The organism is Ornithinimicrobium cryptoxanthini (assembly GCF_023923205.1).
In the GTDB taxonomy this organism is placed as follows: Bacteria; Actinomycetota; Actinomycetes; order Actinomycetales; family Dermatophilaceae; genus Ornithinicoccus; species Ornithinicoccus cryptoxanthini.
Genome location: NZ_CP099490.1, coordinates 3,664,117 through 3,719,236 on the forward strand (window position 1 = coordinate 3,664,117; position 55,120 = coordinate 3,719,236).

The following is a 55,120-nucleotide window of genomic DNA, read 5'->3' on the forward strand; positions in this document are numbered from 1 at the left end:
GCGGACTCACCCGGTTCCCGGGCCGACACCCTCGACATCGTCATTTCCACAGGATACGCGGTGGAAACGCCCCCCTCTCCGGGGCGGCTGCGGCGGGTCGGGATTGAACCGGCGCAGCGACAGGACCAACTGCATGCATCCTTCACGTTCATCCGGCACAGCACGTGAAGGATGCGTGCAACTGGACGGCACAACTGGGCGTTGGGTGGTCCGCGCGTTCTCGACATCGCGCCACGGTGGCTACCGTGGACCCATGCGGACTCTGGGGAACCTCCTGTGGTTGGTGCTGGCCGGCTGGTGGCTTGCGCTGCTCTATGCCCTGGCAGGCCTGATCGCCTTCGTGCTGATCATCACCATCCCGTTCGGGATCGCCTCGTTCCGGCTGGCCAACTATGTGCTCTGGCCGTTCGGTCGGCGCACCGAGTTCCGGCGCGACGCCGGCGTGTGGTCGATCATCGGCAACGTGCTGTGGATCCTGGTGCTCGGGTGGGAGCTGGCGATCGCGCACCTGATCGCCGGACTGCTGCTCTGCATCACGATCATCGGCATCCCCTTCGGCATCGCCTGCTGGAAGATGGTGCCGCTGGCGCTGCTGCCGCTCGGCCAGCACATCGTCCCGGTCCAGGACGCCGGGCAGGACCCGTTCGCCGCTGCGCCGGGGCGCACCCACTGATGCCATGTCTGAGCATCTGAAGGAACTCGTGCGGGCCCTGCACGCCAGCGACGGCACCGCTGCCCGAAGTCTCCTGCGAGAGATCCCCGCCACCGACGACGACTCGCTCCAGGAGCTGGCGCTGGCCGCCGCGAACGGGTCTGAGCTGGGGACCACGCTGCTCGTCGAGCGGTTGGACGAGTCCGGGATCCTCCACCGGTTTGCGCGCGGTGCGCTCTTCGATGAGAGTGCCATCGACGACGTGGTGCAGGACAGCCTGATCTCGGTCGCAACCGGCATCAGCAGTTTCAGGGGCACCGCAAAGGTCACCAGCTGGGTGCACCGGATCGTGCGCAACCGGGTCGTGGACCACCTGCGCCGGCAACGCGCGACCGCTCCCCTCCCGGAGGACGACCTCGGACCCGGCCAGCGGATCAGCTCGCTGATCGCCACGCGAGCCACCGTGCAGGACGCGCTCGCCGCGCTGCCCGAGCTCTATCGCCAGCCGGTGACGATGCGGGACCTGGAGGGCCGGCCCTATGTCGAGATCGCCGAACGGCTGGACCGGAGCCTGGGGACGGTGAAGTCGCAGGTCTCGCGCGGGCGCGCCCTGGTCGCCGTGTCTCTGCGCGACCTCCGCCCCGGGCAGGCGGGCGCGGCCGGGACCTCACCCCGCGACACGAGGAACTCACCCAGCACCCTGAACTCAGCCAGCACCCCCGCGGACTCCTCAGCCTCCACCGCCGACCCGTCAGGTGCAGCCTCATGACTGGGCGACTGGGGCGCTATCGCCTCGAGGACGTCATCGGCGTCGGCTCGTTCGCCACGGTGCATCGCGCCACGGACGGCTGGCTCGAGGACACCGTCGCGCTGAAGGTCCTCGCCGAGAACCACAGTCTCAACCCGGAGGTGCGCGAGCGCTTCATCGCCGAGGGCCGCAGCCTGCGACGGGTCAAGAGTCCGCACGTCCTGACCGTGCACGACATCGGTGAGAGCGAGCGACAGCAGCCCTATCTCGTGCTGGAGCACGCCGACCGCGGCACCCTCGCGGATCGAGTCGCCACCCTGCGCCGCGAGGGGTGGACCGCCTCTGCCGCAGACGTGCTGGTCACGGCCCGCGGACTGGCAGCTGCTATCGAGGCCGTGCACGACGCGCAGCTGGTGCACCGGGACCTGAGTCCCGGCAACGTCCTGCTCACGACCGCGCCGGGGCGATGGCTCGTGCGGGACTCCGCGCTGGCCGACGACACAGCAGCTGGTGCGGCGGCTGGTGCGTCAGTGGTGCGCGCCGACGAGCGCCTCGTGGTCGCCGACCTCGGCATGTGCAAGGACCTGGCCCTGAACTCCGGGCTGACCGTGGCCGCGGGGACCTCCGGCTTCCGGCCACCGGAGCAGACCGGCGGGCCTGGCATCGTCGACACCCGAGCCGACATCTGGGCGTTGTCGGCGTTGTTGGCGTGGCTCTGCGAGGGCGCCGACCTGCCCCACGAGCTGGCCGCGGCCCTGCGCCGCGGCCAGGCCACCGACCCCGACGCGCGCCATCCTGACGTGGCGTCCTGGCTGGCGGACATCGAAGGCGCCCTCGCACCGCGCCCACCACAGTCCAGCGTCACGGCCGCGACCCCGCCACCCCGCAGACCCCGCGGCGTGCTCGTCATGGCGCTGGTGGCGACTTTGGCGCTCGGCCTGTTGGGCGGCATACTTGCTGGTCGTTGGTGGTCGGGCACGCCAGCAGAGACTGACCTGGCCACGGTGGCCATCGAGGGGCCGACGCAGGTGCGCGTGGGAGAGCACACGACCTTCGACGCCGTGGTCACGGGGCTGGACAGCTGGGTGTGGGTCCTGCCGAGCGGCCGCTATGTCGTGGACCAGGCCAGCGTCTCGGTGAGCGCGGTGTCCACGGGCACCAACGAGGTGGTGCTGCGCGGCAAGGACGCCGCGGGCACGGAGCTCGAGACGGCCCACGAGATCACGGTCACCGACTAGAGGACGACCTGCACCACCGGTCACGAACAGAAGTCTGGGATCGCGTGCAACCAATCGGGCCCGGCGTCCGACTCACAGGGGAAGCACACCGAGGCGATCACACTGAGGAGAGACACATGCGACGCACACTGACCCGGGGGATGGTCCCGATCGCGCTGGCGGGGGCTCTGGTCCTGACCGGCTGCGGGCAGGACCGCGCGACGTTCGAGTCGGCAGACCCGGTCCCGTCCACGGAGCAACCGGACGCATCTTCCGACACGGCAGCCCTCACCACGGACGCCGCAGACCACACCGGCGCACCCACCGAGCTCGGCGAGCTGGTCCCGATCGAGTGGCCGGACGCCCCCCGCGAGCTGACCGCCGTCGAGCGGGAGTTCTTCTTCGAGCCCGGCCCGTTCGCCGGCGACGCCTACGACGAGGCCAAAGTCATCGACGCCGTCGTGGCGATGCGGCCGCAGAGCGCGGCGCAGTGGCAGGAGGCCATCCAGTCCCAGCTCCAGGGCGACTACTTCGACGACGTGACCACTGCCATCACCTTTGACGCGAGTCTGGGTGAGTCGGTGGCCGAGCCCACCGAGGGCGAGCGCGCCCCGGACGAGGCGACGGTCGGCACCAACCACTTCGCGCTGGTCCTGGACGCGAGCGGGTCGATGGGCGACGCGTCCGACTCGGGCACCCGGATGGCGGAGGCCAAGGAGGCGCTGGGCGCCTTCGTCGGCACGCTGCCGGCAAACTCCACGGTGTCGCTGCGCGTCTACGGCCACGAGGGCGACAACACCGATGCCGGCAAGGCGGAGTCGTGCGGATCGACCGCGGAGGTCTTCTCGGGACCGGTCGACGAAGACGGCTTCAGCGCCGCCCTCGACGACGTCGAGCCGACCGGCTGGACCCCGCTCGCGGACGCGATCACCGCAGCCGCCGACGACCTCCCGCCGGACGCCACCGACGGCATCGTGTATGTCGTCACCGACGGCATCGAGACCTGTGGCGGCGACCCGGTGGCCGCGGCCGAGGGCCTGGCCGAGTCCGGCATCCAGCCGATCGTCAACGTCATCGGCTTCCAGGCCGGCGACGCCGACCAGGAGGCGCTGAGGGCGATCGCCGACGCCGGCGGTGGGGACTACACCCGCGCCGACAGCCAGGAGGACCTGGAGGACTACTGGGACGGCGAGCACACCCGGATGATGCAGGCGTGGGAGGAGTGGAAGGCCACCGAGCTCTCGCGGATCGAATCGGAGGGTGCCGAGCAGATGGCAGACGCCGAGGAGGTCGGCCAGCGGCTGATGACCGCGGCCGAGACCGAGGGGCAGCACGCCATGGCCGTCGCCGAGGCGCTCGACACCGCAGGGCACCTGGACTACGCACTCAAGAACGAGGTCTGGAGCTATTTCTACGAGCGCAAGGGTGACATGTGGAGCTATGCCTACGAGCTCAAGACCGACAACTGGTCGCAGGCCTACGCCCTCAAGAACGACGCCTGGAGGCAGGCCTACGACAAGGGCAACAGCAAGTGGTCGGAGTTCTACGACAAGAAGATCAGCAACTAGCGGCGACGAGGCCGGCCCAGGTCCCTGACCCGGTCGTCGTCTAGAGGCAGGATTAGGCCCATGAACACCAGGGCCAACCGGGTGCTCGGGATCGCCGTGGGTCTGCTGGTCCTGCTCGCGGTGGTCGCCGGAGTCATCTCGACCCAGCAGGAACCGCGCACGTTTGCGCCTGACACGCCCGAGTCCACCGTCCAGACCTATCTGCAGGCGGTGCTGGACCAGGACGCGCAGACCGCGGTGGCCCAGCTCGGGCCGGATGTCGGGTGCACCGTCGACGACTTCGTCCACGGCCACCCTGCAGAGCCGGACCGGGTGGTGGTCACCGAGAGCTCGGTGCGCGAGAACTCCGCCCAGATCCACGTCGACCTCGTCTTTGGGGGCGGCCTCTTCGGCGGCGACGGCTGGTCCGACCCGATCACCTTCCCCCTGGAGCGGTCCGGTGATGCCTGGGTCATCAGCACCATGGTGTGGCCCTACTACGGCTGTGAGGGGACGCCGTGATGCTCAGTCTGCTCGCGGTCCTGCTCGTCCTGGCGATCCCCGTCGGAGCCGTGGTGGCGATCGTCGCGGCGGTGCGCCGACACCAGGAGGACGACCCGGGCCAGCCTGAGGACAGGGGCCAGACCGTGCGGCGGCTCTTCCAGTATGCCGTCCTGCTGGGTCTGCTCATCGTCGCCGCCATGGGTCTCACCGGTCTGCTGACCCCCCTGTTCGAGACCGGGGAGACGCTGACCCGCAGCGACGCCACCCTCGCCCGTGACCTGACGTTCACCTTCATCGGGCTGCCCCTCTTCCTGGCCCTGGGCCGGTGGACGCTCACCCGGCTGAGCGCAGACCCGCGCGAGGTCCGCTCTCTGGGCTGGACGGCATACCTGACTCTCGCCACGATCATCTCGCTCCTCACGGCTATGACCGGTCTCTATGGGGCTCTGACCTCATTGACCGGGAGCGGTCCGCTGAGCGGCGGCTCGGTCGCGACCGCGCTGGTGTGGACCCTGGTGTGGGCCCTCCACCAGAGTCTGGCCACCCGCACGACACCGGACCGGCGGCTCCGCCTGGTCGACCTGCTCGGATCCTTGATCGGGCTGGGCACCGCAGCGGTCGCGCTGGTCCGGCTCACGGCCGAGGCACTCCGACAGCTCTTCGACCTGGGTGGGGAGACGATCGTCGTCGGCACCAGCACCGACGGGCTGCTCGAGGCCGGGGTGCTGCTCCTGATCGGTGCCGTCGTGTGGTCCTACTACTGGCTGAGCAACCTGGCGCCGAGCAGCCGCGACACCAGTTGGCTGGGCTATGTGCTGCTGGCCGGTGTGGGCGCCGGACTGGTGGCGGCGCTGGCCGCGCTGACCTATCTGGGCTTCGACGTGCTCGTGTGGCTGATCGGCGACACCCGCGGTGCCACTGCCGAGCAGCACTTCTCGGGGCTGCCGGGCCTGGTCGGCACCGCTGTCGTCGGCATCCTGGTCTGGTGGCACCACCAGGCCGTGCTGGGTGCCGGTCGTCGGCACGAGCGCACCGAGGTCCGTCGTGTCTACGAATACCTGATGGCCGGCATCGGTCTGGTCGCTGCCGCCTCCGGACTGACGATGGTGATCGTGGCGATCGTCGAGGCGCTGGCCGGCGACCGCGACATCCTCGTTGGTGTCAGCACCGTCAACAGCCTGCTCGCGGCCATCACCCTGCTCGGCGTCGGCGTCCCGGTGTGGTGGTGGCACTGGAGGCTCGCCCAGCGGGCTGCCGTCGCCGACCCCGTCGAGGAGTTGACGTCCCCGACCCGGCGCATCTATCTGGTCCTGCTCTTCGGCGTCATCGGCGTGGTGGCCGTCATCGCGCTGCTCACCGGCGTCTATCTGCTGCTGGAGGACGTGCTCGCCAACGGCTTCTCCGCCGAGACGCTGCGGGGCACGCGCTTCGCGCTCGGCATCCTGGTGAGTGCCGGCATCGTGTCGGCCTATCACTGGACCGTCTTCCGCGGCGACCGGGCCTCCGCGGAGGCTCTCGCGGCATCCCTGGGCACCGGCTCGGCCGCTCAGCCAGCGACCCCCGCGCAGCCAGGCGCCCCCGTGTCGCGAGGGCCACGGGTTGAGGTCCCTGGGCACGTGCTCCTCGTCGGCCCTGCCGATCCGGCCATCGCTCGAGAGGTGGCAGATCGCGTCGGCGGGTCGGTCGAGCTGCGACGACGTCTCGGTGACGACGTCACCCCCTGGTCGATCGAGGAAGTTGTCGCAGCCATCGCGGCCGCGCGGGCCAGCTCCGACCCGGACCAGTCCTCGGAGCTCCTCGTGCTCTCCGGCCCGGACGGTCTTCAGGTCATCCCGCTCGCACCGCTCGAGCCACCAACGGGCGCCCCGGCACAGGTCTCGGCACCGGCTCGGTGAGCCAGCCCCACGGCATACTCACTGCGCCAGCAGCTCCCGCACGCGAGGGGCGACCTCCTCGGCATACAGCCTGATCGAGCTCATCCGCTGCTCGTGCGGCAACCGGCCGTTGGAGTATTTGAACTGGAAGCGCGACGCGCCGAGGGTCTGCACCGTCGCCGCGACCTTGCGCGCCACGGTCTCGGGCGAGCCACAGTAGACCGCGCCCTCCGGCCCGAACTGCTGGCGGGCAGCGGCCTCCGTCATGGGGGGCCAGCCACGCTCGGACCCGAGCTTGCGCATCTGCTCAAGGAAGTGGGGGAGGTATTCCTGCGCGGCCTGCTCGTCGGTGGCCGCGACGTGCCCCGGCGAGTGGACGCCGACCGGCAGACCCTCATGGCCGAACTCGGCACAGGCCCGGCGATAGAGGTCGGCCAACGGCTCGAAGGCGGCGCTGGTGCCCCCGATGATGGCGATGACGACCGGCAGACCATATTTCGCGGCGCGCACCACGGACGCGGGAGTCCCGCCGACACCGACCCAGGTGCGCAGGTGCCCGGACTCGGTCGGTGGCATGACCGGACCCGCCTGGACTGGCTTGCGCACGGTGCCGGTCCAGCTGAACGGCGCCTCCTTGAGGACCTCTGCCAGCAGGTCGAGCTTCTCGCTGAAGAGCACCTCGTAGTCCTCGAGGTCGAGCCCGAAGAGCGGGAAGGACTCGATGAACGAGCCGCGACCCACGGTGATCTCGGCGCGACCGTTGCTCAGGGCGTCGACGGTCGAGAAGCGCTCGAAGACGCGGATGGGGTCGTCCGAGCTGAGCACCGTGACCGACGTCCCCAGCAGGATCCGCTCCGTCGTGGTCGCCAGCCCGGCCAGCACGGTGTCGGGCGCGGAGATCGCATAGTCGGGGCGGTGGTGCTCACCGACGCCGAAGAAGTCCACCCCGAGCCGGTCGGCGAGCTGCCCCTCCGCCAGCACCTCGCGGATCACGGTCGCGGCCGCCAGCGGCTGTCCCTTGAGGTCGAGCGCGATGTCGCCGAACGTGTCGAGGCCAAGTTCGATGGTCATCTCGCCATCGTAGGAGGTCGGTGTCGGTGCTGCGTGGTTGGCTGAGGAGGTGAACGAGTGGGAGACGCATCCAGTGACACCCGACCGGTTCGACGACCTTGCGACGGTGCTCAACCCGACCCGGCGCGAGACGCACTGCTGGTGCCTGTCGCACAGGTTGCCGGCGCGGGAGATCGAGGAGCTGGGAGGTGGCTCCCGGGCGGAGGCGATGCGAGCGCTGACGCGGCGTGAGCACCCACCGGGGGTCGTGACCTATCGCGACGGCGAACCGGTCGGGTGGTGCAGCATCAGCCCCCGAGCCGAGATCCCTCGTCTGGTCTCCTCGAAACTGATCCGGCCGGTGGACGAGGTCCCGGTGTGGAGCATTATCTGCGTCGTGGTGCGCAGCGGCCACCGCCGGCAGGGCGTCACCGAGCAGATGCTCGAGGGTGCGGTGGCGTATGCCGCGGGGCTGGGTGCGCCGGCCATCGAGGCCTATCCGGTGGACCCAGAAGGACGGATGGATCTCACCATGGCTTTCGTCGGGACCAAGACGATGTTCGCCCGGGTCGGTTTCCGCCAGGTCGGCACGACCGATGCGGTCGCCAGCCGGATGCCGCGGATCGTGATGCGGCGCGACCTCACCTGAGCGCCGACCTCACCGCAACGCCGACCTCACCGCAACGCCGCGATGCTCGCCTCGGGGCTGAGGTCCAGACGTCGCAACAGCTGGGCGTTGAGCGCGACGATCACCGTGGACAGCGACATCAGGATGGCGCCGACTGCCATCGGCATCACGAAGCCGACCGGGGCCAGGACACCTGCGGCCAGCGGCACCGCGACGAGGTTGTAGCCAGCGGCCCACCACAGGTTCTGCTGCATCTTGCGATAGGCGGCGCGAGACAGCTGGATGATCGAGAGCACCGAGCGCGGGTCGTCGCTGGCCAGGATGACCCCGGCCGAGGCGATCGCCACGTCGGTGCCGGCGCCGATGGCGATGCCGACATCGGCACGCGCCAGGGCGGGAGCGTCGTTGACGCCGTCGCCGACCATCGCGACGGTGCGTCCACGCTCCTGGAGCTCGGCGACCTTGTCGGCCTTGTGCTCCGGGCGGACGCCCGCAAAGACCTCGTCGATCCCGAGGTCGGCTGCGACCGCACGGGCGACCGGCTCGGCATCGCCCGTGATCATGACGACCTGGATGCCGAGGCTGTGCAGCGCGTCGACCGCCTCTCGGGACTCGGGTCGGATCTCGTCCGAGACCGACAGGGCACCGATCACGGCGCCGTCGCGCACGACGTGCAGCACGGTGGCGCCGTCCTCAGCCCACGAGCCGCCGGCCTCGAGCGGGTCGAGCCCCTCCTCCTCCAGCAGATAGGGCCCGCCGACACGCACGGTCGAGCCGTCGATCGTCGCGGTCACGCCGACGGCGGGCGAGGCGCTGAAGCCGGTGGCGGCAGGGATCTCCAGCTCCCGCTCGGTGGCCGCCCGCACGATGGCACGCGCCAGCGGGTGCTCGCTGTCCAGCTCTGCGGCGGCAGCGAGTGCCAGCACCTGCGACTCGTTGAGACCGGCAGCGCCGACCACGTGGCCGACGGCGGGTTCGCCGCGGGTGAGGGTGCCGGTCTTGTCGAAGAGGACGGTGTCGACCGAGCGGGTCCGCTCCAGGGCCAGCCGGTCCTTGATGAGCACGCCACCGCGGGCCGCGCGCTCGGTGGTGATGGACACGACCAGCGGGATCGCCAGGCCCAGTGCGTGGGGACAGGCGATGATCAGCACCGTGATCACCCGCTCGAGAGTGGTGGCCGGGTCGGCGACGACGAGCCAGACAATCGCGGCGATGATGGCGGCGCCCAGGGCATACCAGAACAGCCAGCCCGCAGCCTTGTCCGCCAGCCGCTGCGCCCGGCTCGAGCTGCCCTGTGCCTGCTCCACGAGCCGCTGAATCCCCGCGAGCGCGGTGTCGTCACCCACCGCACTGATCTCGACCCGCAGACCGGAGTCGGTGGCCACGGTGCCCGCGACCACTTGGTCACCCTCGCTGCGGCGCACCGCCTTTGACTCACCGGTGATCATCGACTCGTCCACCGCCGCCGCTCCCTGGACGACGGTGCCGTCGGCCGGGACGCGTGCACCCGGGCGCACGATGACCACGTCGCCCACACGCAGGTCTGTCGGTGCGACGGTCACGATGGAGTCGCCCTCGACGCGCTCGGCCTCGTCCGGCAGCAGCGCGGCCAGCGAGTCCAGGGCCGATGAGGTCTGGGCGAGGGACCGCATCTCGATCCAGTGACCGAGCAGCATGATGACGATCAGCAGGGCGAGCTCCCACCAGAACTCGAGCTCGTGGGAGATCAGGCCGAGACTGGCCGCCAGGGACGACGCGAAGGCGACCGTGATGGCCATGCCGATCAGGAGCATCATGCCGGGCTTGCGAGACCGGATCTCGTCCACGGCGCCGGTGAGGAAGGGCTGCCCACCCAAGGCGAACATGACCGTGCCGAGCACCGGCGCGACCCAGGTGATGCCGGGCACGTCCGGCAGCCCATAGCCGAGCAGGTCGGCGAACATCGGGCTGAGCAGCACCGTCGGCACGGCCAGGACCAGCATGATCCAGAAGAGGCGACGGAAGACGGCTACGTGACCCTCGTGGCCGCCATGACCCTCGTGGCCGTGGTGACCACCATGGCCGGCATCGCTCTCGTGGTCGGCGTGGTCGTGGTGACCCCCATCGCTGCCGTGGTCAGCGTGGTCGCCGTGATCACCGAGACCCACCTGTGCGCCGTGTCCGGCGTGGTGGCCGTGACCGGCGTGCTCGTGGTGTGGTGACATCGACCTCTCCTCTAGATACCCCCCTAGGGTATCAGATCACGTCGGAGCCGACCAGCAGCAGCGCTCTCCCGCAACCGCACAGCGACGCCTCAAGTGTCATGCGTTCTCGGTCTTGCAGGACCGGGCTTCTAGCACCGGAACTGCAAGACCGGAAGCGCCTGACGCGTGGCTGCGGTGGTGGCGGCGCGCTCCACGGACCGACAGACTCAGCCAGACGCTGCACCGACCCGCTGAGCCGGGTCCTGCCACGCAGCTCCACCGGGGGGCAGAGCGCGGGGCAGCGCCAGCTCGGGATGGCTGGTGCGTCCGCGCAGCGCCCGCAGGGCATAGAGGATCGTGGCAAGATCCACCAGCTCCTGGGTCAGCGCACCGGCAACGGCCGGGATGTGGCCGAACGCGGCGACCACCATCAGGCCGATGCTGAGCACCACCCCGATCCAGATGGCCGTCAGCGCCACTCGATAGGTGTCGCGGCCGATCTCCAGCGCCTGAGCGACCTTGCCGATGTCGTCCGCCATGATCACCACGTCGGCAGACTCACTGGCAGCCGTTGACCCTCGCGCACCCATCGCGATGCCGACGTCGGCGGCCGCCAGCACCGGTGCGTCATTGACGCCATCGCCCACCATGACCACCCGGGGCTCGAGCTCGCTCACCAGTCGCACCTTGTCCTGCGGGAGCAGGCTGGCGTGCACCTCGTCGATGCCGGCCGCTCCGGCCAGCGACCGAGCAGTTGCCTCGTTGTCGCCGGTGAGCATCGCGACGTGTCCTATCCCGGCCTCGCGCAGCACCCGCACTGTGGCAGCTGCGTTCTCGCGCAGGGCGTCTCGCAACACGAGGGTGCCGGCGAACCGGCCGTCGACCGCCACCGCGACCGCGGTGTGCCCCGCCTCGAGATCGTCGAAGTCCGCCGCCGGGTCAACTTCCTGGACGAAGCCGAGCTTGCCGACGCGCACGGCGTGCCGCCCGATCCTGGCCTCGACGCCGTGGGTGGCCACCTCGCTCGCGTCGACACCGGCAGCCAGCGACAGCCCCCGGTGTTGTGCCGCCCGGATCACGCCGGCAGCCAGCACGTGTGAGGAGAACTGCTCGGCGGAGGCGGCCAGGCGCAGCACCTCGTCGGCGTCAAAACCGTTCGCAGGGCGAACCTCCGCCAGCTCAGGACGACCGTGGCTCAGCGTGCCGGTCTTGTCGAAGGCGACGGTGCGGGCCCTCGCGAGCGACTCGAGCGTCGCACCACCCTTGACGATGACACCGGACCTGGCCGAACGGCTCATCCCGCCCATGAACGCGACCGGTGCAGCGATCAGCAGCGGGCACGGGGTCGCCAGGACCAGGACCTCGGCGAAGCGCACCGGGTCGCCGGAGACCCACCAGGCGATCCCCGCGATCAGCAGCGAGACGATGGTGAACGGCACCGCGAAGCGGTCGGCGACCCGGACCGTGGGGGCCTTGGCGTCCTCAGCTTCGGCGACGAGAGTCAGGATCTGTTGATACTGCGAGTCGGCCGCGGTGGCGGTCGCACGCATCTGCACCGCACGCTGGCCGTTGACCGAACCGCTCATCAGGGAGTCACCCCGCACGCGCTCCACCGGCAGGCTCTCACCGGTCAGCGACGACTCGTCAAAGACAGCCTCGGCATCCAGCAGGTCCCCGTCGACCGGCACCACCTCGGCCGGCCGCACCAGCAGGATGTCGCCCACCACGACCTCGTCGACGTCGATGTCCTCCATCCGGTCGCCGTCCCCGACCCGACGGGCCCGACGAGGAGCCCGGTCCAGCAGTGAGGTGAGCTCCGCGCGCGCCCGGCCTGCGGCATACACCTCCAACGCCTCGCCGCCGGAGAGCATCAGCACGATGATCAGCGACGCGACATACTCCCCCACCGCCAGGGTGGCCACCATGGCGATCACGGCCAGGATGTCCAGCCCCCAGTGGCCGCGCAGGATGTCCCTGACCATGTCGGTCGAGGTGATGAGGATGATGACGGCGACATAGCCGGTCGCGATCCACTGCGCGGGACCGCTGTGCCCGAGGCCCAGCAGGGCCAGCACCAGGGTGCCGATTGCGAGGGTCAGGCTCACGACTGGGAAGCTGCGGACAAACCCGATGACCTTGGTCATAGTCTATTGCTACCGGTTTTCCGCAGGGCTTTCCAGGGAGGGGAGGCTACCCTCAGCGGCCCCTGGCACCTCGTGGGGCAGGCTCAGGCCGAGGCGTCCCGCCAGTAGTTGTTGGCGGCTGCGATCGTCGCGAACTCGACCGCGACCACGTGGCCAGCAGCCGTGAGCGAGTCGGCGCTCGTGGCATAGCTCGGCCGCAGCAGCTGGCGGACCTCGGCATCGGGCTGGATGGCGCCGATGGTCTTGCGGGCGATCATCATCGCCAGCTCACGGCCCTCCTGAGGCGTCGCGGTGATCAGGCTGTTTCCTGGGACGAGCTCCACGGATTCTCACTCTCTCGTTGACTCCGTTGCTGGACAGCGAAGCTGGCCAACCGTTCTCGCATCGTGCCACCGAGCTGGTGACTAGTCCAGAGGCCGATGGGTAGTCCTGCCCACGCACCCGCAGCAGGTTGGGTCATTTGCCCGATGAGGACTCTGCCGCTGGTCCCTAACGTCGATGGCATGTCTGGTCTCGCCCTCCTCGCCGGTCTCGTCTCGACGGTCATCTTTGCCAGCAGCATGCTGCCGATGATCGTCAAGGCCGTCGTGACGCGGGATCTGGAGTCCTACAGCCTGGGTCACCTGGTGCTGGTCAACGGCGGCAACGCCGTGCACTCGTTCTATGTCTTCTCACTGCCGGCGGGCCCGATCTGGGTGCTGCACTGCTTCCACGTGGCGACATCCGTCGTGATGCTCGTCTGGTTCCTGCGGTTCGCCGGCCCGGTCCATCGGAGCTCATCATGTCCACCACATCCCCACCACCCGTCGTCGACACCGTCATCATCGGCGCCGGCCAGGCCGGTCTGGCCACGGCCTACCACCTCACCCGCCACGGTGGTGGCTGTCTGGTCCTGGACAGCAGCAGGAGGGTCGGCGACAACTGGCGACACCAGTACGACTCGCTGAGGTTGTTCACGGCCAACAGATACAACGGCCTTCCCGGGATGCCGTTCCCGGGCAGGGGGTGGGACTTCGCGACCAAGGACGAGACCGCGGACTACCTCGAGGCGTATGCCGCCAGGTTCCGCCTCCCGGTCGAGCTCGCCACCCGCGTCACGCACCTGGGGGCGCGCGAAAACGGCTTCACCGTGGACACCACCAGGGGGACGATCCGGTGCCGCGACGTCGTGGTCGCCAGCGGACCGTTCGGCCGGACCCCGTCGGTGCCTGCCCTCGCCGCGGACCTCGACGAGTCCATCCTGCAACTGCACTCCAGCGCCTACCGCCGCCCGGGGCAGCTGCGCGACGGTCCCACGCTGGTGGTCGGTGCCTCCCACTCCGGCCACGACATCGCCCTGGAGGTCTCGGCCACCCACCCGACCACTCTGGCGGGGCGGGACCGCGGCGAGATCCCGGTGTCCTGGGACAGCCCGATGCTGCACGTCGTGATGCCCGTCCTGCAGTTCGCCTTCCGGCACGTCTTCACCAGGAACACGCCGATGGGCCGGCGGCAACGGCCGCAGGTGCTCGCCCACGGCGCCCCGAACCTCCGGGTCAAGCGCGCCCACCTGGCGCAGGCTGGTGTCGTGCGCACCGAGGCACGGGTCACGGGTGTGCGAGACGGCCTACCGCTGCTCGAGGACGGCTCGACCATCGAGGCGAGCAACGTGGTCTGGGCGACCGGCTACCAGCACGACTACTCCTGGCTGGACCTGCCGGTGCTCGACGAGTCCGGCTGGCCACGGGAGTTCCGCGGCGTCGCCCGGGACGTGCCCGGACTGTTCTTCTGCGGGCTGGCCTACCAGCACTCGTTCGCCTCAATGACCCTGCCGGGCGTCGGTCGCGACGCCGCCTATGTCGCCCGCAAGATCCTGGAGCGCGGCGAGGTCGCACCCGCGGCAGTCATCACGACGGCAGCCGCCTGACCCCGAGCGCCACGAGCGCAGTCGGGAGTAGCCTCGCCAGAGGAGCACTGCGCCGATGAACCTCAACCAACCTCCTAACGAGGGCCCTGGGGCAACAGACCTCAACGCCCTCGGGATGGCGGCGCACCTGGCCGGGGACCATGACCAGGCCGTCCGCACCCTGCAGCAGGCCTATCAGCACCACCTCGATGACGGGTCCCCCGAGGGCGCGCTGCGGTCCGCCTTCCTCCTCGGGATGATCTTCGGCACCACCCACCAGCAGTCACTGCTGAACGGTTGGTTGGGTCGGGCCCAGCGGGTGCTCGCCGAGCTGCCCGCGAACGCACGGGACGGGAGCCCGGTCGGTCGCGGTTATGTCGCCGTCCTCGAGCTGCACCGCTCCCTGGGTGCCGGGGAGTTCGAGCGGGTCGGTGCCCTCGCGACGGAGGTCTCGGCCATCGGTGCCGCGCACCGGGAGGCCAACCTGCTCGCCCTCGGCCTCGTGTCGCAGGGCAGGTTCGCCATCTATGGCGGCGCGGTGCACGAAGGACTCACGCTCCTGGACGAGGCGATGGCCGGAGTCCTGGCGGGCGAGCCGGACGGGTTCACGTCCGGGCTGGTCTTCTGCACCGCCATCGAGGGCTGTCAGGAGATCGGCGCGGTCGACCGGATGTCGCAGTGGACCTCGGGGCTGCTGACCTGGTGCGAGGGGCAGCCCTGGGTCAGCGCGTTCGCCGGTCCCTGCGCGCTGCACCACGGGCAGGTGCTCACGCTGCGCGGGTCGTGGGTGGAGGCGGTCGCCGAGTTCACCGCCTCGACGCTGCGCTACGACCGGCAGGGGCAACCACTGGCGGCCGGCTTCGCTGAGCGCGAGCGGGGGGACCTGCTCCGGCTGCGAGGTGAGCTGGCTGGTGCCGAGGAGGCCTATCGCAACGCGGCCACCCACGGCTGCGACCCGCAGCCGGGACTGGCTCAGCTGTGGCTCGGGCAGGGCCGGTCCGAGGCCGCGGTCTCGGCAGTCCGCCGCTGCCTGGCCGAGACGGGGATCCCGGCCCGTCGGATCTCCCTGCTGCCGGCAGCCATCGAGGTCATGGCCAGCACCGGGGCACTGGACGAGGCACGGGCCCTGACGGAGGAGCTGGACGGCCTGGCGCGCCTGACGGACTGCGACCCGGTGCTGGCGGCGGCAGCCTTCGCGCACGCCACCCTCGAGCTCGCCCAGGGTGATGCGGCCGGCGCGCTGCCCTATGCGCGCAAGGCGGCTCAGCTGTGGAGCAGTGTCGGGAGCCCGTTCGAGGTGGCACGGTCGCGGGTCGCGATCGGGCGGGCGCTCACCGACCTCGGTGACCACGAGTCGGCGCGCCGGGAGCTGGAGACCACCCGGGCGGCCTTCGAGTCCCTCGGTGCCGAGCCGTCGGTCGTCGCCCTCGACGCCCTGCTCGTCAGCGCCGGCGGGGCGGGCCCGGCCGGCCTCACCGACCGTGAGCTGGAGGTCCTTCGCCTGCTCGCCGCCGGACACAGCAACCGGGTGATCGCCACCGACCTGGTCCTGGCAGAGAAGACGGTGGCGCGGCACCTGAGCAACATCTACACCAAGCTGGGCGTGGACTCTCGCACCGCCGCTGCGGCCTACGCTCACGCGCACGGCCTCGCCTGAGCCGTCTGGGACAGCGGAAGCCCCCTGGACACCATCCTCCTGCCGCGCGGTGGGGTTGAGCCGGGCGGCTGCACCGGCTCGCGCTGACGGAGGCGGCGACAGCCCTGTTCGGGGTCGCTGCGGACTGCTACGGTCGCAGGCGGGAGGACCTGCGTCATGCTCCGCGACCGCGACCGGCACCGCCGCCCCCTCCAGCGCGCCGCGCACAGCAGCCCTGGGACCGGGGTGGTTGACCCGCGCGGGCGGGCGGGTCGGACGCCATGACGCAGATCGTCTCGGTCCACTCCTTCCGCGGCGGCACGGGCAAGTCCAGCCTGACCGCCAACCTCGCGGTCCAGCTCGCGCAGCGCGGTCAGCGGGTCGGGGTGGTCGACACCGACCTGGCCTCCCCGGGCATCCACGTCCTGTTCGGGATGGACGGCGCCCGTGTCGACGGCTCCCTCAACGACTACCTCTTCGACCGGCGGACCATCGCTGAGGTGTCCCACCGCGTCGGCCCACCCGACCTGGCCGGCGAGATCCAGCTGGTCCCCGCCAGCGTGCGGGCCGGCGAGATCACCCGGGTGCTGCGCGACGGCTATGAGGCCCAGCGCCTGGTCCGGGGCCTGCGAGACCTGGTCACGGCCCACGACCTCGCGGTGCTGCTCATCGACACCCACCCCGGGCTGGGCGAGGAGACCCTGCTCAGCCTGGCGATCAGCGACACCGTGCTCACCGTGCTGCGCCCGGACCAGCAGGACTACGAGGGCACGGCGGTGCTCGGTGAGGTGGCCGCAGGGCTCGGCGTGCACCGGCAGGGCCTCGTGGTCAACAAGGTGCCCGCGACACTGGACACCCACGAGCTCCGGGCGCGGGTGCAGGACGCCTATGGCGCCGCCGCCGTCGGTGTGCTCGCCCATGACGACGACCTGATGCTGCTGGCCAGCGCTGACGTCTTCACCCTGCGCTTTCCCCGTCATCCGTTGACCACCGCGATCGGCGAGACGACCGACTGGGTGCTCGCCGGGGCGGCACCGTGACCGACACCGAGGACGCGCAGCCGAGCCTCACCGCGGCCGAGGTGCTCCGGGGGCTGACCGGGCAGCGCGTGAGCACCGCACTGCACGCCATCGAGAGCCGCGCCGGGCTGCTCGCCCTGACCCGACGGCACGTCGCGCTGCCCGCGATCTGCGAGAACATGGCGGCCACCGCCGAGCGCGACTACGTCACCGCCCTCACCACCGGAGCCGAGCTGCCCACCACTCCGCGCGCCCAGCACCTGGAGCGCTCCGCCCCCGCCTGGGCGCATCTGGTGCCCACCTCCCCCAGCACGCGCGCCGACCTGGCGCACGCCTTCGCCGCCAGGCACCCGGCGCGTCGGCAGGACGTGCCCCTCATCCGGGCGGCTCTCGGGGTGGCGGAGCCCGAGGTGAGCGAGGCACTGACCCGGCGGCACGGCATACGTCCGGACGACCTGTGGGCTGACCGGCTCCCCCTGCGCGAGCGGGTGCGCTGGTGGAGCACGCGGATGACGGACGCACTGGACCGCCTGTCGCCCTTCTGGGCCGCCTTCGCGCTGACCCTGACCCAGACGGTCGGGGCCGGTGTCCTGGCACTGCCGATCGCCCTGGCCGGCGTCGGCCCCTTCCTCGGGCTGCTGCTCATCGTCGTCATCGGTCTGGCCAACGTGCTCTCCGTCGCGGCGATCGCCGAGTCGGTGACACGCACCGGCACCGTGCGGTGGGCGGGTGCCTTCCTCGGCGGGGTGGTCCGCCAACACCTCGGGCGGCACGCCGCGCACCTGACGCAGGGGGCCATCGCGGTCTTCGGCGCGGTCGTGATGATCGTCTACTACCTCGGTCTGGCCGGCACGCTGGAGGAGGTCTTCGGCGTCCCCGAGTCGGTGTGGATCGCGCTGCTCTTCCTCGTCACGGTCGGCTTCGTGTGGCGCGGCCGGTTCAGTGCGACGATCGCCTCCGCCCTGCTGGTCGGGGCCGTGAACCTGCTGATCATCGGCCTGTTGACCGTGCTGGCGCTCGCCTCTTTCGACGCGAGCCGGTGGGCGCGGGCCGACACGTCCCCGACGGGCGGCGGCTTCGACCCCACGGTGCTCGGGCTGGTCTTCGGGGTGCTGCTGGCGTCCTACTTCGGCCACACCACGGTGGCCGCCGGCGCCCGGACCATGCTGGAGCGCGACCCCGGAGGCCGGTCGATCATCCGCGGGGCCGCCGCGGCCATGCTGGTCGTGATCCTGGTGTATGCCGGGTGGACCCTGGTCGTGCTCGGCGCCGTGGACGCGGACCGGCTCGAGGCCGAGTCCGGCACGGCGCTGGTGCCGCTGGCCGAGACCGCCGGCCCGCTGGTGCTTGTGCTCGGGACGGTCTTTGTCATCGGCGCGATGGGGATGGCGGCGGTGCACTCCTCGATCGGTCTGCACAGCCTGACGGTCGAGCTGCTCGAGGGACTAGGGCGGCGCGGCGGCCCGGAGCCGCTGTGGCGGCGTCTGCTCGCCGTAGCGCCACTGGCTGCGGTGTTCGTGCTGGTCGAGGTGCTCGTGCTGACCGGTCGGGCGTCGTTCACCACCGTTCTGAGCCTGCTCGGCGCCCTGACGATCCCGCTGCTGACCGGTGTCATCCCGGTGCTGCTCATCGCCGCCACCCAGCGCCGCGGGGACTATGTGCCCGCCTCGACGCTGGGGTGGGTGGCCAGCCCGCCGGTGCTGGTCGCCGTCTATCTGCTGTTCGTCGCGGCCGTGGCCGCGCACGGCCTGGTCATCTGGACCGGTGCGTTCGAGCGCGGGCTGGCGTTCCTCGTGGTCGCGCTCGTGGTCGTCGTCACGGTCGCCGTGTTCCGCTCCGGCGCGTTCCGTCCGCTGACCACCCTGGAGGTCCGCAGGGACCACGACCTCGGCCTCGACGCACTGCAGGTCACCTCGCACGGCCGACCGGTGTCGACCGACCTGCGCACTGCCGGTCCGGCCGGTGGGGACAGCGCACTGGCGGGGGCAGCCCGGCTCCCCGAGCGGACCGCTGTGGCCGAGCTGCCCGCCCTGGAGGTCGACACGGAGCAGCTGTCGGTGTGGGCCCACGAGGTCGACGCGTGGGGCAGCTCCACCCCGCTGCAGGTCGCGGTGAGCGTGGACGGACAGCCGGTGCCCCTGGCCGCGGACGGGACGGGCAGCGTCGACCTGCCGGCCGACGGGGACCCCACCATCACGATCGACCTCGGTGGCACCCGATGACAGCGCAGGTCCTGGTCGTCGACGAGGGCGAGGCTGACCGACAGGCCCTGTGCGCGGCCGTCGCCGCGCTCGGGCACACCGTGCACGCGGTCGCCAGCGGTCAGCAGGCCCTCGCCCACCTGGCCAGGGCCTCCGGTGTCGACGTGGTGCTGCTGGACCTGGTGATGGCCGGACCGACCAGCTGCACCGACGTGCTCATGGCGATCAAGTCGGACCCACGCCTGCAGCACCTGCCGGTCATCGTCGTCTCCACGGCCGAGCACGACGACGAGATCGCCCGGTCGATCGAGCTGGGCGCCAGCGACCACCTTGGCAAGCCGGTGCGGGCACCGCTGCTCGCGGCACGCATCGATGCGGGTCTGGCCCAGAAGCGGCTGCGCGACACCGAGCTCGACCACCTGCGCCAGGTCGACGGGGTGATCGACGCTGCCGAGTCGATCCAGGCGGGTGACTATGACGTCAGCTCCCTGGAGCCGATCGCCCAGCGTGCCGACCGGCTGGGCACCCTCGCCAGAGTCGTCGTCCAGATGGCCGGCGAGGTCCAGGCGCGGGAGAGCGAGCTGCGGCGGCAGGTGACCGACCTGCGCATCGAGATCGACCGCTCGCAGCTGCACCGCCGCGTCAGCGAGGTGACCGACAGCGAGCACTACCGGCGTCTCGCCGAGCAGGCGGGTGAGCTGCGTTCACTCATCCGTGGCAGCGGCGAGGCGTCCGCAGACGGGGGCTCACGCCCGGGTTCGGCGCCCGACTGAGTCGGTGCCAGGATGAGCGCCATGCAGATCCGCAACGAGCACTTCGGCGAGGTCGTGCGCGCCTCCTTCGCCCGGCAGCTCTTCATGGAGCACCTGGGCGCCGAGCTGACCTCGGTGGAACCGGGCGCCGTGCAGATCGAGGTGCCGAACCGGTCGGCCCTGACCCAGCAGCACGGCTTCTTCCACGCCGGCGTGACGACGTCGATCGCGGACAGCGCCTGTGGCTATGCGGCGCTGACGCTGATGCCCGCGGGCTCGGAGGTGCTGTCTGTGGAGTTCAAGATCAACCTGATGGCGCCCGGACGCGGCGAGCGCCTCGTCGCCCGCTCGACGGTGGTGCGCTCCGGCCGCACCATCACGGTCTGCCAGGGGGATGTGTATGCCGTGGCACCCGACGGCGCGGAGTCGCACTGCGCCACGATGGTCGCCACGATGATGCGCGTCGAGGCACCCAGCCCGGACTGAGCCGGGGGTCAACGCCGGTCAGCTCAGAGCGTCACCTCGCCACTGATCAGCACCTGGGCCGCGCCGCCGACCCACACCTGCCCGTCCTCGGCGCGCAGGTCGACGTGGCCGGCGCGACCGAGCGCGGTGCCCTGCCGGACCGTGAAGACCTCCGGCGCGAGCCCCGCACCGATCAGCCAGACACCGAAGCCCGCGTTGAGACTGCCGGTCACCGGGTCCTCGTTGACACCCAGGCCGGGGACGAACGCCCGCACCTCATAGTCAGCCGGTCCTCCTGGCGCATGCGCACCGATCACCCCCACATCCAGATCTCCGAGAGCCGCGAAGTCCGGCCGCAGGTCGAGCACCTCCTCGGCGGAGTCGAGCACCACTCCGACCCAGCCGGGACCGTTGTCGATCCACTGCGTGTGCCGGACCTGGTCGGGGCTGATCCTCAGCGCGGTGACGAGCTGGTCGAACACGTCCCGCTCCACCTCACCCGAGCGCAGGAAGCCTGGCGCGGCAAAGGCCAACTGCTCCTCGTCATACCGGACCCGGATCAGGCCCGCACCGCACTCCTGGGCCACCTCGCCCTCGGTCGCGGGCTGCCCACCTGCGGCGAGCCAGGCCCGCGCGCTCCCGAGCGTGGGGTGACCGGCAAACGGGAGCTCCTCGCTGACGGTGAAGATCCGCACCCGGTAGTCGGCTCCTGGCTGTGTCGGCGGCAGCAGGAAGGTGGTCTCCGACAGGTTGGTCCAGTTCGCGAACCGGGCGAGCTCGTCGTCGGACAGACCCTCGGCGTCGTGGACCACGGCCAGCGGGTTGCCGCGGCAGGGCTCGTGGGCAAAGACGTCCACCTGTGAGAAGCGCATGCGGTCAGTCTGCCCGGCGACGTGGCGTCCGGCGATCCGCGCGGGTGAGAGAGTGGGGGCAATGAACGTGCTGGGTGAGGTGGATGACGATGGCTGAGCAGGACCGGACGAGCGGGGGCGCGGGCGGTGAGGGCTTGGCGACCGGCGAGGCGGAGCAGCTGGTCTATGCGCTGGAGACACGCTTTGCGGCCCCTCTCGAGGCCGCAGCCGCGGCGGTGCGCGAGGCGGAGCGGGAGCTCACCGAGGCGCAGGAGCAGCTGGCGCAGGCGCAGCAGACCGCGACCGACGAGCGCTACACCTCCGACCCGCTGGTCTTCATGAGGGCCTCGGTCAGCGAGGAGGTGGAGGCGCTCGAGCGCAAGACGAACCCCAAGAAGCTGCGCACCTCCTATCGGTTCCTGCTCGACCGTGCGGTGGAGCTGGCCGCCGGCGAGGTGCAGGGGCTGCACGACGACCTGGCGGCCGCACGGCGGGAGCGCGAGAGCGGGCTCGAGGCGAGCGTGGCTGCCGAGCAGCGGGCCGTCGCGGGGCTCGAGGCGGCACAGGTGATGCACGAGCGGGTGCTGGCGGCGGAGCGCTCCGCCCGGCAGGGGCTCAGTCTGCTGGTCGACAAGCTCACGGTGGGCTGAGACCGCCAGGTCTCTTGACAGATAGGTAACTGACTGGTTACCTATCTGCATGAACATTTTCGCGGCGATCGCGGACCCGGTGCGCCGCAGCCTCCTGGAGCAGCTGGCGCGCGAGGGGCCCACCCGCGTGGTCGACCTGACGAGAGGTCGGGGCATCTCCCGGCCGGCCGTCAGCCGCCACCTGCGGGTCCTCGGTGACGCCGGGCTGGTGCGGGCGATCGACCATGGCCGGGAGCGGCACTTCGAGCTGGTCACTGACGCACTGGCCGAGGTCAGCAACTGGACGGCCACCCTGACCGCCAAGTCAGCATCGGCACCCCAGCCTCCCGTCGCCGGGCACCACCTTGATGCCCTCGGGCTTGAGGTGCGCCGCACGGTCCGTGAGCGGGGCACCCAACCCGGCACCCGGCATACCGCAGCATCCAGCACCGCGACAGGAGAGATCGCATGATCACCGGACGACCCGAGCAGCGCGACGGCCAGGACCACCTCGTCCTCGACCGCACCTTTGCGGCCCCCATCGAGGACGTGTGGGCGGCACTCACCGAGTCGGAGCGCCTGGGGCGGTGGTTCTGCACCTGGACCGGCGACCCGGAGACGGGCCGGGTGGAGGTCACCTGGGCCTTCGAGGACGACGCGCCGGTGGAGACCTATGTCATCGAGGAGTGCGCGGCCCCGCACCACCTGCGGGTGCGCAACCTGCACGACGACGCCGGTCAGGTGTGGATCCTCGACGCCCGGCTCCGCGAGGAGGGCGACCGGACCGTGCTGACCTTCGCGCAGGCGCTCACGGGAGACCACCCCGTCTCCGACGTCGGCCCTGGCTGGGAGTTCTATCTCGACCGGCTCGTCGACAGTGTGCGCACCGGGCAGGTCAGCTCGCTGGAGTGGAGTGGCTACGAGGCGATGAGTGCCGAGTATGCCGCGGCGTTCGGCGGAGCTGCGAAGGCCTAGCCCGACCGCGCTCACCGACGCTGCGGTCGTTGCCTAGCCGCCCTGGGAACCGGGCCGAGCCCTTCACCGGACCGGTCGATCCTTGCGCCACGGTCGGTAGGCACCAGTAGGGTCCCTGGCATGGATATGTTGACCGGCACACAGATCACCGAGGCCAGGCTGGCCGACTGGCGCAAGCTGGCACAGGGGCTCCATTCCCGCTATCTGGTCGACGACTTCGGTGCCGCCGCACGGTTCGTGACCGCGGTCGGTGAGGCTGGCGACGAGCTCGGACACCACCCGCGCGTGTCGATCGGCCAGGGCCATGTCGACCTCAAACTGGTCAGTGACGATGCCGTCTATCGCGAAGATGAGACCACCGAGCACGTCGTCGAGTGGGTGACGCAGCAGGACCTCGACCTCGCACGGGCGATCACGCAGGTCGCCGCCGAGCACCAGCTCGCCGCCGACCCGACCTCGGTCGGTGTCGTCGAGCTCGGCCTGGACACGGCGCGGTCCGCGACGATCGCTCCCGTGTGGGCCGCCCTGCTGACCGGCAACGCTGACGCGCAGGGCCACGGGTCGCCGAGCGACGAGATCCGGGATGCCACGGGACGGGTGCCCAACCTCTGGTTCGGTGATGCCGCTGAGGACGGGGCGCAGGGGCAGCGCTTCCACCTTGAGGTCTATGTGGCGCACGATGTGGCCGAGCAGCGGATCGCCGCTGCCGTGGCCGCTGGTGGCACCGTCGTCGACGACAGCGAGGCACCCTTCCTCACGGTGATCGCCGACCAGGACGGCAACAAGGGCGTCGTGTGCGTCGCCGAGTCCCCTGCGACCGACGCCTGAACAGGGCTGGCTCGTGGCGGTTGACAGCCGGCGAGGGCGGGTTGCAGGCCTCCGACGTGCCCGGCTGATCAGCCAGGAGTCGAGTTTTCCCAGGTGTTCCAGAACGTGATGTCCTCGATCGGTCCGCGAGCGGCGGGTCTGAAATCGGTGCCCTTGGTGTAGGCGACCGGCAGCATCGCGGCCTGGGTGAACCCGTCCGGGATGCCTAGCAGCTCAGCCGTTTCGGCCGCGTGCGCGAGGTGGAACGTCGTCCACACCGATCCGAGCCCGCGAGACCGCAACGCGAGCGAGAAGCTCCAGATGGCCGGGTGGATCGACCCGAAGAATCCGGCGGCCTGCTCGACGTTCGCCGGCTTTCCGGCGATGCACGGGATGACGAGTGCGGGCACTTTCTCGATCACGTCAACCAGGTAGCGCGCTGAGCTGCGCACCCGACCGGTCTGCGCGTCTGCCTCTTCGGCTCCCTTGGCGGCCATGTACTTCTCACCGACCGACTTGTAGAACTCGCCGAGCTTCGCGCGCTTGGCTTCGTCGGTGACCACCATCCAGCGCCACCCCTGGGAGTTGCTCCCTGTCGGGGCCTGGACGGCCAGTCGCAGACACTCCAGGATGATCTCGGGCTCGACCGGGCGGTCGAGATCGAGCCGTTTGCGCACCGCGCGGGTCGTGCTCAGCAACCAGTCGGCCGCCTGCTTCTGTTCATCAGCAATCGTCATGCGCCGAACCTAGCCCGTCGGTGGCATCAGGTGATGAGCGGCCAGGTGCCGCCGGTGCGCTCCTCAAACGTGCTGCGCAGTGCGGCGCCATAGCTCGTCCATGGTTCCCTAGATCTGCGGTCCTGCGTCGAGGCGCTCGCGCAGTATCGCTACCCCGGGACCGTCCAGGCGATCGAGGTATGCCGTGCGTCCGGACATCGTCATCACGAGCGCGAGCGTGGGTCCGGTCACGACCGCTCCGGCGCCGGACTCGAAGTCACCGTCGGTGGCTCGCAGCGCCAGCCCACGGACCGTGGACCTGCTCGGGACTGCGAAGTCCCGGGAGGAGAAGAACTCGGCGACGGCCGTCAGGGCGAGCAGGTCGGGCTCGTGGTCGATGCCTAGCGGCACCCGGATGTCCTGGCCGTGGACCAGCACCTCGCCCAGGAAGGCGGCGATGTCACCGGTCGGCGCGATCGTGCTGCCGACGACCTCCTCGAAGCGGGCGAGGGTCTTAGCCGGGGAGGCTCCGAGGTGCTCGCGCAGCCGCCGGTCGTTGTGGACCGCGGGACGGAAGCCGGCGGCGACGATGCTGCGGATCCACCGCACACGCCCGACACTGGCGGCGGCGGTGAGGTGGGCGACGACGTGCTCGACGTCCCACTGGGGGCAGAGCGAGGTCGTGCGCCACTGATCGTCGCTGAGGACACTCAGGTCCGCCACCAGGTCGGCTCGAGCGCCGTGAGTCATGGTCCACAGCGTGTCGGTGGTCGGTGAGGTCATCAGGCGTCCTCGGTCGAGGGATGGGTTGGCGGTCCGGCCTGGCGCAGCTGGTCCGCGCCGGGCCCGGTCAGCCGGGCCGGGTCGACCGCGCGGCCGGAGATCGCCAGGAGCAGGTCCACGGTCGTGCCGTGCACCTCAAGGCCCGCGCCGTGGGCGGTGCCGGCGTCCGGATCGACCAGCCGCAGTCCGCGAGCCCGCTCGCGACCACCGCCGAACCCGACCGGGGTGCGGAGCTGGTAGGCCAGGGCACGCACGGCGGCTGCGTGCGGGTAGGACCGCTCGATCCCGAGTGGCCGGCGGATGTCCTCGCCATGCACGATCGACTCGACCAGCCTGGTGTCGAGGTTCGCCGGCGGTGTCCTGGTCAGATCCGCGACCTGACGCAGTCTGGTCACCGTCTCTGTCGGGTCAGCTGCCTTCACCCGGGCGATGCCGCGCTCGTTGGCCCGGTCGAAGTCCAGCCGCGCAGCGATCAGGTCCCGCACGAAGGAGAGCCGTCCGGTCCGCGCCGTGTCGACCAGGTGCGCCAGGACGTCGTGGATGGTCCAGCCGGGGCACAGCGACGAACTGGCCCACTGCTCGGGGCTCAGCCCCTCGAGGTCGTCAGCCAACCGCCTGCGGTCCGCGTGCACGACGGACCAGACCTGCTCGGCTGACGCTCGCATGTGGTTCCCCTCCGTGACACCAACGTGATCCTGGACCATCACGACCTAACCTAGAGGCTCCTTGAGAGCGATAGCCCGATCCCCACGAGCACGCTGAGGATGAGGAAGGCGACAAACAGCAGGTATGCCGTGGCGACCAGACGCTGCTCCTGCCGGAAGGTGCGCACCGAGGCGGCCCACGACGCCAGCGCCCCCACGAGCAGCACGCTGCCGGCCACGACGAGCCAGACCTGGTCGAGGACGGTGCCGGTGAGGACGGCCAGGCTGCCGACATTCCAGGCCGAAAGCTCGAGCAGGAGCCGTGGCCGAGGTGCGGTCTCGACGGCAGGCAGCCAGGCGCGTCCCGCACCAAAGACCGCCTGCGCGACCCCGACCACGAGGACCAGATAGGCCGCGGCCCAGGAGCCGTGCTGCAGATCCAGGGGCCCGGTGACCGCGGCCACCAGTCCACCGGCGATCACACCGAGGAGCGCGATGACCACAAAGGGACGCGCCACCCGCCAGCGCGCGCGGGAGATCACCAGGTCGCCGGAGCCGTTCACCCCTCCACTGTGCCAGGGCCCGTGGGACGGTCTGCCGCCGGTGAGAGCTGAGGGCGTCGCCCCGCCCATGGGCGGGCCGCCTCCAGCTGGGACGCGAGCCGGAGCAGCAGTCCCTCCGAGCCGAGCCGCCCGACGAACTGCGAGCCGATCGGCAGGTCGTCGGGCGTCCAGTGCAGGGGCACCGACATGGCCGGGCGACCGGTCATGTTGGCGAGCTGGGTGTAGGGGACCCAGCTGTGGTTGGCGCCGATGATCTGGTCGATGAGGGACGTAAACCGCAGCAGCCCAGTGCCTTTAACCTTGATGAGCCTGGCCTGCAGCACCTGCTGTCGCGGTGGCAGGTCGAAGGCACCGATGCGGGGCGGCGGGGTCGCGGTGGTCGGGGTCAGCAGCAGGTCGTGGGTCTCGTGGAAGGCCACGAGACGCCGGATGTGCACCTGCCTGTTCTCGAGCGCCTGGATCAGCTCCATCGGTTTGGTCGCTCGACCGAGGGCGGCCATGGTGAGGGTGTCAGGCTCGAACTGCGAGTCGTCCGCGCCGCTCGCCTGTTTGGCGAGATCGAGCTGATACGCGGCATACGCAAACCAGATCGTGAGGAACTCCCGGGCCAGCGCGGCGTCGTCGAACGGTGGCTGCTCGAGCTCGACCACCTCGTGGCCCAGCTCGGAGAGCAGCTCTGCCGTGCTGCGCACGGCGGCGATCGCCTCAAGGTGCGGGTCGGCGTTGATCGAGCTTGCGGTGGTGAGGGCGATCCGGAGCCGGCCGGGGTCTTGCCCGACCTCGTCGGAGTATGCCGTGCTCGGTGCGGCGATCGGGTAGGGCGACTCAGGGGCCGGCCCGACCAGCACGTCCAGCATCCCCGCCGTGTCACGGACCGACCTGGAGATGACGCCGTTGGTCGCGATGCCATCCAGCGACTCCGACTGCGCCGGACCCGACGGGACCAGACCGCGCGAGGTCTTGAGGCCGAAGAGCCCGCACGCGGAGGCGGGGATGCGGATGGACCCGCCGCCGTCGCTCGCCGCTGCGCACGGCACGATGCCCGCCGCCACAGCCGCGGCCGACCCACCGGACGAGCCACCGGGGGTGTGATCGGTGTTCCAGGGGTTGCGGGCGGGACCGTAGACCGCTGGCTCGGTCACGCCCTTGGCCCCGAACTCCGGGGTGTTCGTGCGGCCGAAGATCACCAGACCTGAGTCAAGCCACCGTTGCACCGCCGTCCCGGTCTCGGAGCGGGGCAACCCGACCAGTGAGCGGCTGCCGTCGCTGCACGCCTGACCCGCGACATACTGCCCGAGGTCCTTGAGGAGGAACGGGACCCCGGAGAACGGCCCCTCTGCACCCTCGGCGACGACCGGCGGGTCGAGGTCCATGACGACGGCGTTGAGCTGGGGGTTGACCTCGTCCCGGCGGCGTCGCGCCTCGGTGAGAAGCTCATCGGGCGTGACCTCGCCCTGACGGACTAGAGCGGCCAGAGAGACCGCGTCGTGCTCCTGGTAGTCCTGCACGTCGCCTCCGCGGGATGGTGAGTTCTTGCGATGAAAGCCTAGTGTCCACGCCGGTCGCCCACGGCCAGGATGAGGACCACGAGGATGGGCGCGGGCTGGGGCCAGCTGCACGAGTGCAGTCGGCTGCGCAGGAAAAGGGTCGCTTCTCGTGCTGCCATCGCGCAGGATGCCCGCATGGACTTCCCAGACTTCGTGCGCGCCGGCAATCAGGCCGTGGACCCGGCGCTGTACGACATCGAGAACGGCGCCATCGATCGACCTGGTGTGCTGTGGAGCGAGCTCGTGAGGCTGGCCCCCTGGCCGGGTCGCGTTCTGCTCGATCTGGGCTGCGGCTCAGGCTTCTGGCTGCCGCGGTATCAGGAGGCGGCCGAGGTGACTGGGGTCGAGCCCGACTCCTCGCTGCTGGATCTGGCCCGAGACAGGCCCGGCCACGCGCAGGTCCTCCACGGCTCCGCCGAGCACATCCCGCTGCCTGACGAGTCGGTCGACGTGGTGCACGCCCGCTTCGCCTACTTCTTCCCCCACACCGACTTCGATCCCACACCGGGTCTGGTCGAGGTCAGCCGCGTGCTCAAGCCCGGCGGCAAGCTCGTCGTGATCGACAACGACACCGAGGAGGGTGAGTTCGCCGACCTGCTCAAGGCCAGCCCCTGGGCAGCCACCCAGGGCCAAGACACCTACGCACGCGACTGGTGGACGAGCAAAGGGGCGGACACGACCCCGGTGATGAGCTCGTGGGAGTTCGACTCCCGCGCCGACCTCGAAGCCGTCCTCCACCTGGAGTTCCCCCGCGACGTGGCCGACAACTGGCTCCGGGCGCATCCTGACCGGGTGTGCCTCAGCTACGGCTACCTGCTTCACACCTGGAGTCGAGACTGAGGCATCCACACACGGGGCGCGGCAGGTCATGAATCAGCCAGGGACTGCATGCCCGCTACCTGGTCGACGACGTCGGCACCGGTGCACGGGTCGTCGCTGCGGTGGGCGAGGCAGGCGACACGCTTGGCCACCATCCGCAGGTGTCGATCGGTCATGGGTACGTCGACCTCAAGCTGATCAGCGACGATGCCATCTACCGCGAGGACAAGGTCACCGAACACGTCGTCGAATGGGTGACCCAACTGGACGTCAACGACAGCAACGCACCCTCTCTCACCGTCATCGCCGACCAGGACGGCAACAAGGGAGTCCTATGCGTCGCCGAGTCCCCCGCGGCGGACGACTGAACCGCCATTTTGCGTGACTTGCGGTGCGTGGACCCAACTCGCCAAGGAGCGACATGCACACCGAGCCGTCATACGTGATCGCGCCCCTCAGCACCGACACGTGGCCCGCCTTCGCGGCCATCGCGTGGGCCGAGTACGGCCCCCCGGTCGAGCTGCCCAACATCCACCACCGCAAGCAGTACGACGCCACCAAGACCGTGGACCCCGACTACCGGATCACCCGCGTCTTCGTGGACAAGCGCCACCGGCGACAGGGCGTGACGGAGCTAGCGATCAGCGGTGACGACCGGCCCAAAGGCCTGAAGAACTGCGTCATGGTGAAGACGGTCGAGCCCGCCTGAGGCTCAGGCGTGCAGCGAGGGTCGATAGGTGAGCTCTTGGGTGTTGCCGTCGAGCGTCCGGCTCTCGATCAGCTCGAGGTCAAAGTCGGCCGAACCCTGGAAGATCAGGTCCGTGCCGGTCTGACCGGTGATGACGGGGAAGATCGTGACCTGGACGCGGTCGACCAGGCCGGCGGCCATCAGTGCCCGGTTCATCAACAGGCTGCCGTGCGAGCGCAAGGGCACCTCGGACTCCTCCTTCAGCCGGGCGACGACATCAACAGCGTCGCCACGCACGATGGTCGCGTCCGGCCAGTCGAGAGCGTCCTCGAGCGTGGACGACACCACCGTGGTCGGCATGGCTCTCATTCGGGTGTTCACCGGGTCCAGGTTCGTCACCTCCCCGGTGCTGGGGCCGATCATCTGCACGAACTGCCGGAAGGTGGTCGCTCCGAGGACCATACGCTGCTCCCCCGCATACAGAGCCAGGCGACGGTCGAGGAACTCAGGACCCTGTTTGCCCCAGTAGGCGCCCCAGTCGCCGCCGGGGCCGTAGGAGCCATAACCGTCGAGGGTGGAATAGACGTCGAAGGTGTATGTAGCGGTCACGAGGCTCTCCTCCAACGCGGTTGATCGGGCATGTAGAGGCAGACTCGGGACCGCGGCGAATCTCATCGTCGTGAGGGGTGGTCGCCGGGCCAGCGCCCGGCCCGGGCGTCTACCGCCACCTGGTCCATCGCGGACCTCGCCCACTGCGCGGTGGCCCGGAACGACCCGATCCCGTACTGAGCAGTGAGCCCGAGCGGACCTCCGGACGCGGCCCCGGTCGCCTCCTGGAGCCGCAGGACCTCCTGACTGAGACGCTCGGCCTGGGCCGTCGCCGCCGCCTCGGTGTGCCGGAGCACCTCGATCGCGTCCTCATGGTCCAGTGCCGGCAGCAGGAACAGCCGCAAGGCGTGCTCGTTCCTCACCCCACCCCTGGACTCCGGAGGCGTGGTGAGCCAGCCGCGCAACTCGGCCAGACCTTCGGCCGTGCACCGGTAGGCCGTGCGCCCCCGAGCGCCGCGAGCGGCGACCTCGATCAGCCCCTCCTCCTCGAGTCCGCGCAGCTCTGGGTAGATCTGACTGTGCTTGGCGTCCCACGCGTAGGCGCCGATGACTTCGGCGAACCTCCGCGCGAGGTCGTAGCCGCTGCTAGGACCGTCCAGCAGAAGTCCGAGGATCGCGAACCGAAGTGCCATGAAACCTACTGTATATACCGATCTCGACATGTCAATATCGATATGTCATGATTTATCGGTGACAGGGGAACACAACGACGCGCCAGCCGGGAGAAACCAGCCCACATCCTGGCTCGCTGCCTTCGTCGCAGAGCTGGTCCTGGACGTCGGCCTCGGGCTGGGGACCTACTGGATCGCAAGGGCGGCCGGCTGGGAAATGGTGCACGCCCTTGTCCTCGGCGGTGCGGTGGCCGGGCTTCGCGCCGGCTGGACGGCGCTGCGTTCCCGGACCGTCGACACCTTCCTAGTCATGGTCGTCCTCTCCTTCCTGCTCACCGTGACGTTGTCCTGGTGGTCCGGGGACGCCCGGGTGTTCCTGCTCAAGAGCGCTGCCACTGCGGGCCTGTTCGCCGTGGTGGCCGGCGCAAGCCTGTTCTGGGGCAGGCCGCTGCTGTTCTTCATCGTCCGGAGGTTCGTGGCACCTGGCCAGGCCGGCCGAGCCGAGTGGGACCTGCTTTGGGAGGAGAGCAGCCCGTTCCGTTGGTTGCACCGCCGGATCACCGCGGTCTGGGCCGTGACCTATCTGGTCGCCACAGCCGGGCAGATCGTCACCATCTTGCTCGTCGCGGTGGAGGTGTCGGTCCCCGTCCTGCGCACGGCCTCCCCTGCCCTGACCGTGTTCCTGGTCGCTTGGACAGCCTGGTACACAGCACGCGCCGAGCGGAGCCTGGACCGCCCCCTGCTGGACTCTGAAATCACCGCCCCCAAAACCAACTGAACGCCGAGCAACCTCAGGACGTGGCACGCTGCGCGCGATCCACGAAGTACTCGTCCGCTTCGGGCACCTGGTCTTCAAGACGCGTATCCCCGAGCGTTGCGCCTGGCAAGAGCGGGCGGGGGCCGCCGACATCGGGGCGCGGGCGGCTACGTTGGGTCAGCTCTGCAGGGACTCACCACTGGGGACTCTCGCTTGACGAGGTCACACGCCGTGAGCTGTGGGTGTGGCCCCCACCGGATACCTCGAGTGGCGACCCCCCGACCATACGAAGCGCCGCTGTCGCCGCTGCCACTGCTCAGCGCGGTCGAGGCGGCGCCCGCATGACCGCGGCGAGCACGGGGTCGCACTGACCCTCGAGCACGCGCCCGACCTGGTGCTGACCGACCTACAGATGCTGAGCATGGGCGGCCTGGACACGATCCAGACCGCCATCGGTGTCGACTCTCAGGCGCATCCCACTGTCCCTCAAGGTTGCGGTGGGCCTCCCAGTACTCGTCACAGACTGGAGCCGCTCCTCGACCCATGCCCCATTCTTGCGCACAGCGGCATGTCAGTGCTTCGGACGAAGGACGCTGTACATGTACATGTCCTTGCGTTCGTCCCCGATCTTCTGCCAGGACCGCAACAGTCCCTCACGCTGATAAGCGCAGCTCTCGGCCGCACGCCACGATCCCTCGTTCCACGGCTCGACGTAGAGCTGAACTCGGTCGATCCCATCAAGGGAAAGCGCCCACGACGTCAGCGCCTGAAGTGCGGTCGCAACGTACCCGCGCCTGCGGAAGTCTGGCGCCACCCAATAGCCCGTGCTCGCCCGACCCTCATCAACGTCACGCAGCCACAGCCCGATCGAACCGACCGCCCGGTCTGTCGCCAGGTCCGCGATGGCGAACGAGTAGCCAGCTCCCGTGGTCAGTCGGTCGTGCTGTCTCGCGATGTACGCCAGGGCGTCGTCCCGGGTTCCGCTGCTTGGCACGGTCGTGATGAGCGGGATCAAGGGGTCGTCAGCGACCGACTGCACGAGGGCGACGTCACGGTCTTCGAACGCACGAAGGACCACGGCGCCCTGACTGAGGCGGGGCATGTCGCTGGGGAGCATCGCGTCAGTACATCAGACGGAAAAGGAGAGGCACCGAAGCGATCTCGGGCTGCGCAGCCGCGCAGAATGGCACACGAAGCGTGTCGAGATGCAGTGAAGACTGCACTCCCGGCGCCGAGCCCGCCTGAGATAGCGTTCCCAGCATGACGTTGACTCATGTGAGACGTGGACGTGGCAGCCCACTGTTGCTCGTGCATGGTCTGGGCGCAGGGTGGCGATCTTGGACCCCGATCATCGACGAATTGGCGGAGCACCGTGAGGTGATCGCTGTCGACCTACCGGGGTTCGGGCAAACGCCACCTTTGACCGGCGAGGTCTCGATCGCCACCCTGACCGACTCCGTCGCGGACTTCATCCGCGAACAGGGGCTGGACGGAGTCGCCACGGTCGGCCAGTCGATGGGCGGCCGAATGGTGCTCGAGCTCGCGCGACGGGGAGTCGGCGGCGACACCGTGGCTTTGGACCCCGGCGGCTTTTGGAACGACCGCGAGCTCTTCGTCTTCGGCGCCACGCTGCGGCCGTCGATCGCACTGGTCCGAGCCCTGCGCAACAGGTTGCCAGCATTGCTCGGCACCTCTGCGGGCAGGACCTTGCTGTTGGCACAGTTCTCGGCGCGGCCCTGGGCGCTCTCGCGCGAGACAGTGTTGCCGGATGTGCGCGGGCTGGCCGAAGCCCCGTCGACTGGCGCTGCCCTAGACGCTCTGACCAAAGGGCCCAAGCAACGGGGGGCCCCGGCAGGATCAGTGCCCGGCCGAGTCACGATCGGTTGGGGGCGTCGTGACTTGGTGACCGTGCCGAGACAGGCGGCACGTGCGACGGAACTATTCCCCGACGCGGTGCTGCACTGGTTCGAGCGATGCGGCCATTTTCCACAATGGGACGCGCCGCACGAAGCGACCCAACTGATCCTGGACAGCACCGATTGAGGCCGTTGCTGCCAGCCGACGAAAGCACTTGTCGCTGTCGGCGGAACGGCTTCCGGGACGTGAGAGTCAGAGTCAGCGCAGCAACTCGATGTAGCACTCAGGTCCATGCGTCCTGGCGAGGCCAGCGTCGGTGGTCAGCAGTGCAGTGGCACCGGTCATTTCGGTCAGGGCGACGTAGGTGGCGTCATAGCCGCTGAGCCTGTGCCTCAGTGCCCAGATCCTGGCTCGCAGCCAGTCAGCGGGAAACCTGGTCAGGGTCAACTGGGTGAAGCCTTCGAGCGCCAGGACGCCTTGTTCTTCGCTAAGGACTCCACGGCGGACCAGGCCCCGCAGCACGTGGGTGACTTCGCTGTCTATGAGGTGTGGGGCCGCCAGCTCCTCTTCACCGAGCGTGTCAGGGTCGAGGTCACCGGCGAGCAGTTCTACCACGACGCCGGCGTCGACGATTCTCAATCGCCGCGCCCTTCGTGCAGCACTGCCAAGATCGTGTCGCGGTCTGGACGTCCCTGGACCTTCGCCTGGGTTCGGCGAACGACCGCGGCATTCTCTCGCACGACTTGCGGGCGTTTGGCGAGGTGGTCCAGTTCTCTCAGCATGTACTTCGTCAGCGACAGTCCCTGCGCCTCCGCGGCCTTGACGAGGCTGTCGTGGACGTCGTCGGGAACATCGCGGATGTGCATGACCTTGGGCATGGAGCAATCCTAGCGTGAGTGGGTGCACGTTGCACCCACTGTTACTAGCCAGGGTGCCGCCTCGAGGCTTTCGATCCTGTAGTGCCGCGTGTGGTCAGATCACGCGCACATCTATCAGGTCCTCAAGTCCGCCGAAATCATCCGGGTTGCGGGTGTACAGAGCAGCGTCATGCGCATGGGCGGTAGCCGCGATCAACAGGTCCATCGTGCGTCGACGCGGTTTCCGTCCGGCTTCTACGACCGCGGCCGCGAGGCCTGAGTTTGTTCATCCCCAAGAAGCCCTGGAGCGGGCGAGGCGCTGACCAGCGACGACGCGGTGCCTGGGGCCGGTTCTCACACACTAACCCGGCCCACTTCAGTCGCATCGCTGGCGTGTGACGACGCCGCTGGTAGCCGAATGTCAGTCCTCGACGACCTGTCAACGGTCGCGGCCCTCGCCTTCTGCGGCGCTACCGTCGCTCGTGGCCAGAGATCGACGCCGTTCGTCCTCGCTTGGTCCGCGGAAGTCAAGGAGACGCGCCGGTGCCGGAAGAGAGCGGAGGCGCCTACCTACCCAGAACGTCCCGAGATGCTCGATCCGGGCCGCAAACTCACACACTAAGCAAATGAACAAACTCAGGCGCGATCAACAGGTCCATCGTGCGTCGACGCGGTTTCCGTCCGGCTTCTACGACCGCGGCCGCGAGGCGGCCGTAACTGGCCGCCACTACCTCGTCGAGGGGGAGAGCATCGAATCGGCGTTGAAGAATACTGAGGCGCCGAAGGCGTTCGGCGCGTACCTCAGCGGACCTGGCAACCAGGACCCCGAAGTGCAGCTCGGCCAGCGTGACAGCGCTGATGGCCAGGACGCCGGGTATTGGCGTGACGTCCTCGGCAATCACCACGCTCGTGTCGAGCAGGCCCCGCTCGTCCGCTGCCGTCTGCTCAGTCACTGCTCTGCCCAGGGGTCGCGAACGGTGTCCTCGACCAGGTCTCGATCAGCCTTCCAGTCCGCATCGGCAGGGCCGGCGAACAGGTCCGTGACGTCATCCCAGCGGTGCCAACGGTTCTGCCCAGCTGGCACGAGTCGGGCGCTGGGCCGACCGGAGACGGTGATGATGATCTCCTCGCCTCGCTCCACGCGTCGCAGAAGTCCGGAAGCGTCCTGTCTCAGCTCACGAAGTCCAACCGTTTCCATGACCCCATGGTAGCGCTTGTGCTACACGCTCGCTCACTTTGCCTGTCGCGCGCCACTCGGGGGCGGTGCAGTCACGTGGTGCCGCGCACGGCGAGGCACTCGGGTGAGCAATCAGTTCGCCTCGACGATCTCGAGCACGCAGTCAATCCCCTTCGGGACGGCGGCACAGTCGTGGTGGGGCTGGCCCACGGGTGCTCCGACGGGGACCGCCTGTTCATGTCGGCAACCCCTACGACGCTGACTAGCGTCGTCACCCTTGCCCGCAACGGCCGGGCAAGGGATAGGTCTCCCGCCGCCGCCCGGCGCATCAGTGTGGCTCGCGGCACCGCTGGGAGGAAGGCTGACTCGCGCGCGGGTTGCGACCCCGCCGCCTCCATTCATAACATGCAAGCCTAAGAACTCGCTTGAGTCATAACACACGATTTATGAAACATACGAAGCGCGTTTGCGAAATCTTCGCTGCATCTCGACAACAATCAGCTAGAAGCTGTTGGCCATGTTCGTGAACCGTGAATAATGTCCCTGGAACGCAACGACAATCGTGTCAGTGGGACCGTTCCGGTGCTTGGCCACGATCACGTCGGCCTCACCTTCGCGAGGCGACTCTCTTTCATACATCGATTCGCGATGAAGCAGGATGACAAGGTCGGCATCCTGCTCGATCGAGTTGTGCACCGCGATGCCATTCGCGACGAAGTTGTGTGTCCCGAGGACGGTGGCATCGAAGACCTCCTCGACCCCGTCCAGCTCGACGGTCCTCACGGCGTCCCAGAAGATGTCGTTGGTGGCTTCCATTTCGAGCTCAGCGCTGTCCAGCACTGCCGCGACTCGAGCGAGTCGCTCGCGCGACGGGGCCGACTTGTAGAGCGTCGTGCCGCAATACTGCGTCCCGAGTGCGGCCTGGACCTCGCGGGCGGTCATGCCCTGCTCCGCCAGCTCTGCGCGGACGGTGTCCCACACCTGGGCTGGCACCGTGTCGACATTGGTGTTGCCCTGACGGTCACGGATGATCTCCAGCAGCGCGGCAGCCGAGGTCGACTGTCCTCCGTGCACCCCAATCTCCTGGAGAAAGCGGCGCTGGCTGTCGGCGCCGGAGATGTCGATGCTGTAGCCGTCCCGGTAGCCGTCCTTGTGGACGGTGCGGGTCCGGGTTGAGATGCCGAAGCGCAACAGCAGCGTCGACAGGTCGTCCACCAGTCGCCGGCTTGTGGAGTGGTAGTAGATGCGCCCACCTCGCTGCCCCTTGGTGACCGTCACCGAGCCGTCGGTGGACCAGATGTGGTTGAGGAACAGCGCAATCTGGCGCTTGGGCGCGTGGAAGATCCCCGCTGGGACGAACTTCTCATGGCTACGGAGACCAAACAGGCCCATCCCGTCCAGCCACTCCGCGATGGGGTTGCGGCGACCCCGCGCGAGCCGGTAGGGGGCACGCAGGCGGAGTGTGGTGCAACCTGCCGCGGGATATTCATCGCGCACCGCCATGACACCAAAGTGCATCGCCGCTCGCGTCACGGCCCGCAGGTTTTCCTCATCAATGGACGCATAGCGCAGGGGTTGCCGCTTGACCATCGAGCCGTCGCCCAACATGTGCGCCAGGAGCACCACCTCATCGTCGACCCACGGATCGTGCTGCTCCGGCGCCGGCACGTGCCGCGGGACGGCGAGGCGGTCTCCCGTCCGCAGGTCGCCGAGCGCCCGCCAGCCGTCATAGGTCAGGAACCGATGGTTCTCCGTCGCGCGGATCGTCTTGCCCGAGGAAAGCGTCATGCGAAACACCGGCTTCTGTCCCGTCGAGAAGACGTGCGTGACATGACGACGCACATAGCGCAACGAGTCGTCGAGCGCCCACACGGGGATGTCACACTCCCCCGACTCGTGCAGTTCGCCGAGGGTGACCTGCGCGCCGGTGTCGGCTCGGAGCACCCGCGTGTCGGCGGTGAGGCAGCCCGACTCACGAAGGTCCGACATCTGCGGTTTCTTGTCCGTGCGCTGCTCCGGACCACGGTTGAGCTGAGACAGTGCGATCACGGGGACCTCAAGCTCCTTGGCGAGCAGCTTGAGCGCACGGGAGAACTCGGCGACCTCCTGCTGGCGCGACTCCACGCGCTTGCCCGAGCTCATCAGCTGCAGATAGTCGACGATCACCAGCTTGAGGTTGTGACGCTGCTTGAGCCTGCGGCACTTGGCACGGATCTCCATCAGCGACATGTTGGGGCTGTCGTCGATAAACAGCGGAGCGCCGTGGATGCGTCCCTGAGTCTCGGCGATGCGCGACCAGTCCTGGTCACGCATCGTGCCCTTGCGCATGTGCTGCAGCGGGATCTCGGACTCGGCGGAGAGCAGCCGCATGGTGATCTCCGTGCGGCTCATCTCCAGGCTAAAGACAACCGTCGCCAGATCACTCTTGATCGCGGCAGCACGGGCGATGTCCAGAGCCAGGGTGGAGTTGTGCGTCGGGATCATTGATCGGCCCGCGAGGTAGAGGTGATCGTGGTTGTCCACCTGCACACAACGAACGGGCACGCTGGGCACCGGCCTGACTGCCGTGACGAAGACTGAGTCCCGTCTCTGGAAGGTCCGCACCCGTCGTTCCTTGTGGACCAGTTTCTTTCGCTCGAGGCGGAAGACATCCTCATCCGCAGAGAACGTCAGCGTGTGCGCCACCGACGACTCCGGCGTGTGGCCACGGACTTTCTTCTGGGACCAGCCGCAGCGGTAGCCCAGCCCGAGGATGAGTTCATGCACGTCAGCGGCCAGACGCTCCGAGGTCGAGGTGAACTGCGCGCACCCGCCCCCCGTCACCGTGCCGTCGGTGTCGAGGAGGCCCGCCAGCAGTGCTCGGCGCTGGCCTTCGCTGGCACGGAGGTACTCGGGTGGGATGTGCTTGTTGCCCAGGACGCCGATCGTGCGCAGCAGCGCCTTGACTGACCCGTGGCTTGCATTGCAGGCACGGCAACGACGCGTCCCAGCCGACGGTCTCCCGCAGTCTGGACAGCTGGCCACGGACGGCTCGCCGAGCCCGCGGGAGCGTCCGCCGCAACTGCGCCCGCACGTCTTGACCTGTGATGTCTGGGGCACGAAGACGGCGCCACACACCACGCAGCAGCGCTCGGCAATCGGGGACTTGGGGAGGAGCAATGAGTAACTCATCCCCCCAAGAGGTTTGACCTCGATCCCGGAGGCTTCCAAGTGCATCACCAGCTCCGGATCGGCCGACGTGAGCCGGGCACCGGCTGTCTCCCCGTCACCGAGCCAGGCACCAAGCACATAGGGCGACACAGGGAGGTCAGCCTCGGCAAGATCGAGCGGCTTGGTCAGGGTGATGCTGTGGTTGAGGCGCGCGTCAGCGGTCTTGCAGCGCAGGGTGTCTGCAATCTCCCTCGTGGTGCGCACGCTCGTGGGCGCATCCCTCAGACCTCTGCGCTCCAGCCGGGTGCTGGTCTGCCAAAGGTGCTCGGCGTCAGCGACGATGACCGAACCGTCCGAGAACTCCACCTCGAAGCAGGGGCGCTCCGCCATGACGTCCGTCGCCGCCACCACAGTCGTTGGGCGACCGTCGGCACCGAGCAACTGGTCGCCCACGGCCACCTGGCCCATGGTCGTCCACCCGTCAGGCGTCACCAGAGGAGTGTCGAGCGCGAGAGCCTTGCCGACGGCTGGCCTAGCAGCGATGATCACCATCTGCCCGGGGTGCAAGCCGTTGGTCAGCTCGTCCAGGTCGGTGAAGCCGGTGGGCACCCCCAACATCTCGCCGGACGTGCCGGCAGCGTGCTCGATCTCGTCCATCGTGGGCTCGAGGAGGCTCGCCAGCGGGTGGTAGTCCTCCCCACCACGCTTGTCGGCCACGCCATAGACCTCGGCCTGGGCCATGTTGACGATGTCGTCGACATCGCCGCCGCCCTGGGCATAGCCCATCTGGACGATGCGGGTGCCGGCCTCGACGAGGCGGCGCAGCACTGCCCGCTCCGAGACGATCTGTGCGTAGTAACCGGCGTTGGCAGCCGTCGGCACCTGGTTGATCAGCTGGTAGAGATAGGTCGTGCCGCCGATGCGGGCCAGGTCCCCGCGCTTGCTCAGCTCGTCAGAGACGGTGACCGCATCGACCGGCTCACCGCGGGCATAGAGGTCGAGGACCGCCTCATAGATCGACTCGTGGGCCGGGCGATAGAAGTCGTGGGCCTTCAGCGTCTCGACGCAGTCGGCGATCGCGTCCTTGGACAGCAGCATGCTGCCGAGCGCGCTCTGCTCGGCCGCGACGTCCTGCGGTGGCAGCCGGTCCTCCGGCGGACCATCGGGCGCCTCGGAGTAGCTTGCCTCGAGCTCACTGAGCGACATGTGCCTCCCTCATCCGGATGCCGCTAGACAACCACTGACCACTGACACCCCCGAGCGGCAACCGCGACGAGCAGGTGATCGCCTCACGTTACGGCTCCGGCGGGCAACCCCCAAGCGAGCCTGTGGACAACCTTGGGGAGAGGCTGTGCAAAGGGTTGTGACTCGTCGTTCACAGTCTGTGCACAGGCCTGTGGACAACAAACTTTCTGAGGCGCGGCACCCAGGTTGAACTGCACAGACGTCCTCCACCGCATGTGGAGCAAAATTAGTGTGCCCACTGCGACCTAGACTTCCTGCGTGCCGACCGATCACCGCCGCGAGATCCTGCGGCTCGCCGTGCCGGCCTTCCTCGCGCTCGTCGCCGAACCCCTGTTCCTGCTGGCCGACAGCGCCATCGTCGGCTACCTCGGCACCGCACCACTGGCCGGTCTCGGCGTGGCGAGCGCCGTGCTGCTCACGGCCACGAACATCTTCGTCTTCCTCGCCTACGGCACCACCGCGGTCGTAGCCCGCCGCACCGGTGCGCACGACCAGAAGGGTGCTCTCGCTGCCGGGATCGACGGCATGTGGCTCGCCCTGGTGCTCGGCGTCCTGGCCACCATCGGGATCATCGCCTTCGCCGAACCGCTGATCCGCGCCTTCGGCGCGTCGGAGGCCGTGACCGGGCAGGGCGTGACCTACCTGAGCATCTCAGCCCTCGGCATACCCCCGATGCTGGTCGTGCTGGCCGCGACCGGGGTGCTGCGCGGGCTGCAGGACACCACGACGCCGATGGTCGCCGCGATCGCTGGGTTCACCGCCAACGCCGTGCTCTCCTTCGTCCTGGTCCACCCGGTCGGGATGGGCATCGCGGGTGCGGCATGGGGCACGGTCATCGCGCAGACGGGTATGGCGCTCGCCCTGGGCGCCGTCGTCGTCCGGGGCGCCCGGGGGCTGGGGGTGTCGCTGCGCCTGCACGGTCCCGGGGTGCTGCGCGCTGCCGGTGGCGGCGTCCCGCTGCTGGTCCGCACGCTCGCGCTGCGGGCCGTCCTGCTGCTCACCACCTGGTTCGCTGCCGGCCTGGGTGAACCACAGCTGGCCGCGCACCAGGTAGCGCTGACGGTGTGGAGCGCGCTGGCGTTCGCCCTCGATGCCCTCGCCATTGCCGGTCAGGCCATCACGGGCAAGGCCCTCGGTGCCGGCGACGTGCACGCCGTGCGGGCGGCGACGGCCACCATGGTGCGCTGGGGCGTGTGGTTCGGTGCCATCCTGTCTGTGCTCATCGTGGCGCTGCACCAGGTCATCCCGCTGGGGTTTAGTGCCGACCCTCAGGTGCGCGCCGCGCTGGCGGCCGCCCTGCTGATCGTGGCAGCCGGGCAGCCGGTCGCCGGCATCGCCTTCGTCCTGGACGGGGTGCTGATCGGCGCCGGCGACGCACGGTGGCTGGCGCTGGCCCAGATCGGGTTCCTGCTGGCCTATCTGCCGATGATCTGGCTGCTGCAGGCCTCTGGCGTCACCGGCATCACCGGGCTGGTGTGGCTCTGGGTCGCCTTCGCCGCGTTCATGGCGATCCGCGCCGCCGGTCTGTTCGTCCGCTCCCGCGGAGATGTCTGGCTCGTCACGGGGGCGGGACGCTGACGGACCGGCACCGGGCACTGACAGGCCGCTAGTGCTCGTCCTCGGGCTCGGGGGCCCACCCGTCCGAGGCGTCGCGGCCCACGGCATCGGGGATGTGGTCGCTCGGGGGCCCGAGGTGCACGTCGGAGGGTGCCACCTGACCGGTGCGGAAGCCCGCCCGGCCCACCATGTGGGCGCCCACCGGGATGGTCAGCATCTGGAAGACGCCGATCAGCACCAGCATGCCGATGTGCAGGCCGCCCTCCTTGCTCAGCGCCACGCCGGTCAGCACCATGAGCACGCCCAACACCTGAGGTTTGGTGCCGGCGTGCATCCTGGTCAGCAGGTCACGAAAGCGCAGCAGGCCGATCGCCGCCGTCAGGCAGAGCACGGCACCGCACAGGATCAGGATCTGGCCGATGATGTCGGTGATGGCATCCCAGTTCACGGCGCCTCCTCACCCTCGAGCGAGTCCGGCTCGTCGAACTCGACCGGATAGTCCCGGTCACGCGCCACGAACCGGGCCACCGCCACCGACCCCATAAAGCCGACCAGGGACAGGGTGATCAGGATCGGCAGGGTGCTGGTCCCGTCCACCAGGGCCGTCTGGGCACCGAGCGCGCAGATCACGATCGAGACCAGGACGTCAGAGGCCACCACGCGGTCCAGCACGCTGGGACCGGTGACGATGCGGACCACGGTCAGCAGGGAGGCCAGGACCAGCAGTATGCCGATCGCCCAGGTCACGATCTCGGTGAAGCCCATCAGCCGCTCACCTCCCGACGTCGTCGCGGGTTGAGGGCCGCGTCCGGGTCGGGGTCGAAGGCGCGCAGCACCCGGGCCTCCTGCGCGAGCACCCGGTGGCGGATCTCCTCCGCCTCCTGGCGGGTGCTGATGTCGAGCACGTGCAGGGTGAGCAGGCGGCGCTGTCCGTCCAGGTCGACGACCACGGTCCCCGGCACGAGTGCCACCATCTCGGCCGTGATGGTCTGGAAGAGGTCGTTGTCCGAGCGCAACCGCAGGTCGACGACGACCCCGCCGACGGTCGGTCCGGGCCGGATCGCAAACCAGGCCACCTGCACCGACGCGGTCGTCATGTCCCACAGGAAGCGGGCTGCGAGCACCACGAACGGCCACGGCCGCAGGCGCACGCCCACCACGAGCGAGGGCAGCGGGAAGACCACCTGGACCACGAGGGCTGCCAGCAGGCCGGCCACGATGTTGCCGAGGGTCACCTCTCCCATCAGCATGACCCAGACGATCGTCAGCAGGCCCAAGGAGGACCACTGGACGTCACTCGTCCTGCGTCTCACCGGAACCCCTCCCCGAGCACGGCCAGCAGATAGGGCTCGCGCAGCAGCAGGTCGAGCGAGGCGCGCTGGGTGATGTCGAACAGCGGACCGGCGACCGCGGTCAGCACCAGGGTGAAGATCACCAGTGCCGTCGTCGGCACCACCACGCCGGCTGCCATGGCGCGGCTCTTGCCGGTGCGGGCGGGCGTAAAGGTCATGCCCTCCTCCGGCTGGGGCGGCGCCCCCCAGAACGCGCGCCCCCAGACCCGGGCCACGGCATACAGCGTCAGCAGGCTGGTGACCACCGACCCGACGACCAGGACCATCGCCAGCCAGCCGCCGTCCTGGACGCCGGCCTGCATCAGCCCCACCTTGCCGATGAAGCCGGAGAACGGCGGGATGCCACCCAGGTTCATCGCCGGGACGAAGAAGAGGATGCCGAGCAGCGGGCTGATCCGGGCCAGTCCACCCAGGTGCGAGGAGGCCGTGGTGCCGCCGACCCGCTCGACCAGACCGGTCACGAGGAAGAGCGTGGTCTGGATCGTGATGTGGTGCAGCACATAGAAGATCGCCGCGGACATCCCGGCGTCGCTGCCCAGCGCGATGCCGAAGAGCAGATAGCCGATGTGACTGATCAGGGTGAAGGAGAGCATCCGCTTGATGTCGTCCTGGGTGACCGCCCCGAGGATGCCGACGATCATGCTCGCGAGGGCGGCCCACATCAGCACCGTGTTGAGCGAGCCGTCCGGGAAGAGCAGGGTCTGGGTGCGGATCAGCGCATAGATGCCGACCTTGGTCAGCAGGCCGGCGAAGACTGCGGTCACCGGGGCGGGTGCGGTCGGATAGGAGTCCGGCAACCAGCCCGACATCGGGAAGACCGCGGCCTTGACGCAGAAGCCCAGGATCAGCAGCAGGTGCAGCACCACCGAGGTGTCGTGCGGGATCAGCTCCAGGCGGGTGGCCAGGATCGCGAGGTTCACCGTGCCGGTGGCGGCATAGATCATCGCGATGGCGATGAGGAAGAGCATCGAGGAGAGCAGGCTGACGAAGACGTAGGTGACTCCGGCGCGCACCCGTGCCTCGGTCCCACCGAGGGTGAGCAGCACGAAGCTGGCGGCCAGCAGCATCTCGAACCCGACATACATGTGGAACAGGTCGCCGGCCAGGAAGGTCGTGGACACCCCGGCGCTGAGCACGAGCATCGTGGGGTGGAACACCGGCAGCGGTGCGTGGCCGTCGCTCTCCTGGTCGAACGACGAGCGCCCCTGGCCGATGGAGTAGCGCAGGACCGCCATCGTCACGACCGTCGAGACGATCACCATCAGCGCAGCCAGCCGGTCGACGATGAGCACGATGCCCTCGGTCGGGGCCCAGCCACCGACCTGGACGACCTGCGGGCCGCGGACGTCGGCGGCAAAGAGCAGCACCCCGGTGACGACCAGCACCGCGGTCAGCACCGACATGCTGACGGCCCGCTGGATCCGGGTGCGACCGACGGCGGCCAGGTTGACCCCGGCACCGACGAGGGGCAGGACGACCGGCAGTGGCACGAGCCACGCGAACTCGTTCATCAGTCGTCCTCCTCCGCAAACTCGGCAGCGATGACGTCGGCGTCGTCCTCGGACTCGCCGGCCAGGTCGTTCTCCTCGGCCCGGCGGTGGATGCGCGCCGACTCCTCGTCGTCCTCGAGCAGGTCGTCACGACCGAGCTGCCAGGCCCGGTGTGCCAGCGCGAGCACGAACGCCGTCATGGCCAGGGTGATGACGATCGCGGTGAGCACCAGCGCCTGCGGGATGGGGTCGGCCATCGGACCGCCCTCCCCCTCACCCAGGATCGGCACCTCACCGGCCGGTCCGGAGGCGACCATGAAGAGCAGGTTGATCCCGTTGCCCATCAGCAGGAAACCGACCAGGGCACGCACGATCGAGCGCGCGAGCAGCAGATAGACCCCCGTGCCGATGAGCGCCGAGGAGACCAGGATCAAGGTGATGTTAGGGCTCATTCGCCCTCCTGTGCGATCTGCTCGTCGAGCGAGGAGCCCAGGGAGCGCAGGATGTCGAGCATCAGCCCGACGACCACGAGATAGACCCCGAGGTCAAACAGGAGCGAGGTGACCACATGGACGTCGCCGATGATCGGGATCGGGACGTCGAAGATCCAGGTGCGCAGGGGTGGTGAGCCGAAGAACATCGGGAGTATGGCGGAGGCCGCGGCCAGGAAGAGCCCGCCACCGAGCAGCAGACCGGGCATGACAGGCAGGGCCACGCGCAGCTCGTAGCCGCGACCGGCCAGATAGCGCAGGGCGAGCGCGAGACCAGCCACCAGCCCGGCGGCGAAGCCGCCACCCGGTGAGTTGTGACCGCTGAACAGCAGATAGACCGACCACAGCACGATGGTGTGGAAGACCAGGCGGGTGACCACCTCGAAGATCGTGGAGCGCCGGCTCGGGTCCAGCTCCTGGGCGGCCGCGATCCAGCGCTGCCCGCCGCTCTCCTCGGTCGCTGCGGTGGAGCGGTTGCGCCAGGTCTGTCGCAGGGCCCGACGGGCGCGCACGACGGCGTCTTGCTTGAGGAAGATGAGGCTGGTGACGCCGGTCGCGGCGGCCAGGACCACGGACAGCTCGCCCATCGTGTCCCAGGCCCGGACATCGACCAGGATCACGTTGACGATGTTGTCTCCGCCGCCATACTCCTTGGCCGTCTCGATCAGGCTCCTGGCGGAGGGCTCCTGGGAGCGCACGGCCACCGCGGTCATCGCGACGGCCGCGACGACGGCTCCCACCGCGACACCGAGGACGGCGCGCAGCCGGCGGGTCAGCACGCTGGGGTCGTCCGGGAAGCGACCGGACAGGCGCCGGATCACCAGGACGAAGACAACCAGGGTCACCGTCTCGACGAGCACCTGGGTCAGGGCCAGGTCGGGTGCGCCGTGCAGCAGGAACAGCATGGCGGTGCCATAGCCGGTGACGCTGACCAGGAATACGGCGCGCAGGCGGCGCCGGGCGCGGGTCGCGGCAATCGCCGCAAACACCACGACGACGCCGACCCCCACCTGAGCCGGTCGGTCGAACCAGGTGATGTCGTCCGGCCAGGTCACCCCGCGCACGAGCTGCACGGTGGGCAGGGTCACCAGCACCACGAGGATGATCGCGAGCAGCGTCGGCAGGGAGCCCCGCTGGAAGCCACCGGTGACCTCGAGCGCCAGCCGGTCCACGCCCCGCACCAGCTGCTGATAGACCCGCCCTGCATCTAGGGGGACCTGCAGCCGGCGCTGGAGGTGAGCCACCGGCGCGCTGCCCAGGAAGAGCAGGGAGCCCAGGACCCAGATCAGGGCCGAGACGCCGAGCGCCGGGACGAACCCGCTCCACAGCGCCAGGTGCGGTTCGTGGTCGGTGACGGGATAGGCGCTGGCGTAGCGGGCGAACTCGACCTCCAGCAGCGGTGAGGCCAGGCCGGCGACCAGCCCGGCCAGGCCCAGCACGCCCGGCACCGCCACGAGGAGCCGCTCCGGGGGGTGGGAGACCGTCGTCACCTGACCGGCGTCCCCCGCGAGCGCCGGGTCCTTGCGGGCGAACGCGCCCCACACGAACCGGGCGGAGTAGCCGAAGGTCAGCACCGAGCCCAGTGCCACCAGGAGCAGCACCACGACGTCGAAGGTCTCCCAGCCGCCGTCGGGATGCAGGAGTGCGTCGATCGCGGTCTCCTTGGCGGCGAAGCCCAGCACCGGCCCCACCCCGGCCATGGACAGGGCCGCAAGGATCGCGCCCGCGGTGAGCCACGGCATACGCCGACCGATGCCGGAGAGCCGGCGGACGTCACGGGTGCCGGTCGCGTGCTCGACGGTGCCCACGGTCAGGAAGAGGCAGGACTTGAACAGCGAGTGACTCAACAGCAGGCCGAGGCCAGCCATCGCCATGCCCTGGGTGCCGAACCCCACGAGGAGGGTGATGAAACCGAGCTGGCTGACCGTGCCGTAGGCCAGGAGCAGTTTGAGGTCGTACTGTCGCAGCGCGCGGTAGCCGCCGAGAAGCATGGTGTAGCCGCCGAGGATGATCACGAGGTAGCGCCAGACGGCCAGGTCGGCATAGGCCGGAGCGAACCTGGCCACCAGGTAGACACCGGCCTTGACCATCGCGGCGGCGTGCAGATAGGCGCTGACTGGCGTCGGGGCGGCCATCGCACCGGGCAGCCAGAAGTGGAACGGGACCAGGGCTGACTTGCTGACCGCGCCCACGATCAGGAGCACGACGCCGCCGGTGATCCACGGGCCTGAGCCGGGGTTGGCCAGGAGCTCGCTGATCAGATAGGTGTCCTGTGTCTCGCCGATCATGACGATGCCGACGAGCATCGCCAGCCCACCGAAGGTGGTGACCAGCAGTGCCTGCTTGGCGGCGGCGATGCTGGCCTTGCTGGTCATCACATAGCCGATGAGCAGGTAGGACAGGATCGTCGTGATCTCCCAGAACACATAGAGCAGGAGCATGTCGTCGGTCGTGACCAGGCCGAGCATGGCGCCGGCGAAGGCGGTCAGCGACCCGGCAAACAGGCCCAGCCCCTTGCCGCGCTCCCGGTCGTCGAAGTAGTGCGCGCAGTAGAGCAGCACCAGTGCCCCGACCGCCGAGACGATCAGCGTCATGAGCCAGGCCAGGGTGTCCATCCGGAAGTTCAGCGACAGGTCGAGCTCGCTGATCCACGTGAAGGTCTCCGTGGGTGGGCGCCCCGAGCTGATCGCGGGGTACTGCCAGGCCGCATAACCGGCGGTGAACGCCGGGACGGCCGCCAGCGGCACGAACGCCCGCGCTCCCATCAGTCGCACGAGCATGGGTGCGAGGATGCCCGCCACCGCGTGCACTGCGACCAGGACGAGCAACGGGCCTCCTCGGGTGGTTGGGCGGCGCAGCCGAGGCCCGGGTCAGTGGGTGCCCTCGACCCACGATCCGCAGGGGCGGAAGGGGGTTGGAGTCGCGGTCAGTTTACCTATAGCCGCCAGCCCAACGGCATGGTCCTTGAGGACACCGCCGGCGCGGTGCCGGCGACGGCCTGCTGACGGTGGTGCGGGCCCGGGCAGAGCAGAGGGGCCGGCCGGGATGACTCCCGACCGGCCCCTGGTGCTGCCTGCTCGCGTGGGCGGTGCTCACGCGAGTGGGGTGCTGAGTGCTCAGGCCTCCTGCACCACGACGGTGACGTCGACGGAGACGTCGTCGTGGAGGCGGACGTGAGCCTGGTGCTCGCCGACGTTGCGGATCGGGGTCGGGACCTCGATCTTGCGCTTGTCGACCTGGGGACCGCCGGATGCGACGATCGCCTCGGCGATGTCGCCGGAGGTGACCGCACCGAACAGTCGACCGCCCTGACCCGCACGGGCCGAGACGATCACGGTGGTGGACTGCAGGGCCGCCTTGGCGGCCTTGGCCTCCTCCTCCGACCGGTGGGACCGGGACTCGCGACCGGCCAGGATCGCGTCGACCTGCTTCTGGCCGCCCTTGGTCCAGGCGGTGCCCAGCTTGCGGGGCATCAGGTAGTTGCGGGCGTAGCCGTCCTTGACGTCCACGACGTCACCGGCCACGCCGAGGCCGGAGACCGGCTGGGTGAGAATGAGTTTCATCAACTTCTCCTTGTCTGGTGCTCAGCGCGCCGAGCTGGAGTAGGGCAGCATGGCCATCTCGCGGGCATTCTTGACCGCGGTGGCGATGCGGCGCTGCTCCTGCACGGAGACACCGGTCACCCGACGAGCGCGGATCTTGCCGCGGTCGGAGATGAACTTGCGCAGGAGCGCGGTGTCCTTGTAGTCGATGGACTCGATCTTGGCGGCCTTGAGAGGGTTCGCCTTCTTCTTGGGCTTGCGCACAACGGGCTTGGCCATCGTGGTGCTCTCCATTCTGTGAGAGCCCGAGGGGTCACCTCGGGATGGTGTGGTTCTTGGTGTTGGTCAGGGATAGATCAGAACGGCGGGTCGTCGTAGGACGGGCTGTTCCAACCGCCACCCTGCTGTTGACCACCGGCGTTGCCGCCAGTGGCCCACGGGTCGGACTCGGCCTGGCCACCCTGGGTGGGTTGGCCACCCTGGGTGGGTTGGCCACCCTGGGGGGGCTGACCACCCTGGCCACCGGGTTGACCGCCGGCCGGGCTGGCGCCCTGCTGGCCGGCATACGGCTGCTGACCGCCGCCCTGCTGGCCCTGGCCGCCACCCCAGTTGCCACCGCCACCGCCGCCGCGCTGGGCCTTGGTGACCTTTGCGGTGGCGTATTTCAGAGACGGGCCGACCTCGTCGGCCTGCATCTCCATGACGGTGCGCTTCTCGCCCTCGGGAGAGTCCCAGGAGCGGGAGACGAGGCGGCCGGTGACGACCACGCGGGTGCCGCGAGTCAACGACTCGGCGGCGTTCTCGGCCGCCTCACGCCAGATCGAGCAGCGCATGAACAGCGTCTCGCTGTCCTTCCACTCGTTGGTCTGCTTGTCGAACGTGCGCGGCGTGGAGGCCACGGTGAAGTTCGCGACGGCAGCGCCAGAGGGAGTGAAACGCAGCTCGGGGTCGGCGGTGAGGTTGCCAACGATGGTGATCGGGGTTTCGCCAGCCATGTCTGAGTCCTTTGCTCTGTCGAGTCGGTCAGGCGCCGACGCGCATCAGCTTGGTGCGCAGAACGGTCTCGTTCAGGCCCAGCTGGCGCTCCAGCTCCTGTGCGGTGGCAGACGTCGCGGTCAGGTTGACCACGGCGTAGATGCCCTCAGACTGCTTCTTGATCTCATAAGCCAGACGACGACGTCCCCACAGGTCGAGGTTGTCGACGCTGCCACCTTCCTTGGTGACAACAGCAAGCAGCTTCTCCAGCGTCGGCTGGAGGTTCCGCTCGTCGGACTCCGGATCAAGGATGATCATGAGTTCGTATTGACGCATGCGTGAACCCACCTCCTTCGGTCTCAGCGGTCACGGTCTCTCCGTGACAGGAGGGTTGCATTCGTCCCACCGCTTCGTGTTGGTCCCACTGTGCCAGAGCGGACCGACACCCGCAGGGCGCGATCCACAGGCAGGCGGGAGCCAACCGTCAACGGTGAACCCGTCCACGATACCGAGCCGCGACCACCCTGGCCTAATCCGCGGTGGGCGTGGCGACCGGTGCGGGTCGTCGATGGCAGGATCGGGCTCATGTCACCGCTGTTGAGGAGCGCCTCGGGGCCGATCTCCTACTCCCTGTCTGGTCCCCAGGATGCCGGGACACGGGACCTGGTGCTCGTCCACGGTTGGTGCTGCGACCGCACCGCCCTGGCGCCGCTGCGGGAGCGGTTCGAGCAGGCCCATCGCGTGCTGTCGCTGGACCTGCGCGGCCACGGTCAGAGCAGGGAGACGTATGACGACGGGTCGGCCGGCGTCGGCAGCCGCCGGGGCGACCAGGACGAACCTGCGACCGGCACGGTCGCGACCCGCATCGAGGAGTTCGCCGACGACGTGCTGGCCGTCAGCCGGGAGGCCGGGCTGCACTCTCCGGTCGTCATCGGTCACAGCCTCGGTGCGCTCGTGGCCCTCGCGACGCTGGACCGTGCGGATGCGGCGGGGGCGGCCGTCCCGGTCGGTGCCGTGCTGCTCGACCCGGCACCGCTGGCCCACGGACGGGGCAAGGCCTTCTGGGCGGACCAGGTGGAGCCGGTGTCGCGGGACCACAGCGGCGAGCTGCGGCGTGGCTTTGCCCGCTCCCTGGTCCTGCCGACGGACACGGCCGACTACACCCAGGTGGTGGAGGTCATGGCCTCCGTCCATCCGCGGGTGGCCGCCGGTGGTGCGCAGGCCATGGCCCAGTTCGACGGTGCAGCCGTGCTCGGTCGACTCTCCGCACCGATCCTGGTGATCCAGGCGGCGACGGCCGAGCGTGACCTCGACCGGCTCGTCCCGGACCGCGCGCTGCTGACGCTGGGCCGGACCGTGGGGGCGGGCCACTTCCACCAGTTCGAGGTGCCCGACCAGCTCGAGCCGATGATCGAGCGGTGGCTCAGCGTCACTGACCTGTCGAGGTAGCAGTCGGTTCTGGCGACCAGCGAGGCCGTCTGTCCGAGTTCTGTCCGAGTCAACGACCCCTCCTCAGGTTTGTCGACCTCGTCACAACTCTCGCTCAGGGGTGTCCAATAACACACCACTAGGGCTGGGAGTGGGCTGGGCACGCCGGTAGCCTCGACGAAACTTCTGTGTCTTCGACCAAGGACTGGGTATGCGCATTTCGGTGATCGGAACCGGCTATCTCGGGGCGGTGCACGCTGCGGGGATGGCCGAACTCGGCTTCGACGTGGTGGGCGTTGATGTCGACGCGGCCAAGATCGAGACCCTCAACCAGGCACGCATGCCGTTCTATGAGCCCGAGTTCGAGCCACTCCTGGCCAAGCACGTCGGCAAGGGGCTGCGGTTCACCACCGACATCGCCGAGATCGCTGACGCCGACGTCCACTTCATCTGTGTGGGCACACCGCAACGCCGGGACAGCCCGGCGGCGGACATGAGTGCCGTCGACGGCTCCGTCGACGCGATGATCCCCTTCCTCAAGGACGGGTCTCTCGTCGTCGGCAAGTCGACCGTCCCGGTCGGCACCGCCGAGCGGTTGGCCGAGCGGATCGAGGTCGCCACCCCCGAGAGCGTCACGGTGGAGCTGGCCTGGAACCCGGAGTTCCTGCGTGAGGGCTTCGCCGTCCAGGACACGTTGCACCCGGACCGTCTCGTCCTGGGCGTCAACGGGGACAACGCGGAGTCCATCCTGCGCGAGGTCTATGCCCGCACCATCGCCGAGGACCAGACACCGGTCGTCGTCACCGACCTGCCGACGGCCGAGCTGGTCAAGGTGGCCGCCAACTCCTTCCTGGCCACCAAGATCTCCTTCATCAACGCGATGGCCGAGATCGCCGAGCTGACCGGTGCTGATGTCACGCAGCTGGCTGACGCGATCGGTCACGACGACCGCATCGGGCGCAAGTTCCTCAACGCCGGCGTCGGCTTCGGTGGTGGCTGCCTGCCCAAGGACATTCGCGCGTTCAGCGCCAGGGCTGCTGAGCTGGGCGCTGGTCAGTCCGTCGCTTTCCTCCACGAGGTCGACGCCATCAACCAGCGCCGCAGAGACCACGTGGTCAACCTGGTGCGCACCCACCTCGGCTCACTCGCCGGCCGCCGCGTCGCCGTGCTGGGTGCAGCGTTCAAGCCCAACTCCGACGACGTGCGCGACTCCCCCGCCCTCTCGATCGCGGGTCAGCTGCACCTGTCCGGAGCCCGCGTCACCGTCTATGACCCCAAGGCCATGGACAACGCCGCCCGGATCTTCCCCACGCTGGACTACGCCGACTCCGCCAGCGCGGCCGTCGAGGGCGCCGAGGCCGTGCTGCACCTGACCGAGTGGCCGGAGTTCCGTGAGCTCGACCCGGAGCAGCTGGCCGCAAGCGTGGCCACCAAGCTGATCATCGACGGGCGCAACGTGCTCGACCGGGAGGCTTATCGCAACGCGGGCTGGACCTACGTCGGTCTCGGCCGCCCCTGACCCTGCCTGACACCCCACCTGGGCACGCTTATGGCGCCTGTGAGATGGATATATCCCTCCCATGGGCGCCGAAACCGTGCCCAGGTTGTTGGGGTGGGCGGTCAGTTGTTGGGGTGGGCGGTCAGCGAGAGGTGACAGCTGCCTCGAGGGCTGCGATGAACTGCGGGGCGACCATCTCCCAGTCATAACCCTCGGCAGCGGCACGATGTCCGGCACGACCGACCTCCTGGGCCCGAGCGGGGTCGCGGTGCAGCGCCAGCACGGCTTCCACGGTCGCCGGCACATCCTGGAACGGCACGACCAGGCCACCGCCGGTGCGCTCGAGCAGCTCCTTGGGGACTGGCAGAGGTGTGCTGATCGCCGGGACGCCGCGCGCGAGGTACTCGATCACCTTCGTCGGCATCGAGTGCCGGAAGTTCGCCTCGTCGTGCAGCAGTGACAGACCGGCCAGGGCACCGTCGAGCATCGGCAGGGCGCGGTCACTCGGCACGAAACCGTGCCACACGACCGCTCCCTCCCTGGCTGCCACGCGCAGCGCCTCGCCGGACGCACCGTGGGCCGGGCCGATCACGTGCACCTGGACCTGTCCGTTCGTCGCGGCCAGCAGGTGGTGGCCCACGTCGATCAGCTCCTGGGACCCGCGCTCGGGCGTCAGGCTGCCCAGATAGACCACGCGCTGCCGGCCGTCGTCGTCCAGGACGCCCGGAGGCTCCGGCTCTCGCGGCACCCGCGTGGTGTTGGGCACGATCGGGTGGGTCTGCTGGAACCGGTCGGCATACTCGTGCTCGGCGAGCAGCAGCGGCATCCGGGCCTCGGCCCAACGCTCCAACCGGCGCACGGCCCACGCGGCTGGTGAGCGCAGCGGATCGGGCACCCACGGTCGCACCTGCAGCGCCGCGGCCGTGTCCTCGTGGACGTCCCAGACCACGGGCGGGAGGTCTCGCAGTCCGCGCACCGCCAGCAGCAGCTCGGGATCGTGCAGCAGCACGACGTCATGTCCGGCGGCGCGGTCACGCAGCATCTGCCGCGCCGCGCGCAGGGCGGTGAGCCGGTTGCGTCCGGTGGCCCGCGCGACGTCGATCGGGGTGAGCCCGCGGATGCCGACCGGCCGGGTCAGTCCATAGTCGGCAAACGGCGCGGCATAGGTGACCCGCCAACCGGCCTGCAGCAGTGACTCGATCTGCCGGTGTCTGATCCGTGCGTCACTCGGGTGATGGACGACGGTGACGACGAGGGCCGAGCGCGTCATGCTCCCTGGCCTGTCCTCGGCTCGTCTGGCTTGTCTGCGTCCGGCTGGTCCACGTCAGGCTTGTCCAGCTCGGGTTCGGCCGCGTCCGGCTCGGGCTTGGCCGCGTCGGGTTTGGCCACGTCTGGTTTGGCCGCCTCGGGCTCGACCGCCTCGGGCGCCGGCTCCGCGGGCGGCGCCGTCTTCTTGGGCGCCGGCTTCTTGGGCGGAGGCTTCTTGGCAGCGGCCTTCTTGGCGGCGGCCTGCCGCTCGGCGACCCACGCCGCATAGGCGTCGACGACCTCACCGGCGGGGCCGTCCATGATCAGGTGGCCCTGCTCCATCCACAGCGCCCGCTCGCACATCTTCTTGATGGTGGCGTCGTTGTGGCTGACCATGAAGACCGTCCCGGCGCTGTCCCGGATCTTGGCGATCCGCTCCGTGGCCCGCTTGCGGAAGTCGGCGTCACCGGTGCCGAGCGCCTCATCCACCACCAGGATGTCCGGCACGGCAGCGGTCGAGATGGCAAACCGGAGCCGCGCCGCCATGCCGGAGGAGTAGGAGCTCATCGGCAGGTCGATGAACTCACCGAGTCCGGAGAACTCCACGATCTCGTCGAACTTCTCGAGGACCTGGCCCTTGGACAACCCGAGGGCCTGCCCACCGATCATCACGTTGCGGGCACCGGACAGCTGCCGCATCAGCACCGCGTTGACCCCGAGCAGCGACGCCTTACCGTTGAGATAGATGTCCCCACCGTCCGGCGGTATCAGTCCGGCGACGGCGCGCAGGAGGGTCGACTTGCCCGAGCCGTTGCGCCCGATCAGGCCGACCGACTCGCCCTGGTAGGCCACGAACGACACGTCCTTGACGGCGTGCACCACCCGCACACCCACCTGCTCCGCACCACGGTTGAGCAACCGCGTCAGGGCGGTCTGCTCGTCGACCACCTTGCCCCGGCCAGCGCCATACACGCGATAGGTGACGTCGACGTGGTTGGCGATGACGGCGGGCACCCTGCTCTTGTCAGGCACGGCCATAGGTCGCCTCCGCGCGCCAGAAGAAGACGAACCCGATCCCCGTCAGGAGGACCCCCCAGGCCAGACTGACCACCCAGGTGACCGGATCGAGCGGGAACTCACCCATCAGCGACTCGCGCACCATCTGCAGGGACACGGCGATGGGTTGATACAGCAGCACGACACTGATCCACCCCTCGCCCGCGTAGTTCGCGATCGGAAAGAAGATGCCGGAGACGTAGCGCAGCATGCGGGTCAGCAGCGGGATCAGGTTGCCCACGTCGCGCGCTGCGTGCACGATCCGAGCGGCGATCAGCCCGATGCCCAGGGTGATGAGGCCGACGATGAGCAGAGCGACCGGGAAGAGCAGCCACTTCACGCTCGGGTCCTCACCGGTGGCCAGGCACAGCACCAACAGGATCAGGAAGGCTGGAACGGTCGCGATCAGCTCGGTGATGGAGACCGAGATCGGCAGTATGGCGCGGGGGAACCGGAGTGCTCGGACCAGTCCGGTGCTGTCCACCATGGACTTGGCCGCATAGTTGAAGCCGGCCGAGATGAAGATGAAGGTGAACAGCCCGGCAGTCAGGAACGCGATGAAGTTGTCCACCCCGCGCGTGGTCTCCAGCAACAGCCCGAAGATCAGGTAGTAGGCGGCGCCCAGCAGCAGTGGGTTCAGCACCGACCAGAAGAGGCCGAGATAGTTGTTCTGGTGACGGGAGATGAAGCCCG

Annotated in this window: 59 protein-coding genes (2 of these 59 running past the window's edge); 26 read left to right on the plus strand and 33 right to left on the minus strand. The window is 69.3% G+C overall.

What is annotated here, in order from left to right:
- Positions 1-44, minus strand: partial view of a helix-turn-helix transcriptional regulator gene (locus NF557_RS16985; protein WP_252620955.1) — the start only. It extends 673 nt beyond the left edge of the window; the window shows 44 of its 717 coding nt (coding positions 1-44); the start codon lies at positions 42-44; its stop codon lies beyond the left edge, outside the window.
- A gap of 209 nt (positions 45-253) precedes the next feature.
- On the opposite strand from NF557_RS16985, the gene NF557_RS16990 reads away from it, so the two are divergent.
- From NF557_RS16990 to NF557_RS17015, 6 genes are all read left to right on the plus strand, one after another.
- Positions 254-673, plus strand: a complete 420-nt coding sequence (locus NF557_RS16990; protein ID WP_252620956.1) for a YccF domain-containing protein — start codon at positions 254-256, stop codon at positions 671-673.
- 4 nt (positions 674-677) lie between these two features.
- On the plus strand, positions 678-1,421 hold the full coding sequence (locus NF557_RS16995) for an RNA polymerase sigma factor (RefSeq protein WP_252620957.1): 744 nt from the start codon (positions 678-680) through the stop codon (positions 1,419-1,421).
- A complete protein-coding gene (locus NF557_RS17000) occupies positions 1,418-2,638 on the plus strand; it encodes a serine/threonine-protein kinase (protein WP_252620958.1) in 1,221 nt (406 codons plus the stop codon). Before NF557_RS16995 ends, NF557_RS17000 begins: the two co-directional genes overlap by 4 nt.
- A gap of 116 nt (positions 2,639-2,754) precedes the next feature.
- A complete protein-coding gene (locus tag NF557_RS17005) occupies positions 2,755-4,185 on the plus strand; it encodes a vWA domain-containing protein (protein WP_252620959.1) in 1,431 nt (476 codons plus the stop codon).
- 60 nt (positions 4,186-4,245) lie between these two features.
- Complete coding sequence (locus tag NF557_RS17010) at positions 4,246-4,686, plus strand: hypothetical protein (protein WP_252620960.1); 441 nt, start codon at positions 4,246-4,248, stop codon at positions 4,684-4,686.
- Complete coding sequence (locus NF557_RS17015) at positions 4,686-6,563, plus strand: DUF5671 domain-containing protein (protein ID WP_252624265.1); 1,878 nt, start codon at positions 4,686-4,688, stop codon at positions 6,561-6,563. Before NF557_RS17010 ends, NF557_RS17015 begins: the two co-directional genes overlap by 1 nt.
- A gap of 18 nt (positions 6,564-6,581) precedes the next feature.
- On the opposite strand, the gene NF557_RS17020 is transcribed toward NF557_RS17015, so the two are convergent.
- Positions 6,582-7,613 carry an LLM class flavin-dependent oxidoreductase gene (locus NF557_RS17020; protein ID WP_252620961.1) on the minus strand — a complete coding sequence of 344 codons (1,032 nt, stop codon included), beginning with the start codon at positions 7,611-7,613 and terminating at the stop codon, positions 6,582-6,584.
- Positions 7,614-7,686: 73 nt separating this feature from the next.
- Here NF557_RS17020 and NF557_RS17025 point away from each other — a divergent pair, with 73 nt between their 5' ends.
- Positions 7,687-8,241 (plus strand): GNAT family N-acetyltransferase, encoded by a 555-nt coding sequence (locus NF557_RS17025; protein WP_252620962.1) that lies wholly within the window; start codon positions 7,687-7,689, stop codon positions 8,239-8,241.
- Between the two features lie 26 nt (positions 8,242-8,267).
- Here NF557_RS17025 and NF557_RS17030 read toward each other — a convergent pair whose 3' ends face one another.
- On the minus strand, positions 8,268-10,202 hold the full coding sequence (locus NF557_RS17030; protein ID WP_370584422.1) for a heavy metal translocating P-type ATPase: 1,935 nt from the start codon (positions 10,200-10,202) through the stop codon (positions 8,268-8,270).
- Positions 10,203-10,232: 30 nt separating this feature from the next.
- On the opposite strand from NF557_RS17030, the gene NF557_RS17920 reads away from it, so the two are divergent.
- Positions 10,233-10,421: a hypothetical protein gene (locus NF557_RS17920; protein WP_370584423.1), complete on the plus strand. Its 189-nt coding sequence runs from the start codon at positions 10,233-10,235 to the stop codon at positions 10,419-10,421.
- Between the two features lie 209 nt (positions 10,422-10,630).
- Here the strand turns inward: NF557_RS17920 and NF557_RS17035 are convergent, their stop codons facing one another.
- Together NF557_RS17035 and NF557_RS17040 are read right to left on the minus strand one after the other, a co-directional pair.
- Positions 10,631-12,547: a heavy metal translocating P-type ATPase gene (locus NF557_RS17035; RefSeq protein WP_252620964.1), complete on the minus strand. Its 1,917-nt coding sequence runs from the start codon at positions 12,545-12,547 to the stop codon at positions 10,631-10,633.
- Between the two features lie 83 nt (positions 12,548-12,630).
- Positions 12,631-12,870: a hexameric tyrosine-coordinated heme protein gene (locus tag NF557_RS17040; protein WP_252620965.1), complete on the minus strand. Its 240-nt coding sequence runs from the start codon at positions 12,868-12,870 to the stop codon at positions 12,631-12,633.
- Between the two features lie 458 nt (positions 12,871-13,328).
- Here NF557_RS17040 and NF557_RS17050 point away from each other — a divergent pair, with 458 nt between their 5' ends.
- The 6 genes from NF557_RS17050 to NF557_RS17080 all read left to right on the plus strand — a co-directional run bounded on the left by NF557_RS17050 (position 13,329) and on the right by NF557_RS17080 (position 20,526).
- Positions 13,329-14,453, plus strand: a complete 1,125-nt coding sequence (locus tag NF557_RS17050) for a flavin-containing monooxygenase (protein WP_252620966.1) — start codon at positions 13,329-13,331, stop codon at positions 14,451-14,453.
- Between the two features lie 115 nt (positions 14,454-14,568).
- Positions 14,569-16,089 (plus strand): LuxR family transcriptional regulator, encoded by a 1,521-nt coding sequence (locus NF557_RS17660; protein ID WP_280923974.1) that lies wholly within the window; start codon positions 14,569-14,571, stop codon positions 16,087-16,089.
- A gap of 260 nt (positions 16,090-16,349) precedes the next feature.
- Positions 16,350-17,108 (plus strand): MinD/ParA family ATP-binding protein, encoded by a 759-nt coding sequence (locus NF557_RS17065; protein ID WP_252620967.1) that lies wholly within the window; start codon positions 16,350-16,352, stop codon positions 17,106-17,108.
- Entirely contained in the window at positions 17,105-19,309 is a 2,205-nt protein-coding gene (locus tag NF557_RS17070) for an aromatic amino acid transport family protein (protein ID WP_252620968.1), read from the plus strand. Before NF557_RS17065 ends, NF557_RS17070 begins: the two co-directional genes overlap by 4 nt.
- On the plus strand, positions 19,306-20,061 hold the full coding sequence (locus NF557_RS17075; RefSeq protein WP_252620969.1) for a response regulator: 756 nt from the start codon (positions 19,306-19,308) through the stop codon (positions 20,059-20,061). The genes NF557_RS17070 and NF557_RS17075 overlap by 4 nt, the downstream gene beginning before the upstream one ends.
- Before the next feature lie 21 nt (positions 20,062-20,082).
- Complete coding sequence (locus NF557_RS17080; protein WP_252620970.1) at positions 20,083-20,526, plus strand: PaaI family thioesterase; 444 nt, start codon at positions 20,083-20,085, stop codon at positions 20,524-20,526.
- Between the two features lie 23 nt (positions 20,527-20,549).
- Here the strand turns inward: NF557_RS17080 and NF557_RS17085 are convergent, their stop codons facing one another.
- The gene (locus tag NF557_RS17085) at positions 20,550-21,377 is read right to left on the minus strand and encodes a PhzF family phenazine biosynthesis protein (RefSeq protein ID WP_252620971.1); all 828 of its coding nucleotides are present in this window, start codon (positions 21,375-21,377) and stop codon (positions 20,550-20,552) included.
- 89 nt (positions 21,378-21,466) lie between these two features.
- Here NF557_RS17085 and NF557_RS17090 point away from each other — a divergent pair, with 89 nt between their 5' ends.
- From NF557_RS17090 to NF557_RS17105, 4 genes are all read left to right on the plus strand, one after another.
- The gene (locus NF557_RS17090; RefSeq protein ID WP_252620972.1) at positions 21,467-22,006 is read left to right on the plus strand and encodes a hypothetical protein; all 540 of its coding nucleotides are present in this window, start codon (positions 21,467-21,469) and stop codon (positions 22,004-22,006) included.
- A gap of 49 nt (positions 22,007-22,055) precedes the next feature.
- Entirely contained in the window at positions 22,056-22,457 is a 402-nt protein-coding gene (locus tag NF557_RS17095; protein WP_252620973.1) for an ArsR/SmtB family transcription factor, read from the plus strand.
- Complete coding sequence (locus NF557_RS17100; protein WP_252620974.1) at positions 22,454-22,960, plus strand: SRPBCC domain-containing protein; 507 nt, start codon at positions 22,454-22,456, stop codon at positions 22,958-22,960. Before NF557_RS17095 ends, NF557_RS17100 begins: the two co-directional genes overlap by 4 nt.
- A gap of 120 nt (positions 22,961-23,080) precedes the next feature.
- On the plus strand, positions 23,081-23,788 hold the full coding sequence (locus tag NF557_RS17105) for a 4a-hydroxytetrahydrobiopterin dehydratase (protein WP_252620975.1): 708 nt from the start codon (positions 23,081-23,083) through the stop codon (positions 23,786-23,788).
- 68 nt (positions 23,789-23,856) lie between these two features.
- Here the strand turns inward: NF557_RS17105 and NF557_RS17110 are convergent, their stop codons facing one another.
- From NF557_RS17110 to NF557_RS17130, 5 genes are all read right to left on the minus strand, one after another.
- Positions 23,857-24,504 (minus strand): nitroreductase family protein, encoded by a 648-nt coding sequence (locus NF557_RS17110; RefSeq protein ID WP_252620976.1) that lies wholly within the window; start codon positions 24,502-24,504, stop codon positions 23,857-23,859.
- A 108-nt stretch (positions 24,505-24,612) separates the two neighbouring features.
- Complete coding sequence (locus NF557_RS17115) at positions 24,613-25,266, minus strand: maleylpyruvate isomerase family mycothiol-dependent enzyme (RefSeq protein ID WP_252620977.1); 654 nt, start codon at positions 25,264-25,266, stop codon at positions 24,613-24,615.
- On the minus strand, positions 25,266-25,931 hold the full coding sequence (locus NF557_RS17120; RefSeq protein ID WP_252620978.1) for a maleylpyruvate isomerase family mycothiol-dependent enzyme: 666 nt from the start codon (positions 25,929-25,931) through the stop codon (positions 25,266-25,268). Before NF557_RS17120 ends, NF557_RS17115 begins: the two co-directional genes overlap by 1 nt.
- Positions 25,932-25,981: 50 nt before the next feature.
- Positions 25,982-26,473: a hypothetical protein gene (locus tag NF557_RS17125; protein WP_252620979.1), complete on the minus strand. Its 492-nt coding sequence runs from the start codon at positions 26,471-26,473 to the stop codon at positions 25,982-25,984.
- On the minus strand, positions 26,470-27,981 hold the full coding sequence (locus tag NF557_RS17130; protein ID WP_252620980.1) for an amidase: 1,512 nt from the start codon (positions 27,979-27,981) through the stop codon (positions 26,470-26,472). The genes NF557_RS17125 and NF557_RS17130 overlap by 4 nt, the downstream gene beginning before the upstream one ends.
- A gap of 174 nt (positions 27,982-28,155) precedes the next feature.
- Between NF557_RS17130 and NF557_RS17135 the strand changes: the two genes are divergently transcribed.
- Entirely contained in the window at positions 28,156-28,860 is a 705-nt protein-coding gene (locus NF557_RS17135) for a class I SAM-dependent methyltransferase (RefSeq protein WP_252620981.1), read from the plus strand.
- Between the two features lie 26 nt (positions 28,861-28,886).
- On the opposite strand, the gene NF557_RS17665 is transcribed toward NF557_RS17135, so the two are convergent.
- Complete coding sequence (locus tag NF557_RS17665) at positions 28,887-29,015, minus strand: hypothetical protein (protein ID WP_256855725.1); 129 nt, start codon at positions 29,013-29,015, stop codon at positions 28,887-28,889.
- On the opposite strand from NF557_RS17665, the gene NF557_RS17140 reads away from it, so the two are divergent.
- Both NF557_RS17140 and NF557_RS17145 read left to right on the plus strand, forming a co-directional pair.
- Positions 29,001-29,207: a hypothetical protein gene (locus NF557_RS17140; RefSeq protein WP_342454492.1), complete on the plus strand. Its 207-nt coding sequence runs from the start codon at positions 29,001-29,003 to the stop codon at positions 29,205-29,207. The two genes, NF557_RS17665 and NF557_RS17140, sit on opposite strands and share 15 nt — an antisense overlap.
- Before the next feature lie 53 nt (positions 29,208-29,260).
- Positions 29,261-29,548, plus strand: a complete 288-nt coding sequence (locus NF557_RS17145) for a hypothetical protein (protein ID WP_252620983.1) — start codon at positions 29,261-29,263, stop codon at positions 29,546-29,548.
- Positions 29,549-29,551: 3 nt separating this feature from the next.
- On the opposite strand, the gene NF557_RS17150 is transcribed toward NF557_RS17145, so the two are convergent.
- Together NF557_RS17150 and NF557_RS17155 are read right to left on the minus strand one after the other, a co-directional pair.
- The gene (locus tag NF557_RS17150; RefSeq protein ID WP_252620984.1) at positions 29,552-30,136 is read right to left on the minus strand and encodes a dihydrofolate reductase family protein; all 585 of its coding nucleotides are present in this window, start codon (positions 30,134-30,136) and stop codon (positions 29,552-29,554) included.
- Positions 30,137-30,198: 62 nt separating this feature from the next.
- Complete coding sequence (locus NF557_RS17155; protein ID WP_252620985.1) at positions 30,199-30,768, minus strand: PadR family transcriptional regulator; 570 nt, start codon at positions 30,766-30,768, stop codon at positions 30,199-30,201.
- A gap of 58 nt (positions 30,769-30,826) precedes the next feature.
- On the opposite strand from NF557_RS17155, the gene NF557_RS17160 reads away from it, so the two are divergent.
- Positions 30,827-31,525, plus strand: a complete 699-nt coding sequence (locus NF557_RS17160; protein ID WP_252620986.1) for a VC0807 family protein — start codon at positions 30,827-30,829, stop codon at positions 31,523-31,525.
- Between the two features lie 550 nt (positions 31,526-32,075).
- Here the strand turns inward: NF557_RS17160 and NF557_RS17165 are convergent.
- Entirely contained in the window at positions 32,076-32,621 is a 546-nt protein-coding gene (locus NF557_RS17165; protein ID WP_252620987.1) for a GNAT family N-acetyltransferase, read from the minus strand.
- 143 nt (positions 32,622-32,764) lie between these two features.
- Here NF557_RS17165 and NF557_RS17170 point away from each other — a divergent pair, with 143 nt between their 5' ends.
- Entirely contained in the window at positions 32,765-33,547 is a 783-nt protein-coding gene (locus NF557_RS17170; protein WP_252620988.1) for an alpha/beta fold hydrolase, read from the plus strand.
- A 72-nt stretch (positions 33,548-33,619) separates the two neighbouring features.
- Here NF557_RS17170 and NF557_RS17175 read toward each other — a convergent pair whose 3' ends face one another.
- From NF557_RS17175 to NF557_RS17195, 5 genes are all read right to left on the minus strand, one after another.
- Positions 33,620-34,000 carry a type II toxin-antitoxin system VapC family toxin gene (locus tag NF557_RS17175; protein ID WP_252620989.1) on the minus strand — a complete coding sequence of 127 codons (381 nt, stop codon included), beginning with the start codon at positions 33,998-34,000 and terminating at the stop codon, positions 33,620-33,622.
- Positions 33,997-34,239, minus strand: a complete 243-nt coding sequence (locus NF557_RS17180) for a hypothetical protein (protein ID WP_252620990.1) — start codon at positions 34,237-34,239, stop codon at positions 33,997-33,999. The genes NF557_RS17175 and NF557_RS17180 overlap by 4 nt, the downstream gene beginning before the upstream one ends.
- A 590-nt stretch (positions 34,240-34,829) precedes the next feature.
- Positions 34,830-35,171, minus strand: a complete 342-nt coding sequence (locus tag NF557_RS17185) for a PIN domain-containing protein (RefSeq protein ID WP_252620991.1) — start codon at positions 35,169-35,171, stop codon at positions 34,830-34,832.
- Entirely contained in the window at positions 35,168-35,416 is a 249-nt protein-coding gene (locus NF557_RS17190) for a type II toxin-antitoxin system Phd/YefM family antitoxin (protein ID WP_252620992.1), read from the minus strand. The genes NF557_RS17185 and NF557_RS17190 overlap by 4 nt, the downstream gene beginning before the upstream one ends.
- 480 nt (positions 35,417-35,896) lie before the next feature.
- On the minus strand, positions 35,897-39,751 hold the full coding sequence (locus NF557_RS17195; RefSeq protein WP_252620993.1) for a replicative DNA helicase: 3,855 nt from the start codon (positions 39,749-39,751) through the stop codon (positions 35,897-35,899).
- 297 nt (positions 39,752-40,048) lie between these two features.
- Between NF557_RS17195 and NF557_RS17200 the strand changes: the two genes are divergently transcribed.
- The gene (locus NF557_RS17200; protein WP_252620994.1) at positions 40,049-41,368 is read left to right on the plus strand and encodes an MATE family efflux transporter; all 1,320 of its coding nucleotides are present in this window, start codon (positions 40,049-40,051) and stop codon (positions 41,366-41,368) included.
- Between the two features lie 28 nt (positions 41,369-41,396).
- Here NF557_RS17200 and mnhG read toward each other — a convergent pair whose 3' ends face one another.
- From mnhG to rpsF, 10 genes are all read right to left on the minus strand, one after another.
- Positions 41,397-41,795: a monovalent cation/H(+) antiporter subunit G gene (gene mnhG, locus NF557_RS17205; RefSeq protein ID WP_252620995.1), complete on the minus strand. Its 399-nt coding sequence runs from the start codon at positions 41,793-41,795 to the stop codon at positions 41,397-41,399.
- Entirely contained in the window at positions 41,792-42,112 is a 321-nt protein-coding gene (locus NF557_RS17210) for an MrpF/PhaF family protein (protein WP_252620996.1), read from the minus strand. Before NF557_RS17210 ends, mnhG begins: the two co-directional genes overlap by 4 nt.
- Complete coding sequence (locus NF557_RS17215; protein WP_252620997.1) at positions 42,112-42,660, minus strand: Na+/H+ antiporter subunit E; 549 nt, start codon at positions 42,658-42,660, stop codon at positions 42,112-42,114. Before NF557_RS17215 ends, NF557_RS17210 begins: the two co-directional genes overlap by 1 nt.
- Positions 42,657-44,210: a Na+/H+ antiporter subunit D gene (locus NF557_RS17220; RefSeq protein WP_252620998.1), complete on the minus strand. Its 1,554-nt coding sequence runs from the start codon at positions 44,208-44,210 to the stop codon at positions 42,657-42,659. The genes NF557_RS17215 and NF557_RS17220 overlap by 4 nt, the downstream gene beginning before the upstream one ends.
- Entirely contained in the window at positions 44,210-44,641 is a 432-nt protein-coding gene (locus NF557_RS17225) for a Na(+)/H(+) antiporter subunit C (RefSeq protein WP_252620999.1), read from the minus strand. The genes NF557_RS17220 and NF557_RS17225 overlap by 1 nt, the downstream gene beginning before the upstream one ends.
- Positions 44,638-47,508, minus strand: coding sequence for a Na+/H+ antiporter subunit A (locus NF557_RS17230; RefSeq protein WP_252621000.1), 2,871 nt, complete (start codon positions 47,506-47,508; stop codon positions 44,638-44,640). Before NF557_RS17230 ends, NF557_RS17225 begins: the two co-directional genes overlap by 4 nt.
- Before the next feature lie 288 nt (positions 47,509-47,796).
- Entirely contained in the window at positions 47,797-48,243 is a 447-nt protein-coding gene (rplI, locus tag NF557_RS17235; protein ID WP_252621001.1) for a 50S ribosomal protein L9, read from the minus strand.
- 21 nt (positions 48,244-48,264) lie between these two features.
- The gene (gene rpsR / locus NF557_RS17240; protein ID WP_252621002.1) at positions 48,265-48,501 is read right to left on the minus strand and encodes a 30S ribosomal protein S18; all 237 of its coding nucleotides are present in this window, start codon (positions 48,499-48,501) and stop codon (positions 48,265-48,267) included.
- A gap of 77 nt (positions 48,502-48,578) precedes the next feature.
- Positions 48,579-49,217: a single-stranded DNA-binding protein gene (locus tag NF557_RS17245; RefSeq protein WP_252621003.1), complete on the minus strand. Its 639-nt coding sequence runs from the start codon at positions 49,215-49,217 to the stop codon at positions 48,579-48,581.
- A 28-nt stretch (positions 49,218-49,245) separates the two neighbouring features.
- On the minus strand, positions 49,246-49,533 hold the full coding sequence (gene rpsF, locus NF557_RS17250; protein WP_252621004.1) for a 30S ribosomal protein S6: 288 nt from the start codon (positions 49,531-49,533) through the stop codon (positions 49,246-49,248).
- Between the two features lie 249 nt (positions 49,534-49,782).
- On the opposite strand from rpsF, the gene NF557_RS17255 reads away from it, so the two are divergent.
- Positions 49,783-50,646, plus strand: coding sequence for an alpha/beta fold hydrolase (locus NF557_RS17255; RefSeq protein WP_252621005.1), 864 nt, complete (start codon positions 49,783-49,785; stop codon positions 50,644-50,646).
- A 190-nt stretch (positions 50,647-50,836) separates the two neighbouring features.
- A complete protein-coding gene (locus tag NF557_RS17260) occupies positions 50,837-52,144 on the plus strand; it encodes a UDP-glucose dehydrogenase family protein (protein WP_252621006.1) in 1,308 nt (435 codons plus the stop codon).
- Positions 52,145-52,265: 121 nt separating this feature from the next.
- Here NF557_RS17260 and NF557_RS17265 read toward each other — a convergent pair whose 3' ends face one another.
- The 3 genes in view from NF557_RS17265 to NF557_RS17280 are tightly spaced (each overlapping or abutting the next) and all read right to left on the minus strand, a layout consistent with a single transcriptional unit that may run on beyond the window.
- Positions 52,266-53,393: a glycosyltransferase family 4 protein gene (locus NF557_RS17265; protein WP_252621007.1), complete on the minus strand. Its 1,128-nt coding sequence runs from the start codon at positions 53,391-53,393 to the stop codon at positions 52,266-52,268.
- The gene (locus NF557_RS17670) at positions 53,390-54,409 is read right to left on the minus strand and encodes an ABC transporter ATP-binding protein (protein WP_280923975.1); all 1,020 of its coding nucleotides are present in this window, start codon (positions 54,407-54,409) and stop codon (positions 53,390-53,392) included. Before NF557_RS17670 ends, NF557_RS17265 begins: the two co-directional genes overlap by 4 nt.
- Positions 54,396-55,120 carry the 3' portion of an ABC transporter permease gene (locus NF557_RS17280; protein ID WP_252621008.1) on the minus strand. It continues 172 nt past the right edge of the window, so only the last 725 of its 897 coding nucleotides appear in the window; its start codon lies off the right edge, out of view; the stop codon is at positions 54,396-54,398. Before NF557_RS17280 ends, NF557_RS17670 begins: the two co-directional genes overlap by 14 nt.

Excerpts from the sequence above, each read along its gene's own strand:
- rplI (WP_252621001.1), bottom strand. The coding sequence starts at position 48,243 with ATGAAACTCATTCTCACCCAGCCGGTCTCCGGCCTCGGCGTGGCCGGT.
- NF557_RS17135 (WP_252620981.1), top strand. The coding sequence starts at position 28,156 with ATGGACTTCCCAGACTTCGTGCGCGCCGGCAATCAGGCCGTGGACCCG.
- NF557_RS17120 (WP_252620978.1), bottom strand. The coding sequence starts at position 25,931 with ATGCGAGCGTCAGCCGAGCAGGTCTGGTCCGTCGTGCACGCGGACCGC.
- NF557_RS17110 (WP_252620976.1), bottom strand. The coding sequence starts at position 24,504 with ATGACGATTGCTGATGAACAGAAGCAGGCGGCCGACTGGTTGCTGAGC.
- NF557_RS17000 (WP_252620958.1), top strand. The coding sequence starts at position 1,418 with ATGACTGGGCGACTGGGGCGCTATCGCCTCGAGGACGTCATCGGCGTC.
- NF557_RS17255 (WP_252621005.1), top strand. The coding sequence starts at position 49,783 with ATGTCACCGCTGTTGAGGAGCGCCTCGGGGCCGATCTCCTACTCCCTG.
- NF557_RS16990 (WP_252620956.1), top strand. The coding sequence starts at position 254 with ATGCGGACTCTGGGGAACCTCCTGTGGTTGGTGCTGGCCGGCTGGTGG.
- NF557_RS17225 (WP_252620999.1), bottom strand. The coding sequence starts at position 44,641 with ATGAGCCCTAACATCACCTTGATCCTGGTCTCCTCGGCGCTCATCGGC.
- NF557_RS17095 (WP_252620973.1), top strand. The coding sequence starts at position 22,056 with ATGAACATTTTCGCGGCGATCGCGGACCCGGTGCGCCGCAGCCTCCTG.
- NF557_RS17210 (WP_252620996.1), bottom strand. The coding sequence starts at position 42,112 with ATGGGCTTCACCGAGATCGTGACCTGGGCGATCGGCATACTGCTGGTC.
- NF557_RS17145 (WP_252620983.1), top strand. The coding sequence starts at position 29,261 with ATGCACACCGAGCCGTCATACGTGATCGCGCCCCTCAGCACCGACACG.
- NF557_RS17190 (WP_252620992.1), bottom strand. The coding sequence starts at position 35,416 with ATGGAAACGGTTGGACTTCGTGAGCTGAGACAGGACGCTTCCGGACTT.
- NF557_RS17010 (WP_252620960.1), top strand. The coding sequence starts at position 4,246 with ATGAACACCAGGGCCAACCGGGTGCTCGGGATCGCCGTGGGTCTGCTG.
- NF557_RS17660 (WP_280923974.1), top strand. The coding sequence starts at position 14,569 with ATGGCGGCGCACCTGGCCGGGGACCATGACCAGGCCGTCCGCACCCTG.
- NF557_RS17035 (WP_252620964.1), bottom strand. The coding sequence starts at position 12,547 with ATGACCAAGGTCATCGGGTTTGTCCGCAGCTTCCCAGTCGTGAGCCTG.
- NF557_RS17065 (WP_252620967.1), top strand. The coding sequence starts at position 16,350 with ATGACGCAGATCGTCTCGGTCCACTCCTTCCGCGGCGGCACGGGCAAG.
- NF557_RS17115 (WP_252620977.1), bottom strand. The coding sequence starts at position 25,266 with ATGACCTCACCGACCACCGACACGCTGTGGACCATGACTCACGGCGCT.
- NF557_RS17155 (WP_252620985.1), bottom strand. The coding sequence starts at position 30,768 with ATGGCACTTCGGTTCGCGATCCTCGGACTTCTGCTGGACGGTCCTAGC.
- NF557_RS17075 (WP_252620969.1), top strand. The coding sequence starts at position 19,306 with ATGACAGCGCAGGTCCTGGTCGTCGACGAGGGCGAGGCTGACCGACAG.
- NF557_RS17670 (WP_280923975.1), bottom strand. The coding sequence starts at position 54,409 with ATGGCCGTGCCTGACAAGAGCAGGGTGCCCGCCGTCATCGCCAACCAC.
- NF557_RS17100 (WP_252620974.1), top strand. The coding sequence starts at position 22,454 with ATGATCACCGGACGACCCGAGCAGCGCGACGGCCAGGACCACCTCGTC.
- NF557_RS17105 (WP_252620975.1), top strand. The coding sequence starts at position 23,081 with ATGGATATGTTGACCGGCACACAGATCACCGAGGCCAGGCTGGCCGAC.
- NF557_RS17005 (WP_252620959.1), top strand. The coding sequence starts at position 2,755 with ATGCGACGCACACTGACCCGGGGGATGGTCCCGATCGCGCTGGCGGGG.
- NF557_RS17020 (WP_252620961.1), bottom strand. The coding sequence starts at position 7,613 with ATGACCATCGAACTTGGCCTCGACACGTTCGGCGACATCGCGCTCGAC.
- NF557_RS17220 (WP_252620998.1), bottom strand. The coding sequence starts at position 44,210 with ATGAACGAGTTCGCGTGGCTCGTGCCACTGCCGGTCGTCCTGCCCCTC.
- NF557_RS17665 (WP_256855725.1), bottom strand. The coding sequence starts at position 29,015 with ATGACCGATCGACACCTGCGGATGGTGGCCAAGCGTGTCGCCTGCCTC.
- NF557_RS17165 (WP_252620987.1), bottom strand. The coding sequence starts at position 32,621 with ATGCTCCCCAGCGACATGCCCCGCCTCAGTCAGGGCGCCGTGGTCCTT.
- NF557_RS17260 (WP_252621006.1), top strand. The coding sequence starts at position 50,837 with ATGCGCATTTCGGTGATCGGAACCGGCTATCTCGGGGCGGTGCACGCT.
- NF557_RS16995 (WP_252620957.1), top strand. The coding sequence starts at position 678 with ATGTCTGAGCATCTGAAGGAACTCGTGCGGGCCCTGCACGCCAGCGAC.
- NF557_RS17090 (WP_252620972.1), top strand. The coding sequence starts at position 21,467 with ATGGCTGAGCAGGACCGGACGAGCGGGGGCGCGGGCGGTGAGGGCTTG.
- rpsR (WP_252621002.1), bottom strand. The coding sequence starts at position 48,501 with ATGGCCAAGCCCGTTGTGCGCAAGCCCAAGAAGAAGGCGAACCCTCTC.
- NF557_RS17195 (WP_252620993.1), bottom strand. The coding sequence starts at position 39,751 with ATGTCGCTCAGTGAGCTCGAGGCAAGCTACTCCGAGGCGCCCGATGGT.
- NF557_RS17170 (WP_252620988.1), top strand. The coding sequence starts at position 32,765 with ATGACGTTGACTCATGTGAGACGTGGACGTGGCAGCCCACTGTTGCTC.
- NF557_RS17015 (WP_252624265.1), top strand. The coding sequence starts at position 4,686 with ATGCTCAGTCTGCTCGCGGTCCTGCTCGTCCTGGCGATCCCCGTCGGA.
- NF557_RS17050 (WP_252620966.1), top strand. The coding sequence starts at position 13,329 with ATGTCCACCACATCCCCACCACCCGTCGTCGACACCGTCATCATCGGC.
- NF557_RS17085 (WP_252620971.1), bottom strand. The coding sequence starts at position 21,377 with ATGCGCTTCTCACAGGTGGACGTCTTTGCCCACGAGCCCTGCCGCGGC.
- NF557_RS17265 (WP_252621007.1), bottom strand. The coding sequence starts at position 53,393 with ATGACGCGCTCGGCCCTCGTCGTCACCGTCGTCCATCACCCGAGTGAC.
- rpsF (WP_252621004.1), bottom strand. The coding sequence starts at position 49,533 with ATGCGTCAATACGAACTCATGATCATCCTTGATCCGGAGTCCGACGAG.
- NF557_RS17080 (WP_252620970.1), top strand. The coding sequence starts at position 20,083 with ATGCAGATCCGCAACGAGCACTTCGGCGAGGTCGTGCGCGCCTCCTTC.
- NF557_RS17245 (WP_252621003.1), bottom strand. The coding sequence starts at position 49,217 with ATGGCTGGCGAAACCCCGATCACCATCGTTGGCAACCTCACCGCCGAC.
- NF557_RS17030 (WP_370584422.1), bottom strand. The coding sequence starts at position 10,202 with ATGCTGGTCCTGGCCGTGCCGACGGTGCTGCTCAGCCCGATGTTCGCC.
- NF557_RS17180 (WP_252620990.1), bottom strand. The coding sequence starts at position 34,239 with ATGCCCAAGGTCATGCACATCCGCGATGTTCCCGACGACGTCCACGAC.